Source organism: Mesorhizobium sp. M5C.F.Ca.ET.164.01.1.1, from assembly GCF_004792125.1.
Classification (GTDB): domain Bacteria; phylum Pseudomonadota; class Alphaproteobacteria; order Rhizobiales; family Rhizobiaceae; genus Mesorhizobium; species Mesorhizobium wenxiniae.
Map to the genome: position 1 here is coordinate 291,565 of NZ_SRTG01000003.1, position 57,210 is coordinate 348,774.

Genomic DNA, 57,210 nt, shown 5'->3' on the forward strand with positions numbered 1-57,210 from the left:
CCGCCCGAAAGTTCGCGTGGCTTGCGCTCGAGCAGGTGCGTCATGTCGAGCACTCGCGCCGCTTCCTTGACCTTCTTGTCGATCTCGTCCCTGGGCAGTTTGCGCATCTGCAGCGGGAACGCCAGGTTCTTGTAAACCGATTTCTGCGGATAGAGCGCGTAGTTCTGGAACACCATTGCGATGTCCCGGTCCTTGGGGTCGAGGTCATTGACCACCCGGTCCCCGATGACGATGTCGCCCGATGTGATCGGGATCAGCCCCGCGACGAGATTGAGCGTGGTTGTCTTCCCGCAGCCTGAAGGGCCGACGAGCGCAACGAACTCGCCGTCATTGACCGTCAGCGAGACGTCGTTGACAGCTTTGAAGCTGCCATAGGACTTGACGAGATCTTTGAGGACCACGTGGGCCATCGGCAACTCCCTAGTGCTTGACCGCGCCTTCTGTAAGGGCGCGTACGAAGTATCGTTGCAGGACGAGGAACAGCACCACGACGGGCACGCTCATCATGAAGCTGGCCGCCATCAGGCCCGGAAAGTCCGTCGTATTTTCCGAGAAGAAGCGCTGGATGCCGACCGGCAGTGTCAACTGGTCGTTCTTGGTGAGGAAGGTGTAGGCGTAGATGTACTCGTTCCACGCGCCGATGAACGAGTAGATCGCGGTGGCGATGATCCCTGGCGTCGAGAGCGGCATCACAATCAAAATGAAGGCCTGGAACCGCGTTGCCCCATCGATGCGCGCCGCCTGCTCGAGTTGCACCGGAATGTTATCGTAAAAGCCCTTGAGCAACCAGATCGCCAGCGGCAGGCCGAAGGTGAGATAGGTGAGAATCAGCGAGCCATGCGTGTTCATCAATCCGAGCAGGCGCATCAGGATGAACAGCGGCACGAGAAAGATCACCGCCGGGAACATGTTGCGCAGCAGCACGGCAAAGAACAGGAAGTTCCGGCCGGGGAAACTGAAGCGCGAAAACGCGTAGGCCGCAGGGACGGCGACGATCACTGAGAGGATTGTCGTGACGGTCGACACGAAAAGGCTGTTCCAGAAGAAGCGGAGGAAGTCCTGGCCGACGCTGTTCTGGGGATCGAGCAGCTTCTCATAGCTGGCGAGGGTAGGTTCGTCCGGCCACCATTGCGGCGGGAATTGCAACGCCGCGAACCCGGACTTGATCGAGGTGATCAGCATCCAGATCATCGGCACCGCGGTGTAAAGCAGCATGAACGCGAGGAAGATGCGCCCGGTCCACCGCCATCCGTCGACGCGCATCCGGCGACGGCTCAGGCTTCGCGGAGCTGTCTCGGCCGTCGTGCTCATGCGCTCCCCTCTTGCCGCTCGTTGCCGCTTAGCGCACGGACGTAGAAGTAGCCGAGCGTCATCAAGGTGAGGAACAGGAGCACCGAATAGGCAGATGCCACGCCCCAGCGCTGCCGGCCGAAGGCGAGCTCATAAATGTGGGTGATCCAGATATGCGATGCGTTGGACGGCCCGCCGCCGGTCATGATCCAGGGGATGATGAAGGAATTGAAGTTGGCCACCGCGAGCAGCAGGATCGTCACCGTCGAGACGTTGCGCAAGTGCGGGAACGTGACGTGCCAGAAGCGCTGCCAGGCGCTGGCGCCGTCGACCTGCGCGGCGCGCAGCAACTGCTCGGGCACGGTCTGAAGGCCGGCCATCATCATGATCATGGCAAACGGAAACTCGCGCCAGATATTGACGACGATCAGGGAAGGCAGAACCGTGTTGACGCTGTCGATGAAATTCGGCGGTCGGTCGGCCAATCCGAGGCCGACCAGCACAGCGCCGATGATCCCGAAGTCCGAATGATAGATCCACTTCCAGATATAGGAGGCGGCGACCGCGCTGATGACCCAGGGAATGATCAGGATTGCGCGCAGCACACCGCGGCCGACAAACTCGCGGTGGAGCGCCAGCGCGGTGGCAAACCCCAGGACAAAGGCAATCAAAGTGGAGCCCAGCGTCCAGATCAGAGTGTTCCAGGTGACTCTCCAGAACACCTCACTGGTGAGGATGGTCGTGTAGTTGTCGAAGCCGATGAAGGTCTTGTCGCGGAGCTGCAGGCCAGGCGGCGTCTTGAAGAACGACAGCTCGATCGTGTAGTAGATCGGATAGGCGATGACGACGAGCATCACTGCAATCGCAGGGAGCACATACGCGTAGTCAGCGCGATGCTCCCATATCTGGCGTAGCACGCTGGACCTGCCGGATTCCAATCTTCGGCGAGCCTCGGCCTTGCCGGTCACGATCGTCACTTTGGCGCGCCCTTATTTCTTCTGAACGAACCGGCTGCACTATCGGTGCAGCCGGTCAGGTCTGGACTAGAGTCCGCCCATCAGGTCTCTTACCTTCCTGGCCGCGTCGTCCGCTGCCTCGTCGACGGTCATCGCTCCGGTCAGGGCATTCTGCAGCATGTCCGGGACGATGATGTTCATGATCTCGGGAGCCTGCGGCAGCGCTGGGAACGGGATGCCATATGGCAGCATCGAGGTCGTCACGTCGAGGAACTTGATGTTGTCCAGACGTTCCTTCATCCATTTGGTCTTGAAGCCGTTAAGGTTGCCCGGGTTCGAGCCGGCGTAGGCCATCTTCAGCGACCATTCAGGGCTCGTCCACATGCAGATGATAGCCTTTGCGGCCGGCTCGTCGACCTTGCCGCCCTCGACATATTCGGGCTTCAGGATGTGAATGTTCGAGCCGCCGAAAACGACAGCGCGCTTGCCGTCGGGGCCAGTGGGAATCAGGCCGTAGCGCATGTTGTCGATGACGGTCTGCGCCTTATCCTTGTCGGCGCCCGTCGCCTTCTTCTGCAGGTCGAGCATGACGTCGTAGTCGGACGGGTGCGAGATCATCATGCCGAGCTGGCCGGCGAGGAACAGGGGCTGGTTATCGGCCTGCTGGTTGGTGAGCGCCGAAACCGGAACCGACTTGTCGCGAACATACATGTCGTACGATGCTTGCAGGGCGGCCTTGCTCTGCGGGCTATCGAGCTTGACCTCCTCATAGGTCGGGTTCGCGGTGGCTTCATCGAAGACGCCGCCGCCATAGGCCCACAGCTGCGGCATAAAGCGGTACGGCGTATTGCCGGCATTCTTGCGAGCCACGAGGCCGTAGCCGGCAATCCCTAGCTTGTCGTGGATCTGCTTGGAATACTTGACGACGTCGTCCCAGGTTGCCGGAGCCTTGTCCGGATCGAGGCCAGCACGCTTGAAGATGTCGGCGTTCCAGATGAACGCCATCGTCTCGTTGTTGGTTGGAATGCCGTAGGTCACCCCCTCCCAGGTCACGGCCTTCATGGCGCCGGGCCAGAAGTCCTCGGTGGAATACCCCACATCCTCGGGTTTGAGCGGCTGGAGATAGCCTTTTGAGGCGAACTCGGTACCACCCAGGATTTGCAGGCGGACCGCCATCGGCGCTGCATTGCCCAGGAGCGCCGTGCGGAACTTGTCAAGAAGGTCGTTATAGGTGAGGGCTTGTTCCTCGAGCTGGATGTTCGGATAGGTCTTGCGGAAGGTCTCGAAGAAATCTTTGTAGTACTGGCGCAAGAGGTCGGGGTCGCCCTCGAAGACGCCCTGATACCAGAAGGTCAGTCGCCCCTTGTAGTCGAGGGGGGTGACCTTGGCGCAATCGGCCGCCGTGTCAAAATCCTGTGTGCCCGCAATGGAGCGCACATATTCCGGCGACCATTTGCTGAGGTCGACCGGCGCACCGAGCGCCGATGTGGACATCAGCGATGCCATCAAAGCAGTGGCGACAGTGCCGCGCAGGACCGCACTGCCGAGCGTAATCCTCGTCATAGGTATCCTCCCTGTTCTGCATGCCGCCCTGCGCAAAGGCAAAGCGGTCTAGCTCGTTCGACCGCGGGACGCCCTTCTGCTCTATGTATCCCTTCGATCATTTTGTACGTTTTCAGATCGTGGATTGCCTGTCAACGCGTTGGATCGTACATTGTTTGCGGAAACCGTGTGTGATATCGGGCAGGGTATGTATTGATTAGGGGAGCCGGCCTTGGCCGAAATGAGCGATTTCAAAGCGATGCCACCTGTGGGCACTGATCCAATCGGGGCATCCAGCGAGGGCGCCTCGCTTTATGAACTGATCAGGGAAGACATCATTGAGGGACGGCTCGCCGCCAATGAACGGCTTGTGGTTACCGATCTCGCCCGGCGTCACGGCACCTCGACCAACCCCGTGCGCGAGGCCCTGCAGCTCTTGCGCGGGGAGGGTTTTGTCATCTTTCTCCCCAACCGCGGGGCGCGCGTCCGACCCATAGATCAGGATTTTGTCCGGGATATCTATGAAATCGGTGTTCTGATTGAGCCGGCCCTGACGCGATGGTTTGTAAATATGGCGACCGGCGAGGACATCGCCGAACTAGAACGTCTCCAAGGCTTGATTGAAGAGAACAACTTTGCCGACACATTCAGGCACAGCGAGCTGGATACCGCTTTCCACACCGTGATGTACCAGCGGCACTATAACCGCCATGCCGCCGAACTTTGGTGGAAGCATCGCGAAGTGCTCCGAGCCGTGAGCCGGCGTTTCAATTTCACGCTCGCGCGGCGTGCCGCGATCATTCGCGAGCACCGCGAACTCATCGCGCACGTAAAAGCGGGAGAAGCCGACAAGGCGGCCGAACTCGTTTCCCGCCACGTCGAGGGTTCCGGCCGGCATATTCTCGAACAGATGCGTGCGCGCAACGCCGCTCGGGCCGGATAGGAACGAAGGTCCAGTCTCGAACATCGTTAGCCTGACCATTTCAGATAAAGGAAATGAGATGAAAATCACGAGCATTCGGCCGTGGCTGATCAAGTCCGATGCTTCTTATTGGGGAGAGTTCCTGTTCGTCGAAGTGACGACCAACGAGGGGGTGAGTGGCTGGGGAGAGATCACCACCACTACAAGGCTCGCCAACCGCGCTCTCTGCACGATCCTGCGGCAGATCGGTGTGGCCGTGACAGGCGAGGATCCAGCGCGTATCGAGCATCTCTGGCACAAGATTTTTCGCAGCTTTACCTACATGGGCAGCCGCGGCGCCGCCGTCGAATGCGTGAGCGCCATCGATATAGCCCTCTGGGACATTCGGGGCAAAGTCCTCGGTAAGCCGATTTACGAGCTGCTGGGCGGACCAGTGCGGGACGAAATCGCGCTCTACACCCATCCCAACCAGGCCAAATTCACCAGCAAGGAGGCTGTGGTCCGCGAAATTTTAGACATCGTCGAGTCCGGACACACTGCGCTCAAGTTCGACCCGTACCCCCACCAGGGCCGCAGCGCCGATGGCACGCCCCGCGAACAGCGGGACGGCTACCTCGATGGCAGCATGACCCGCAAGGACGAGCGCAAAGCCGCCGAACTCACGGCTCTGATCCGCGAAACGGCGGGGCCCGATGTCGACATTCTCATCGATGCGCATGGCCGCTTCGACGTTCCCACCGCCATTCGCCTCTGTCGGAGCCTCGAGGAAGCCGGCCAGATCGACTGGTTTGAGGAGCCCTGCCCGCCCGAGAGCCTTAGTGCCCTCAAGCAGGTGCGTGAGAAGGTCAGTGCGGCTATCTCGTGGGGCGAGCGCGGCCACACGAAGTGGGATTTCGTGCCGGTCCTCGAGAACAGGCTCGCTGACTACATCATGCCGGACGTCACCTGGACCGGCGGCATTACCGAACTCAAGAAGATTTCTGCCTTATGCGAAGCCTACTACATCCCGGTCTCGCCACATGACGCCGCGGGACCGATCAACGTCGTTGCGGGAGCGCAGGTGATGATGACCGTTCCTAACTTTTACAAACTCGAAACGTCGGAGTGGAACCTGGGCAAATACGATCACCTCATCGACAGACCACTCGACAATTCGAGCGGCAGCCTCAAGCTGACGTCGAGGCCTGGTCTCGGTATTGAGATGAACCGCGACTACCTGCAGGCCTATGAGATTGAGCTGGGCTAGCAACGCCCTATGCCGGCACAGCGTACTGGGCGACAAGCCCCGTCGACCAGAATGAGGATATGTCATGCCAGAAACGAGTGAGGCCGACGAGGCGCTCAATCGGGTGAACACGAACTCTAAGCCGTCCAAGCTTCGCATCACTGACATGCGGGTGGCCGAAATCGTCGGCGCGCCGTTCACCTCAACCCTGCTCAAGATTTACACTAACCAGGGCATCGTCGGACTTGGCGAGGTGCGCGACGGCGCCAGCGCCACCTACGCGCTGATGCTGAAGAGCCGGCTGCTTGGCGAGAACCCTTGCGACACCGACCGCCTGTTTCGCCGGATCAAACAGTTCGGCGGACACGGCCGGCAAGGCGGCGGCGTTTCGGCGATCGAAATCGCGTTGTGGGATCTCGCCGGCAAGGCCTATGGCGTGCCCATCTACCAGATGCTCGGCGGCAGGTTTCGGGACAAGGTGCGCCTCTATTGCGATACCGACGCTACCGTGCCGAGCGGCACCGAGACCGGCAAGCGCCTCAAGCAGCGCATGGCGCTCGGCTTCACGTTCCTCAAGATGGATCTGGGGCTGATGCAGATCGCGGATGTACCCGGTGCGGTCGTGTCTCCTGCCGGCTCACTTGAAGGGTACCGCGTCCAGCCCGGCCGCGGCCCGGTCAAGACTCTTGAAGAGCGGCGCGCCCGCAACGCCGCCTATGATTTGCACAACGTCCCCCACCCGTTTACCGGCCTCCATTTTTCCGACAAGGGCCTTGACCTGCTTGAGCAGTACATTGCCGAGGTTCGCGACGTTATCGGCATGGATATTCCGCTCGCCATCGACCACGTCGGCCACATCTCACTGCAGAACGGTATTCGCCTCGCCAGGCGGATTGAAAAATATGTGCCAGCCTGGCTCGAGGATGTGATCCCATGGCAGTACACCGAGCAGTACCGACAACTGCAGGACGCCACCACGGTGCCGATCTGCACCGGTGAGGACATCTACCTTAAGGAGGGCTTCGAGCCTCTGCTCAAGAGCGGCGGCCTCTCTGTTATCCACCCGGACCTGCTCACCAGCGGGGGCATCCTCGAGACCAAGAAGATCGGCGACATGGCGCAGGACCACGGCGTCGCTATGGCCATCCATATGGCCGAAAGTCCAATCGCCGCAATGGCCGCGGCACATGTAGCGACCGCGACCGAAAACTTCATGGCGCTCGAATACCACTCTGCCGATGTCGACTGGTGGGACGATATCGTCACCGGAATTCCCAAGCCGCTCGTGAAGGACGGCTTTATCACTGTTCCCGACAAGCCGGGCCTGGGGATTGACGACGTCGTCGACGAGGTGATCTCGCAGCATCTCCAGCCGGGTGTCAGCGGCATCTGGCAGCCCACGGGTCACTGGGACAACGAGTATTCCTGGGATCGCACCTGGAGCTGAGGTAAAGAGAACCGAAGATGAAGATCACAGATCTCCGCTGTGCCGTCATCGGCAAGCACCCCATCGTTCGCGTCGTCACCGACAAGGGCCTCTATGGCCTGGGCGAGGTCGAGTACACCAAGCCCTACCTCAAGCCTTTGGTCCTGCATTTTCGCGAGGCGCTGATCGGCGAGGACCCGACCGACGTCGAGCGGGTGATGCTGAAGATCCGTCAACGCGGCTCTTTCAAGCCCTATGGCGCGGCGATAAGCGCTATCGAGCATGCGCTATGGGACATTGCCGGCAAGGCCGCAGGCGTGCCAGCCTACAAACTGCTCGGCGGCAAGGTGCGCGACAAGGTGCGCGTCTACAACGGCTCGGTCCGCCAGAAACGCACGGGCGACCGGCCGGAGGATTACGCCGCTGACGTCAAATGGATGATGGAGCAGCCGCAGAACTTCTTCATGATCAAGCAAGGAATCTCGTTCCACTCCAACATGAAGGACACCATTGAGGGCTTCCACTACGGCGTGACGCAGAAGAAGGCTGGCTATCACGGTGCCATGGATCAAGGCGTGATCAGCGAGCGGGGTTTCAATCACATGCTCGACTGCGTGATCGCGATGAAGGAAGTGCTGGGCGACAAGGTGAGCCTGGCGCTCGACTGCGGCCCGGGCTGGATGCTGCCCGATGCGATCAAGTTCGCTCGCGCGGTCGAGAAGTACAATTTGATGTGGCTCGAGGACATGCTGACTGGGGACTACGTGCCGTGGGTCAATCCGCAGGCCTATCGGGAGCTGACTACCTCCACCTCGACGCCAATCCATACCGGCGAGCAGATCTACCTGCGCCATAATTTCAAGGAGCTGATCGAAACGCAGGCGGTCCGTATCATCGGTCCGGACCCGGCCGATATCGGTGGCATCGCCGAGCTGAAATGGGTAGCCGAGCACGCCCATATGCACTCGATCCTGATGGCGCCGCACGGCACGGCGAACGGCCTGCTCGGTCTGGGCGCGTTGATCAATGTCTGCGCCACCTTGCCCGCCAACTACATCGCCTTCGAATACCCGAGCGCCTCCGATCCCTGGTGGGAAGACCTTGTGATCGGCCTGCCGTCGCAGATCGTGAAGGACAGCATGGTGGACCTGCTGGAAGCGCCGGGGCTGGGCCTCGATATCGACGCAGAGGCAGCCAGGAGGTATCTCAGGGAAGACGATGCGGGCTTCTTTGACTGAACCATCCTTCTTGCGCCACCCTGCACCACGCGAAAGACCCACAGCACAGAACGCACACGAGCTAGGGGGTGTACAACTCAGGCTAACGGCCTATCTCGACGCTCGCGAGCCACCGAGTGACCTCTCGAAGCGTCTCGCCGGCCGGCATCACGGCCGGACCGCCGGCGTCTCGACCAGCAGGCCGCGGGCCCGCTCCATCAGATGGAGCTCCAGCTCGACGAGTTCGGGTGCGCTGAAGGCGAAGGGCTCGGCCCTCACCCCGATCATGCAGTTGCGCAGGCGCCGCTGCAGCGAACCGATCGTCTGCCACTCCAGTCGGTAGAGCGGATAGCCCGTCGGATGGGCCTGCGGGATGACACTGCCGCCGAGCCGTTTGCCCCAATTGTCGTCGTGGCAGGAGGCGCAGGAGAGGTCGAGCTGGCCGATGCGGCTCTGGAACAGGCGCCGGCCGTTGTCGCGAAACGGCGCGAGCCGGGCGTCGGTCGCCGGTATGATTGGCATGCCGCGCGACTGATGCGCCACATAGGCCGTCAGGGCGAGCAACGCGTCAGATTCTGGGGTCAGCGGCTCGGCCTGCTGCCGCTCCGCTCGGCAGGAGTTGATACGCCCGGCAAGGTCGATCGGCCGTCCCATCGCCTCGTCAAAGGCCGGGTAGCGGGTGGCAACGCCGCGCATCGTCTGGGAAGCATGGCCATGGCAGCCGGTGCAGGCGACATCCGCCCTGCCCTCCGCCTGCTGCCAGAGCTGCTCGCCCTGCAGCACCCACAGCATGCCGGGGTTGCTCGTGTCGTCGACCTGCAGCGCCTGCGTCTCCGGCGTCATAAAGTCGAAACCGGAGCGCTTCGCGCTGTCTTCGGTGCCGGCGGCAGAGACGATGCCGCAAATAGCGGCGACACCGAGGGCTGCCAGCCGCCAGAGCGCATGCATCAGTTCACCGTGATCATGGCGGACGCCGTTTGCGTCCTTCCTATGTCGTCGGTCCAGGTGAACCCGACCGTGCCACTCGTCGTGGCAACGAGCGTAAAAGCAATGAACGGATTGGCCGACACCGCTGGAAAGAGATCGGCCGAAAACACCTCCTCGCCGTTGTAGGTGCAGGCGAAGCGGCGGATGATGTCGCGGGGGATGTTGGAGCCGTTCGGGCCGATACGATAGCCGGTTTCCATCGGATGGGCGATCATCGCCTTGATCTGGACGACCTCGCCCTGCCTGGCCACTTTCGGCACATTGACGAGCGCGCGCGCCATTATGAGAGATCCTCGATGCAGGCGGCCAGCGTGACGATGGCGCTCGCCCGGCTCGACCAGAAGCTGCCGTCGCTCATCTCCGCAACGGCCACCACCACCTGAGAGGTCGCGAGCCGGATCCGCGTCGAGACGGTGGCGCGGCCCGTGCGCGGCCCGAGGTGGAAAACCGCGACATTCGCCTCCGGGTTCTTCTCGTTGAAGATCGCGATGCGCCGGACATGGTCGTCCGCGGTCATCGGGCTCTCGGCGGCGACTATGATCCCGACCGCGTTGCCGTTCTCGACCAGGGGTGGCAGATCGAGCCGGACGCGGCCGTCGAGGACGGCGGCTCCCCCGGTGAAGGTCCGGATCGCGTCCTCGAGGCTCGGACGGGCAACAGCCCAGCGCGGCAGACTGATCACCAGCAGACCGGTCATGCCGGCCCGAAGAAACTGCCGCCGTCCGGCCAAGCCTCCGTAAGCTCGAAGCGGGTCTTCGTGCATAATCACCCCTTCAGCGTGGTGAGATAGGCGACGATATCCTCGATATCGGCGCCGCTCAGGATCGGCTTGCTGCGCCAGACTGTGGCGACACGCCGGCCTTGCTCATCCGCGACCCGATAGTAGGAAGGCATGATCGTGTTCGGCACGAGCCGCTTCATGTCGACCACGCGCAGCCGGATCTGGCCTTCCGAAAGCCTTGCCCCGACGCCGGTCAGGTCGGGCGCCAGCGTGCCGTGCAGATGCGCGTCGTGAAACGGGCCGCTGTGGCAGAGCGTGCAGAGGCTGCGCTGCCGGTCCGAGATCAGCGTGGCGCCGCGCGCCGGATCACCCTTGCCGCCGACCAGAGGCTCCATGATCGCATCGCCGGTCACGACATAAGACCCCATCTCCTCGCCGGCAACGGGCGAGGCCGCAAGCTGCAATCCCATAAGAGCGAGGCAAGCCACCCTCATCATCCGAACACTTCACTGGTGATCGTTCGGAACCAGTCCTCCGCATAGGCCGCTTCCAGTTCGCGAACGGAGGGCGGTGCTTCGAGCGGACTGGTGCCGCCCGCACCCTCCACCTCGGCAAGCAGGCCGTCGCGCGGCTGGTAGACGCCGGCGATCGAAATGCCGTAGCCGGGCGCGATCAGGCTGTAGCAGGTGTTGATGAGCTTCGGCTGCCCCGGCTGCCGCTCCCTGACCAGCGCGCTGACCGCCGCGGCGCAGGCTTTTGCCTGGGCGTTGGCGCTGAAGGCGGATTTCGGCATCGCCCCGCCGATCGCCGCGTCGCCGATGACGTGGATCGCCGGCTGCAGGCGGGACTCGAAGGTGACCGGGTCGATCGGACACCAGCCCGTCTGGTCGGCAACACCGGCCAACTGCGCGATCCTGCCCGCACGCTGTGGCGGGATGACGTTGGCGATATCGGCCTTGTGATCGCCGAACTCGGTCACCAGCGTCCTTGTCGCCGTGTCCACTTCCGTCACCCTGCCGCCCGAGGACAGCGGCACCCATTCGATCAGGCCGGGATAGAGCTCTCCCCAGGCCGCTTCGAACAGCCGCTGCTTCGAAAAGGCGTCCTTGGCGTCGAGAATGATCAGCTTGGAGCGTGGCTTGTTGGTCTTGAGGTAATGCGCGATCAGGCTTGCCCGCTCGTAGGGCCCGGGCGGGCAACGGAACGGATTGGCTGGCGCGGAGAGAATGACCACCCCACCCTCCGGCATCGCCGCGAGCTGGTCGCGCAGCAGCAGCGTCTGCGGCCCCGCCTTCCAGGCATGCGGCATGATCTCCGCCGCCGCTTCGTCGTAGCCCGGCAATGCGTCGAAGCGCAGGTCGACGCCGGGCGCCAGCACCAGTCTGACGTAGCCGATGTCAGTACCGTCATCCAGCCGAACGCGCCGGCGCTCGGCATCAACGGCGACAGCGCGCTTGCGGATGAGGCCGATGTCGCCGAACCGGTCATAGCCGAAGGTCTGCGCCTCGATGCCACGCAGCCCTGCTAGCACGGCATTGCTAAACGGGCAGGCCAGATAGGCGCTCTCTGGCTCGATCAGCGTCACGGCAAGGTCGCGATCCAGCTGCTTCAGTGCGCGGGCGCAGCTTGCCCCGGCAAAGCCGCCGCCGACGACGATCACGCGGGGCTGCGCCTGTGCGCGCACCTGCGGCGCGGCAAGGACGGCCGCGGCGACGCTGGCCGCCGCGCCGCCGATCAGGGCTCTACGGCTGGGCATGGCGTGCCGCCTCCGGTTTGGCGAGCCATTCTGCGATGGCGCGCGTCTCCTCCTCGGTAAATCCCCTGGCGATGCGGTCCATGACCGTCGCCTTGCGCTCACCGGAACGGAAGGCTTGCATCTGGGCGACGATGTCGTCCGCCGCGTGCCCGTCGAGCGAGGGGATGCCTGAGCCGAGCGCCGCCGGCCCGTGACAGCCGGTGCACGCCGTCGCACCAGGGGCCGCGTCGGCCCACGCCGACGCGCTCGCCACGAGCCCCGCAAGCAGAACGGGCACGAACGATCGTCTGCCGCGCCTGTTCCTCAAGCGCTTCATGTCATGCGAGGTCATGGTTTTTCAACGGCAGCGTGCGGATGCGCTTTCCGGTAGCGGCGAAGATCGCATTGAGGACGGCCGGCGCGGCGACCGCTATGGTCGGCTCGCCGACGCCGCCCCAGAAGCCGCCGGACGGCAGTATGATCGTCTCCACCTCCGGCATCTCGGCCATGCGCAGAACCTCGTAGCTGTCGAAGTTCTCCTGCTCCATGCGGCCGCCATTGACCGTGCACTCGCCGTAAATGCAGGCGGAAAGCCCGTAGACGAAGGAGCCCTCGACCTGCCGTTCCACCTGTGCGGGATTGACGACATGACCCGGATCGGTGGCCGCCACGATGCGGTGGATCCTGAGCTGCCCGTCGGTGACCGAAACCTCCGCTGCCGCCGCGACATAACTGCCGAAGCCCATGATCTGCGCCAGGCCGCGGTGAACGCCAGCTGCGGGCGGGGTGTCCCAGCCGATCCGGTCGGCAACCGCCTCCAGCACGGCGAGGTGCTTCGGATGCTTGGCCATCAGCTTGCGGCGGAAGGCGAGCGGGTCGACGCCGGCCGCATGGGCGAGTTCGTCCATGAAGCACTCGACGTAGAGCGCGTTCTGGTTGAGGTTCACGCCGCGCCAGAATCCTGGCGGGATCGGCGGGTTGCGCATCGCATGGTCGACAAGCAGATTGTCCACCGAATATCCCAGCGTGCCTTCCGTGCCGGCGAGGACGAGGCCCTGGAAGACCACCGGGTCCATACCGTTCTGCATGCCTTCCGGCCGCACTGCGGCAAGGATCGACTGGCCGGATATGCGCATGTGCAGAGCGGTCAGGTTGCCGTCCGCGTCAAGCGCGCCCGTCAGCCGGCATCGGGTGGTCGGGTGATAGGCGCCGTGCAGCATATCCTCTTCGCGCGACCACATGAGCTTTACAGGCGTTCCCGACACCTGCTTGGCAATGCTGACCGCCTGGCGCACATAGTCCTGGAAGTTGCCGCGCCGGCCGAAGCCGCCGCCGAGATGGATCTTGTGCACCTCGCATTGCTGCACCGGCAGGCCAGCGGCCTCGGCCGCTGCAGCAAGGCTCGCCTCGCCATTCTGGGTCGGCACCCATACCTCGCAGCGCTCCGGCGTGTAGAGCGCCGTCGCGTTCATCGGCTCCATGGTCGCGTGGTTCTGGTAGGGGAAGGCATAGGTCGCCGTGACCGTCCGGCCGGCCGCGGACAGGGCAGCACCGGCGTCACCTTGCTCGGCGCCAATGAAGGCGTCATTTGCGCCAAGCCCCACTTCGAGCATCGCCGCGATCGATGCGCTGGTGACCTGCCTGTTGGGACCTTCGTCCCAGACGACCGGCAGGGCATCGAGAGCGGTCTTCGCCCGCCACCACGTGTCTGCGACAACGGCAACGGCGGTTTCGTCGACCTGAACGACGGTGCGCACGCCGGGCATGCCTGCGACCGCCGCCGCGTCGAAGCTCTCCACCTTGCCGCCGAAATACGGACAGGCCCGGATCGCCGCGTTGAGCATGTTCGGCAGCTTGAGATCAACACCGTAGACCTGGCTGCCGTTGAGCTTGTCGGCCGTGTCGAGCCGCGGCAGCGGCTTGCCGGCTATGGTCCAATCCTTGGGGTCCTTCAGCGTGATGTTGGCGGGCGGCGTCATCCGCGCGGCGGCGGCGGCCAACTGTCCATAAAAGGTGGCGCGATCTGATGCTGCATGCGTGACCACGCCCATCCTCGCAGTGCATTCGCTGGCCGGCACACCCCATTCGGCGGCCGCTGCGGCAATCAGCATCTCGCGCGCAACGGCGCCACCAATGCGCACATACTCGTGCGACTCGCGGATACCGCGGCTGCCCCCGGTCGAGAAATTGCCCCACACGCGGTCGCGTGCGAGGTTCTGGGCCGGTGACGGATATTCGGTCGTGACCTTGGACCAGTCGCAATTCAATTCCTCGGCGACGAGTTGCGCCAGGCCGGTCAGCGTCCCCTGCCCCATCTCGGAACGGGCGATGCGGATGACAACCGTATCGTCGGGCCTGATCACCACCCAGGCATTGATCTCCGGCGCGGTCTCGGCGCCCTCGGCAAGTGCCGGCTTGATGAACGGTACGTTGAATCCGAGGGACATGCCGCCGGCCGTGGAGGCCACGCCGATGACGAAGCTGCGGCGGGAGATGGAAATTATGGCGTTCATGACTGGTCTCCTCAACCGCGCTGCGTGGCTTCGCCGCTTTTGGCGGCCAGCTTGATCGCGGCGCGCACCCGGTTGTAGGTGCCGCAGCGGCAGATATTTGTGATCTCGGCGTTGATGTCCTCGTCCGCGGGGTTCGGGTTCTGCATGAGCAGGCCCGCCGCAGCCATGATCATGCCGGCCTGGCAGTAGCCGCATTGCGGCACATCGAGCGCAAGCCAAGCCTGCTGGACCGGATGTGAACTGTCTGGCGAAAGCCCTTCGATGGTGGTGATTTGCTGGTCCGGCTCGACCGCGCTCACCGGAAGTACGCAGGAGCGCGTGGCGACGCCGTCTATATGGACGGTGCAGGCGCCGCAGGCGGCAACGCCGCAACCGTACTTCGTCCCGGTAAGCCCGATCTGCTCGCGGATCACCCACAGCAGCGGCGTATCCGGATCGACCTCGATGTCACGGGGCGTGCCGTTGATGATCAATCTGGCCATTGTGCAATCCTTTCGATCAAAGGCTGGCGAGGACCGCCGTCCGGATGCCGCGCGGCATGGCCTGGCGGCAAAGACCGGAAGTCCGGGCTAGCGACGAGGCCAAGTTAGGCGGAAGCTGTCGCAGAACCTTGTCCCGACCACCGGCAGTTCATCGCAAGCTGTCGCGGGCGCTGCGCCCTGATACATTTCGTTACACTTCTCACGCTTTGTTGATGCCGCGCGAGATTGCCGCCGTGGCGCAGAAGGTGATCATCCGTGTAGACGCAAACCAGATATCGTCGATACTGGCCGACTATTCAGCGGCGGCTTTGGAGCATTGTATGGAAGCGGCGCAGCACATCGCGGTCGTCGACGACCACAGGGATATCCGCGACCTCGTCGGGAAATACCTCACCCAGCAAGGTTATCGCGTCAGCGTCGCCGACAGCACGGCCGCGCTCAAGCGGCTGCTCGACCGCAGCCTGCCCGATCTTATCGTCCTCGACGTCATGATGCCTGGCGAGGACGGCATTGCCGCCTGCCGGCACGTGCGCGGGACGGTCGACGTTCCGATCATCTTTCTTACCGCCATGGCCGAGGAGATCGACCGGATCGTCGGCCTCGAGATCGGGGCCGACGACTACCTGACGAAGCCGTTCAATCCGCGGGAACTGCTGGCGCGGATTAAGGCCGTGCTCAGGCGCGTCCACAGCCTGCCGCCGCAGCGCGGTCGTCTCAAATCGAATGCGCTGCGGTTCGACCGCTGGACGCTGAATGTCGGCCGCCGCGAGCTGGTCGGGCTCGACGGCGTGGCGGTCGCGCTCAGCACGGCGGAATTCCGCCTTCTCACCGCCTTTATCGAGCATGTCGGGATCGTCCTCAGCCGGGATCAGCTGCTCGACCTCACGGTTGGGCGCTCGGCCGACGGTTTCGACCGGGCCGTCGACAACCAGGTGAGCCGGCTGCGCAAGAAAATCGAGGCGGACCCGAAGAGTCCGATGCTGATCAAGACGCACTGGGGCGGCGGCTACTGCTTCACCGCCGAGGTGGCCCCGGCATGATGCTGTTGTGGAGACGCAGCCTGGCGGCCCGCTTCCTCATGCTGGTGCTGCTTGCGCTCGCCCTGTCGCAGGCTATCACTTTCCTGATCTCGTGGGACGAGCGCGGACAGGCCCTGCACGCGGCGGCCAAGGGCGAGTTCGTCAGCCGCACGTCCTCGCTTGCGCTTCTGCTGGACACCACGCCGCCCTCGCTTCGGCCCGATATCCTCAACGTCAGCGGCACGGCCTATACGCGTTTCTGGACCTCGGACGGCGGACCGAACAATCCCCTCGCCTGGCAACAGGAAGCCTTGACCCAGCTCGCCAGGCCGCTGCCCGGGATTGCCGGGAAGTATGCCGCCTACGTGAACGGACAGGCCTCGAGCGCAGTCGATGCCGCCGACCCTTCCGTGCCGCCGCGCATGGTGGATTTGTCCGGCAACGGCAGGCCTTTCTCTCGGCCGGCCAAGTTTCTTTATATGGACGCCGCCCCAAACGGCATGGGCCTTTCCGTCCGCCTCGATGACAGCACCTGGCTGAATGCGGCCTACGCGAAGGCAATGCCGAACGCCTTCTGGACGACGCAATCGGCGATATCGCTCGCGCTCACCGCACTCATCCTGTCCGCCATAGCGATTTTCGGGGCGCAGGCAATCGCGCGTCCGCTGCGACGGCTCGCCAATGCCGCTGAACTGTTCGGCCGCGGCGAGGCCGTGCCGCGGCTGCCGGAATCAGGGCCGGACGACATCCGCCAGACCGCCGAGGCGTTCAACCGCATGCAGGAGCGCCTGCAGCGCTTCGTCGAGGACCGCACGCGCATGCTGGCGGCAATCAGCCACGACCTGCGAACACCGCTGACCTCGCTCCGGCTGCGCGCGGAGTTCGTCCAGGATCACGATCTCCAGGAAAAGATGCTGAACACCATCGAGGAAATCCAGACGATGACGGAAGCGGCGCTCGCCTTCGCGCGCGAGGACGCCGCGGTGGAGGAGACGCGAACCGTCGATCTTTCGGCGCTGGTCGGCAGCCTTTGCGACGATCTGGCAGAGCTGGGCCAAAACATCACCGTCAGCGACGGGCCCAAGGTGCTGTATCGCTGCCGGCCGGACTCCCTGCGCCGGGCCATCCGCAACCTCGTCGAAAATGCCGTGCGCTACGGCGAGCAGGCCAAGGTGAGCCTGGTCAGGAGTGCCGACAGCCTGGACATCATGGTCGAGGACTCCGGACCCGGTATTCCGCCAGGCGATATGGAACAGGTTTTCGCCCCCTTCTTCCGCCTGGAGCAGTCGCGCAACCGGGAGACCGGCGGCGTCGGGCTCGGCCTGTCAATTGCCCGCGCCATCGCCCGCCACCACGGCGGCGACATCGTTCTGGAAAACCGGAGCAGCGGCCTTCGCGCGGTCATCAGGCTGCCGCTGATCGACATGGCCAAGCAGCTTGCCCCGGCGCCTGTGCCTGAGACGCACCCTCCGACCGGACTGCAGTCCTTGCCGGTCTGACCGAAACCCATCCCGCGATCGGAACTCCCGCGCTGTCGCGCCACGATCGATCAATGTCGTCGCAACGAAGGGAAAGTCGCCACCCGCATCCTCCCGATCGCCTTCCTTAACCCAGCCACCGCCCTCGCCGGTGAGAGGCCGGTCCTGCCGGAATCTTCCGGCCACCAGCAAGCCCCTTCCCTTAACGCCCCGCAGAGGTCCTCCGATGAGCCATTCACAAGCCACGACACGCAGCCACGCTGTCTCCGCTGGAGTTGCGACCGCATCCCCGGCGATGTCCATCACGCGAGCGCGTGCGTTCCTGGCTGCGCTCTTGGCCGCCGCCGGCCTGCTGATGCCGGACGCCGCTTCCGCGCAGCAGGCGGACGGCGAGCGGCTGTTCCGGCAGCGCTGCGGGGCCTGCCACGGCCTGGAGCCCGGCCAGAACAGAGCCGGTCCGCATCTGTCGGGCGTCATCGGCCGCACGGCCGGCAGCGTCGAGGGCGCCCGCAATTCGGCCGCGCTGCGAGAGTCGGGTATCGTCTGGGACGGCGGTACCCTCGATACCTTCCTCGAGGCGCCACGCCAGATGGTTCCGGGCACGTCGATGACAGTGGGAGTTCCCAACGCCGCCCAGCGCGCCGCGATCATCGGCTATCTGGAAGGTGCGGTCGCGCAATAGTGACCGCTGATGAACCAAAGGTGCGTGCGTAGCCCTGTTCAATCGACCTGCCCAGAGTATCCGCGAAGCTGTGAGTACCGGCGGATCTGCTCAGGGGTAAGCAATTCGGCCATCTCGAGATGATAGCGCAGGTGCGCTGCCCGTAGCGCACCTTGCAGGTCGGCGATGGTTTTTGTCATCTCAGCCAGGTGCGCCGACGTTATTTTCCGTTCGGAAAACAAGCGGTCCAGTTCGGTCTCTTTCTCGATGATGCGTCTTCCGAGCGGGATGGTTTCCGCCTTCATCTGATCCAGCAGCGTCTTGGTCCGCGACGCCTGTTCATCTGTGACGCCAAGGGCATCCCGCAGTTCGAGGACATGTGACGGACCCGGATAGGAGTTGAGTTCGGCCGCCAGCGCCAGACCCATCCCTCGCCCGGCCAAAAGATCAGCCATCTGCTCGCCCGAGAGCGCTTTCACGCGGCGTTTCTCCATCCCGGAATAAGAGGAAGTGGCTGGATCCTTTCCTTCAGCGGCCTTGTGATGGTTGATGCTGCCATGCTGCTGTGCCAGCCCGTGAGGGACGGCAAGAAAAGTCAGCATGAGGGACAGCACGGCAATGGGGATGCGGTTCATCGAGCGATCTCCGGCGTTTCGTCTTGCGACGTTTGACACGGCCGCGGGAACTGAAACATGATTGCGATCATGTCTGAACTCCTCTTCGAGCGATTCCTCGAACTCGCGGAACGCGAGCAATCTCTCCCTGCCGGCAGCGTCCTGTTTCGTATGGGCGACCCGGTCTTGTCGCTCTTCCTGGTCACCGCAGGAGAACTGCGCCTTGTCCGGGCACTTCCTGACGGGTTCCAGCTGACGTTGCAGCGTGCCAGCTCTGCTTCGATCCTGGCCGAGGCTTCGCTGTTTACGGATCGATATCATTGCGACGCCTTGGCAACCGAGGAATCGACGGTGCGCGCCGTGTCGATCACCAGGGCCAAGGCGGTGCTCGAAAGCGATCGCGCGCTGGCCTCCTCACTGCTGCGACACTTGGCGGGCGAGGTCCACCGGACCCGAACGCGGGCCGAGATATTATCCCTGAAATCCGTCGCGGCGAAAGTTAGTGCCTGGATGGCATGCAACGGCGGCGTCTTGCCGTCCAAGGGACGCTGGCATCACGTTGCGTCGGAGATCGCCGTTACGCCGGAGGCGTTTTATCGGGAGCTTGCCCGTCGGCGATGATGTGCCGCCACAATGCGGCTCATCGTGCGGACGATTCCCGCCGCGCAAAGACGCGGTTCAGTTCGTCGTGGCGACGGCGCATGTCCTCCGGCCAGCGCGACTTGATATAGGACAAGGCCGCGATGATATCGGCGTCGGTCAGGAGTCCCCCGAAAGCTGGCATCCGCGTTTTGTAATCCGTGAGGTTGGCGGCTTCGGCGACGCCGAGTTTCGTTATCCTGAACAGCAGTGTGTCCGGGTGGTGCCAGGTGTGACCGCTTTCGTCGTGGGGCGGGGCCGGAAGGAATCCATCCTTGTCCTGCGCTTTCCAGCCCGGTTGACCTTCGAGGTTCTTGCCATGGCAAGAGGCGCAATGCACTACGTAAACGGCCTCGCCGCGCGCGATGACACCCGCATCGTCGGGCTTGAGGATCCCGCCCGACTTGCCGCCGAAAACAAGAACCACGCAGACCGCCACCAAGGCGGCGAGAGCAAGCGCCAGCGCCAGCTTTCCAGTCACCCTACGATCCACTGTGTCACCGCATCAACGACCGAGTTCGGTCCAGTTGACGCCGCCGTCGGTGCTGGCCAGGATATCACCTTGGTGAGACGCCACGAATATCCGATCCTTATCGGCCGGATCGACCGCGAGATGCAGCAGGATTCGGTCACTCAAGCCGCTGGAAAGAGGCGCGAAGTTCAGAGCAGCCTCCGCGGATCGGACAAGTCCTCGTCCCACCACGAACGCGTAGACGGAACCGTCGGCCGTCACCTCAACGAGACTGACGGGCGCGCCATCAATGACCGTTTCCCAGACCAGGCCTCCATTCCTACTGACCGACAGACCTCCTTCAGTCGCGGCGTAAATCGTGTCGGCGTCCTTTGCCGATGCGGCGAGGTCGATCAGCTTTTCGGGCAGCAGTCCCACCACCGACCATGTCTTCCCTGCATCGCGGCTCACCTGTAGGCCGCCGTAGGCGCCGTAGAGAACCTGAGGATCGGCCGAGCTGACCGTCATCTGGTGAAAGTCGACCGGGCCGTTTGCTCCCGGCGCGACCTGCGTCCAAGTCGCGCCGTTGTCGGTGGAGGCGATGAATCCGAGATTGCCCCCACCCGCTGGGTGCCCGCTGGCGTAGAGCGACCTCGGGTCGGATGGGTCCGGCGTGAAGCCCATAAAATCCTGCACCGGCGAAATGAGCTCTGCCTTTCCATCCGGCCCGGAGCGGAACAGCCCATGGTGGGTCGCGATCAGGAGCTTGCCGGAATTCTCCCTATCTACGGCCAGCCCGTGGATGTGCGTATGCTCCTTCAGTTGCGAAACGGAGACGGCCTCGGCTCCTGCAGCCGATCCGGTCGAGGTGGCCGCAATCAGACTCGCTACGAGAATTCCCAGGAGTTGTTTCATCTCGTCGCCTCCAACTTCGCCCTAAGCATCATGACGGGCATGATATCAGGACCGGGATTGCGGTGCATCCGACAAGTCTGCGCAGCCCAGCCCGCCGCTGACCGACGCGGCGCTGGGCCGCGCAATTGCGCCGCCGGTGTTACGCCGCCTTGTTCGGACATCGGCCGCATAGACTGTCTGCGAAATTTTCCGACATCGGGTTGATTTTGCAACCCGCGGCGCTGGTCCGGATCACTTGATACCGGTGACCGTGATGCGTCCGTTGACGCGGTCGGCTGTGAACTCGATCGCCTGACCCGTTTTGACTTTATCGAGCATGCCCTGCTCCGCGACGACGAACACCATCGTCATCGCCGGCATGTCGAGATTGGTCAGCGGCTCATGTTTGATCGTCAGCTTCTTCTGCTTGGCGTCGACTTCGGCAACGACGGCCGCAAAGCAGCGGAAACAACGCGCTCGAGGTCGGGGCAATCGACAGGCACGGCATGGGCCGGCGCGCAATGGACTTCGCAGCTTTTCTCGCTGGAATTCTTGGTACCGTGATCGTGCTCTGACATGTCTGAGTCGTCGGCAGCGGCGGCGTGGTCGTGACCGCTCATCTCGTGGTCTTCGGCAGGGAGATTCATGCCCGCGTCGCTGTGAAACCCCGTGGCATTGGCTGTGGCAAACAAACCGGGCTGAAGGGCCGACATGACCAGGAACACGACCGCCAGCAGTGCTCGGAGCGGTATGTTTGCCAAGGTCGAGATTCGACCAGGTTTCCTCATCGTGCCCTTCGGACAATTGTTCGTCTGATTTGTCAAGACAACCTGCGCCCATGTTTCGCCTAGCGGAACGAGCTTCAGGGTTGCACATCGATCACGACCATCAGCCCGCCACCCCCCTTCTCCTCGACATTGTTGTTGGTCGTATGATGCCCGATATGGCAGTGGATCAGCCATTTGCCCGGCCGGCGTGCCTGCCAGACAACATCGTAGCGCTGCCCTGGTCCGACATTGACGGTGTCGGCAAGGAAACGTGCGGACTCCGGGATCGTCTCGCCATCGCGAGCGACGACCTCGAACGGACCGCCGTGGATGTGCATCGGATGGATGAAGCCGTTGTTGGTACCGATGAAGCGCACTTTCAGAGTTTCGCCGACCTTCATTCTGATCGTGTCCGTTGACGGATAGGCGCGGCCGTTGATGGTGAAATAGTTCGGCTGTCCGCCGTCCATCGGCATCGACGGAAAAGTCAGGCCCTCCCGCATCAGCCATTCCTGAAGCTGGATAACATAGTCGTGGTCTGCCGCAATCTCATCCTGGGGATTGGCGGGATCGATGATGAGCGCGCCGTAGAGTCCGAGCGCCTGCTGGCGATCTACATGGTCATGCGAGTGATAGAAGTAGGTTCCCGACTGGCCCGCCGTGAATTCATATCGGTAGCTGCCGCCGGGCGGGATTGGCTCCTGCGTGATCTCGGCCGGGCCATCCATTTCGTTCGGCAGGATCAACCCGTGCCAGTGCAGGGTCGTGCTCTCCGGCAGGCGGTTCGTGACATTGATCCGCACCCGGTCGCCTTGCCGGATATGCAGCCGTGGGCCCGGAACCTGACCGTTGATCGCATAGGCGTCGACTTTCACGTCCGGCAGGATCGCCCAGCGGATGACCGAGGTTTCCAGGTCGAACACCTTCACCCCATTCTCCATCCTGGCCTGCAGTTCCCGGTCGCCGCGAACCTCCAGGCCATGGCTGGCCGTGATCAGGCGAGGATGCACGGCGGCCATGTCCAGCATCGCTGCAGCCGGCGTGTCGCGGTCCATGATCATGCCGGGCGGCATGATGGCGCCGCCTACGTCTCGCGCGCTGAGGGTGAGGTTCACCCAATTTGCCGGAGCGACCATGCCCAGCGCCAGCGCGAGCACGGACACGCCGCCGACGGCCGCAAGCTGCGGCACAGTTGCATCCGGTTCCATGCCGTGACCGCCATGAGAACCACGCGCCCCCCCATTGCCATGGGAGGGGCCATGGCCGGATCCATGATAGCCGGCCCCGGGGTTACCGCCTGCGTTGCCATGTCTGGGGTTGGCATGTTCGTCGAGGCGCGCGTGAGCGTGACGGAGTCCCGCTGCCTCGGCTTCCGCGCCGCCATGCGCGTGCTCGCGACTGCCTTCCCTTGCCTTTTCGAATTCCGGTTCGCGTTCGGTCATCAGCCCGTGCTTCAGGCCACGGACCACCATCCACACGTTGGCAGGATATGCGGTGATGAATCCAACGATCACACCGAACGACATCACGCCCCAGAACAGCAGCTCGGTCGGTTCCATGGCCCGCATGTCGCTGCCCATCATCAGGAAACTCATGACCGGCGCCATTCCCGCCATCATGAAATTCATGCTGATGAACTCCGGCATGAAGCTCTTGCGGACATTCTCCCAATAGGTGCCGCCCATCATCGATTTCATGAACAGCGACTGGAAGATGAACAGGCCGAAGGCGAATCCGGCAACATACTCGACGATGAGATCGATCCACATCGGCAGCCCAAGCGCGGCGGTGATTGCCGCCGCGAGGATGATGCCGGTGGCGTCTCCGGCGACGCAGTGGATCGTCGAGCCGACGCCTTGCTTCCAGAGCGGCTTCGTGAACGCCTCGTGTTCGCCCGGCCGCGGCTCCGTGTCGGCCAGCACGTAAATCAGCAGCCCCAGCGGCCCCATATAGAGCGTGACCAGGATGAAGCCCCATTTCATCACCACGGGTTCGGGGTTGTTGCGGAACTGATCCCACGCCACGTAAGCCGTGCTGAGGGCCGCTAGAACGAACCAGACTGCAAGAAAGTAGTCGACGGGCTGTACGAACACTGCAGAACTCCTGTCGGTTTTCTCTCCACTGACCGAGAGCGACGGACTGTTTCGGCCGCCTCCTTGAACGCGCCGCGTCATAGGCCACCCCACTACTTCCGGAGATGGTGTTGCCGGCGAAACCACGCGATAAGCCTTCCCGTTGCTGGAAGGTCAAGAGTTGCCGTCCAGCTATGGCCGATCCGTCGTTTCCAAGAAAGTCACCGAGAATGAGTTCCACGGGCGTTCTCTGCTGCTTGACTCTCCGCTTTTTTCGCGGCACTTTCATCAATAGGTCAGACCAAATTACCGATCCGAGATCCAGCCGGACGATTCTGTTGAAGTAGAACTGGGTGACAATGCCGATCCAGGCCGTTGAACCGCGTCGACTTTACCGACAGATCGCCGATCAGCTCAGGCAGCTGATCGACGCCGGCGAGTTCGCAGTCGGCGATCGCCTGCCGACCGAGCGCGAACTGGCCGATCAGCTTGGCATCTCCCGCCCGACTGTCCGTGAAGCGCTGATCGCCCTCGAGGTCGAGGGGCGGATACGCATTCGCGTCGGCTCCGGCATCTACGTCACCGACCGGCCGCGTGCCGAGGTTTTGACCGCAGAGATGGATGAAGGCCCGTTCGAATTGTTGCGGGCGCGCGAGTTCCTCGAAGGGGCGATCGCCGCCGAAGCCGCCCTCCATGTTCGGCCGATCGACATCGAACATATGGACGACGTGCTGCGCCGCATGGAGGACATACTTCACCCGACCAAGATGACGATCGCGCTCGACCGCGAGTTCCATACGATGGTGGCGGGCATTCTCGGAAACGCCGTCCTGGTGCGCTGCATCGGCGAGCTTTTCGACCAGCGCATGAACCCATATTTCGAACGACTGTCGAGTTATTTCGAGAACAGGGATTCCTGGCGGACCGCCGCGGAGGAGCATCGCGCGGTGCGCGACGCGATCGCGGCGCGCGAGCCCGAACGGGCCAAGGCCGCCATGCAGGAACATCTGCGTCAGTCTCAACTGAGATTCTCACGCAATTTCGGTGAGAAATCCGCGGCCAGGGAGGTCGCGGGATAGGAGTCGGCCGACCGGGAGGATCCTGTCGGCACAGTCAAATCCAATCAGGGAGGAATATGATGTTGAGAAAGTACGCCGTTCTGCTCGGCACGATCGCCGCAATCGCTCTGCCCATGGCTTCGGCCTCTGCACAAACCGCGCTGAAATGGGCTCACGTCTACGAAACGTCCGAACCCTTCCACACCGAGTCCGTGTGGGCGGCAGAAGAGATCAAGAAGCGCACCGACGGCCGCTATACAATCGACGTCTTCCCGGCCTCGCAGCTCGGCAAGGAAGCCGACATCAACCAGGGGCTGACCCTCGGCACCGTCGACATCATCATCTCCGGATCGAGCTTCGCCGCCCGCGAATTCCCGCCGATCGGCGTGACTTACTTCCCGTTCACTTTCCGCGACGCCGATCATCTGCTCGCTTACACCAAGAGCGACAAATACAAGGAGTTGACCGGCGGCTACGAAGAAGCGTCCGGGCATCACATCACGGCGACCACCTACTACGGCACCCGTCACACGACCTCCAACCGGCCGATCGAAAAATGCGCCGACATGCAGGGCCTGAAGATCCGAGTGCCTGATGTGCCGGCCTATCTCGCCATGCCGCGCGCCTGCGGCGCCAACACCGCGCCGATCGCCTTCGCCGAGGTCTATCTCGCCTTGCAGCAGGGCACGGTGGAAGCGCAGGAAAACCCGCTGACGACCATCGACGCCAAGAAGTTCTACGAAGTGCAAAAGCATATTATCCTGACCGGACACATCGTCGACCATCTCAACACGATCGTTTCGCAATCGCGCTGGTCGCAATTATCGGACGAGGACAAGGCGATCTTCACCGAGGTGATGCAGGAAGCCGCCGCACGAGCGACGAAGATCATCGTCGATCGCGAGAAGGCCCTGGTTGAGACCTTCAAGGAGCGCGGTCTCACCGTCACCGAAGTCGATCGCGTCGATTTCGAAAAGAACGTGATGGAGAAGGTGACGTTCGAGGAGTTCGGCTACCGCAAGGAAGACTGGGAAGCGATCCGCGCCGTCAAGTAACCCGTATCAATCCGGGCCCGGCGCGACATGCGCGCCGGGTCTGTTGAGCCCGCTCTCCCAACGGTGTCAGGAGCTTGCCGATGACCCAAGAGGTCCACACCCAGGTTACCCCCGAAGAACTGGCGCATGCATTCGAGGAAGAAACCGCGCCCGTCGATCTGTCGCGGTACGCGGTGGAAGACTGGGTCACGCTCGCCGTGTTCTGGGGCATGTCGTTCTGCGTGTTCCTGCAGTTCTTCACGCGCTACGTCATGAACAACAGTTTTGCCTGGACCGAGGAGATCGCCATCAACTGCCTCGTCGTCGTGGTCTTCCTGGGCTCGGTCATGTGCACACGCACCACGCGCCACATCCACGTCGATGTGCTTTATCATTATCTCCCCGCTGGGCTGGGGCGCTACCTGGCGCTCGCGGTCAATCTGATTACCATTTGCTTCTTCGCCTATATGTCCTGGCTCCTCTGGCGCTATGTCGGGATCGTCCACCGCGAGCGGATGGTCACCATCAACCTGCCGCGCAACGTCGTCTTCTACGCCGTCTTCGCCGGTTTCGTGCTGATGATGCTGCGCGCCATACAGGTATTCATCGGCAACATCCGCCGTGGCTACTCGGCGCTGGAGCGCCCCGCCGCGTTCGACGGACTGGGGGAATAGGCCATGCTGCTTCTGATCGGAGCCTTTCTCGTCCTGATGCTGGTCGGCGTGCCCGTCGCTGTGTCGATGGCGGTGTCGTCGCTGCTCTATCTCGTCTTCTATGGCGTGGCGCCCGACATCATTGCCGCGCAGCGCATGATCGCCGGTGTCGAGAGCTTTCCGCTGCTTGCCGTGCCGTTCTTCATCTTCGCCGGCAATCTCATGAACATCGCCGGCGTCACCGGGCGGATCTATTCCTTCGCGCTGGCGCTAGTCGGCTGGATGAAGGGCGGTCTCGCCCAGGTGAACATCGTCGGATCGGTGGTCTTCGCCGGCATGTCGGGCGCAGCCCTTGCCGATGCCGCCGGTATCGGCACCATCGAGATCAAGGCCATGCGCGACCACGGCTATCCCGTGGAGGCGGCCGTCGGCGTCACCGCGGCGTCCTCGACGCTCGGTCCGATCTTCCCGCCGTCGCTGCCCTTCGTCATCTACGGCATGATGGCCAACGTCTCGATCGGCGCGCTGTTCATGGCCGGCATCCTGCCCGGCGTCGTCATGACGGTGCTGATGATGGTGACGGTCGCGATCTTCGCCCATCGCCGGGGCTGGGGTTCGGACACGCCGTTCAAATTGAATCGGCTCGCCGCCGCCTCGATCGAGGTGGCCGTCGTATGCTGCTTTCCGCTGGCCGTTTATGCCCTTGTCGAGATGGGACTGTCGCTCAATATTGCCGTTGGCATCGCGCTCGTCGTCCTGATCGCCTGCGACTGGTATTTCGATTTCTCCGCCGTCATGGCGCTCATGACACCCATCATCCTGATCGGCGGCATGACCATGGGCTGGTTCACGCCGACCGAAGCGGCCATGGCCGCCGTCATCTGGTCGTTGTTTCTCGGGCTTGTGCGCTATCGCACGATGACACTCGCAGCCTTGGCCAAGGCCAGTTTCGACACGATCGAGACGACCGCGTCAGTCCTCTTCATCGTCACAGCAGCGTCGATCTTCGCCTGGTTGCTCACGGTCAGTCAGGCGGCGCAGCTCTTCTCGGTCTTCATCACATCGCTGACCGAAAACAAATGGGTGTTCCTGATCCTGGTGAACATCCTGATGCTGGTAGTCGGCTGTTTCCTCGACACGATCGCCGCTATCACGATCCTTGTCCCGATCCTCCTGCCGATCGTGGTCCTCTACGGGATCGATCCTGTGCATTTCGGTCTGATCATGACGCTTAATCTGATGATCGGTCTCCTCCATCCGCCGCTCGGCATGGTGCTATTCGTCCTCTCGCGGGTCGCCAAGCTGTCGGTCGAGCGCACGACCATGGCAATTCTGCCCTGGCTCGTTCCGTTGATCGTCGCGCTGATCCTGATCACCTTCATCCCCGCCGTCACGCTGTGGTTGCCGACGCAAATGGGACTGATCCGATGATCGATAGCGCAGTCGCCGCGACGCTGTTCGGCCCCGAGGATCTGCGCGTCGTCGAGCATCCGCTCGGCCCGCTCGCGCCGGGGATGGTGCGCGTGCGCTTCGGCGCAGGCGGCATCTGCGGTTCCGACCTGCACTATTTCCGCCATGCGCGAACCGGCGATTTTGTCGTCAGATCGCCGCTCGTGCTTGGCCACGAGGTCGCCGGCGAAATCGTCGAAATCAGCGCGGACGCGCCCGGACTTGCCGTCGGTGATCGCGTGGCAGTCAACCCGTCGCGCTGGTGCGGACACTGCGCGCGATGCGCCGAGGGCCGCGCCAATCTCTGCGAAAACATCTATTTCATGGGCTCGGCTTCGAAAACGCCGCATATGCAGGGCGGTTTTGCCAGCGTGTTCGATGCCACGCCGGCGCAATGCGTCAAGGTTCCGCATGCTATCGCCTATCAGGCAGCGGCACTCGCCGAACCGCTCGCCGTCAGCCTGCACGCGGTGGCGCGGGCCGGCGACATTGCCGGCCGCAACGTCATACTGTTCGGCGCCGGCCCGATCGGGCTCCTGACAATGCTCGCCGCCGGGCTCAAGGGATGTGGCGAGCTCATTGTCGTCGACATAGCAGAGGCGCCACTCGCCTTCGCCAGCAAGCTTGGAGCGAACAGGACGATCGACCTGTCCAGCGGCGACGAGGAGCTCAAAGCGCTCGCGTCCCACGGGGCGATCGATGTCGCGTTCGAGATTTCAGGCACGGCAGCGGGCCTCGCGGCGGCGATCGCCAGCGTTCGGCGCGGCGGCACGGTCGTTCAGGTCGGCAATCTGCCGGGTGGTCAGATCCCGGTGGCGGCCAACGCGGTGATGGCCAAGGAAATCAATCTGAACGGCACGTTTCGTTTCGACGAGGAATTCGATCAGGCGGTCGATCTCATCGTCGGCGGGGATATAGACGTCCTGAAGCTGGTGACCGCCGAACGCCCCCTCTCCTCGGCCCGCGATGCCTTTCGCCTGGCCGCCGACCGCTCGCAGAGCGTCAAGGTGGTGCTGACCGCCGACTGAGGAGTTTTTTCCCGGAGCCTCCCACCAGCTGTTGTCAACCGTTGCAGTCTCAGCGCGCCGGCCCGGTTTCCTTCCTGTCCGCCTGCTTACGCGCCCGCGCAAACTGCAGCCCGGCAACGCCGGCGGTCGCAGCGAGCGCCAGGCCGATCGGAATGAGGCTCGAGGGCTGGTCGGCCTTTCTGAGCACCGCCACCACGTCATATCCAACCTCCAGCCCGATGCGCTTGGCGTAGGATCCGAAAGCGACATTGCTGATCATCAGCGCGTCGCCCGCTTGCGTGATGGTGAGACCGATGTCGCGCAGCCGCTTCAGCGGTTCGCCCGGCTCGCCGAGTGGCACGTTGACCGTTTTGCGTACATCTTCGCCCATGAGGTCGACCCCCTCGACGACGAAATTGATGCGGCCGTCGGCCGGCGTCTGCCCCACCGCCGACAGGAACTCGCTCGCCGGCAGTTCTTGGTAAGGCGGCGACACCTGATTGAGCCACCAGTCCGGTCGAAACAGTGTGAAGCAGATGAGAAGCAGGGCCGCACTTTCCCACAGGCGGCTTTTCGTCACGAACCAGTTCATGGTCGCGGCCGAAAACAGCAGGATGGCGATCAACGAAACCGTCGCCACCCAGATCGTCTGGGGCCAGGTGTCGACTCCGATCAGCAGGATCGCCGGATTGAAGATGAAGACGAACGGCAGGATCGCCGTGCGCAGCGAATAGAGCGCGCCCTGGAAGCCGGTGGCGATCGGGTCTTCCTTGGAAATCGCCGCCGCAGCGAAGGCCGCCAGCCCGACGGGCGGGGTGATGTCGGCCATGATGCCGAAGTAAAAGACGAACAGGTGGACCGCGATCAGCGGGATTGGCAATCCGGCCTGTGCGCCGAGATCGACCACGACCGGCGCCATCAGCGTCGCGACCAAGATGTAGTTTGCGGTCGTCGGAATACCCATGCCCAGCACAAGACTGATCGCGGCGATGAGGATCAGCATCAGGATGACGTTGCCGCCGGAGATGAACTCGACGAGTTCCGTCATCATCAGGCCGAGACCGGTCAGTGTGATCGTGCCGACGACGATGCCGGCGGTGGCCGTGGCGATACCGATACCGATCATATTGCGGGCGCCGAGCGCCAGCCCCTCGATCAGGTCGTCCCAGGCAGCACGCAGCGAAGCCATGAGGTTTTCATTGCGGAATATCGCCATCAACGGCTTGCGGGTGGCGACGATACCGAGGATGGACAGGGTCGCCCAGAACGCCGAAAGGCCTGGCGACATCTGCTCGACCATCAGGCACCACAGAAGCACCGCGATCGGGATGAGGAAATCGAGCCCGGTCCGCGTGACGTCCCAGGCGCGCGGCAGTTCCAGGATTGGCGCGTTCGGATCGTCAAGTGCGAGGTCCGGATAGCGCGAGGAATACCAGACCGAGGCGACGTAGAGAGCTGCGCCGGCGATTGCGAGCACCGGCGGCGCGGCCCCACCGAAGACAGCCTGGATAGCAACGATGCCGTAATAGACGATACAGACGGCGAGAACGCTACCGGACAGTCCCAGCCCCATCCGTAACATCCGTTCTCGTGCCGGCGTCGGACGCTGCGGGATCGTCTTCAAACCCACCTTTATCGCTTCGAGATGAACCATGTAGAGCAGCGCGAGGTAGGAGAAGACCGCCGGCAACAGCGCGTGCTTGACGATCTCCGAATAGGGAATGCCGACATATTCGACCATCAGGAAGGCGGCCGCGCCCATGACCGGCGGCATGATCTGGCCGTTGATCGAGGCGGAAGCCTCGATGGCGCCCGCCTTGACGCCGGAAAGCCCGGTGCGCTTCATCAGCGGGATGGTGAAGATGCCGCCTGAAACCACATTGGAGACGGACGAGCCGGACACGACGCCGTTGAGAGCCGATGAGACCACGGCAACTTTCGCCGGGCCGCCGCGCAGATGGCCGAGCAGCGCGATGGAAATCTGCATCATCCAGTTGCCGGCGCCTGCCCTTTCCAGAAGGGTACCGAAAAGGACGAAGAGAAAGACGAAGCTCGTCGACACGCCAAGTGCAATCCCGAAGACGCCTTCGGTGGTCAGCCATTGATGGTTGAGAAACTTGTTGAGCGATGCGCCGCGATGCTGAATCACGTCCGGCATGTACTGGCCGGCAAAGGTGTAGAAGATGAAGACACATGCCACCACCACCATCGGAAGGCCGAGCGCGCGGCGCGTCGCCTCGAGAAGCAACAGGATGCCAACAGTGCCGGTAACGAGATCGAGCGTGGTCGGCTGGCCCGGCCGTCCGGAAAGCTGGACGTAAAAGAGAAAGAGGTAGGCGCCGGCAAACCCGCCGACCGCGGCCAGCACCCAGTCGAGCAGCGGCACACGATCGCGGGGCGAGGATCTCAGCGCCGGATAGGCGAGGAACGTCAAGAACAGCGCGAAGCCGAGATGGATGGCGCGCGCTTCCGTATCATTGAGGATGCCGAAGCCGAACACGAACGGCAAAGGCGAAGCGTACCAGAGCTGGAAAAGCGACCAGGCAACTGCAACCCAGAGCAGGATTCGAGCGACTGTTCCGCTCGGATGCCGGCCACCCGTATCAGCCTCCGCGACCAGTTGCTCGAGCTCTTGGAGATCGACGCTGGCCGGTTGTGCCTTCACTTCGCTCAATGACGCCTCCTGTTGCGGATGGGTCCGGCGGGTCCGCTGGCCCGCCGGGCTGTCGTCAGATCACGAAGCCTACTTCAGCCAGCCCTTCTCCTTGAAGTATTTTTCAGCGCCCGGATGGAGCGGCGCGGAATTTCCTTCCGACACCATCTTGGCCGGATCGAGATTGGCAAAGGCCGGATGCAGCGACTTGAACTCGTCGAAATTTTCGAACACCGCCCTGGTCAGCTGATAGACGCTCTCGTCAGGAACCTTGGCCGAGGTGACCAGCGTGGCGAGCACCCCGAAAGTCTCGGTATCGTCGGGATTGTTCGCATAGAGCCCGCCCGGGATCACCGCCTTGGCGTAGTAGGGATTCTCTGCGACCAGCTTGTCCACGACTTCTCCGGTCAACGGCACCAGCTTGGCAGCGCAGGTAGTGGTCGGATCCTGGATGTTCGCGGAGGGATGGCCGACGCCGTAGAAGAACCCGTCGATCTTGCCGTCGCAGAGCGCCGGGCCGTGCTCGTCAGCCTTCAACTCCGATGCGAGCGAAAAGTCGGCCAACGTCCAGCCCATCGCGCCGAGCAGACGTTCCATGGAAGCGCGTGTCCCGGAACCGGGATTGCCGACGTTGAAACGTTTACCCTTGAAGTCCTCGAATTTCGTCACGCTGGCATTCGGATGCGCCAGGACCGTGAACGGCTCCGGATGGATCGAGAAAACCGCACGCAGGTCGGTATGGGCGCCACCGTCCTTGAATGATTCCAGCCCCTTGTAGGCGTTGTACTGGACGTCGGACTGCGCCATGCCGAAGTCGAGTTCGCCTTCCTTGATCGTGTTCACGTTGAATGCCGATCCGCCGGTCGATTCCACCGAGCAGCGGATGCCATGCGTCTTACGATCCTTGTTGAGCAGGCGGCAGATAGCGCCGCCGGCGGCATAATAGACGCCGGTGACGCCACCGGTCCCGATGGTAACGAAATTCTGCTGCGCCATTGCGCCGGCCGAAAACAGCAGCGCGGCCGACAAGGCGGCGATCTGCGCTCCGTGGCGTGCAGTCCGGGCATGTTTCATCTGGTTCTCCCTTGGTACTTTGCGTGCCGTCGCGCCGTCCGGTGTTTTAGTGTCAAGGCACGTCGATGCATGCTACGATTGTTGCGCTTTATCAATCAAGGGAAATGCTTGTTACAATGAATACGCGGGAGATGGGTTTCGACGCGCTTCTGGCGCGCATATTGACCGAACTCCCCGAACTGAGCTCAGAACTGCGCAAGGCGGCGCGATTCCTGGTCGATCATCCCGACGAGGTGGCGCTGGTCTCCATGCGCGTTCTGGCCGCGCGATCAGAGGTGACACCGACGACCTTCGTGCGATTGGCGCGGCGGCTGGGCTTCGGTGACTGGGCGGCGCTGCGCAAGCCGTTCGAGGACCGGCTGCGCTCCGGAAAGGCGCCTTTCGCGGCAAGGGCCGATGCGCTTGTCAAGCGCGGGTCGGAGGCGATTTTCGCTGAATCGCTGAGGACGACCGTTGCCAATCTGGCGGCGGCCGAAACGGCCAACGGCAGCGAAGAAATAGCAACGGCTTGCGCGATACTGGAGAAGGCAAAGCGCATACGTGTCGCCGGGTTCCGAAGCTGCCGCGCGCCCGCCCACGCGCTCGTCTACCTCTGCCGGATGTTTCGGCGCGACGTCACGCTGCTCGGCGGCGACGGCGGTGCGATGGAGGCGGAACTCGCAGCGCTTGGAAAGAGGGAAGCGGTCGTCGCGATCGGCTTTTCGCCCTATTCGCGTGAACTCGGGCCGGTGATGGAGGCTGCGCAACGACACAGCGTTCCGATTGTCGCGATCGTCGACAGCATGGCTGCTCCGATCGCGCGGCATGCCGACGTTACCTTGCGATTCTCTACCGACAGCCCGTCCTTCTTCCCGTCGGTAGCCGCAGCTATGGCTATCGTGGAAGCGCTGGCAGCAACGATGCTGGCGCGCAGCGGGCCGGCCGCCGCGGCTCGTGTCAGGGAGACGGAACTGGAGTTACAGGCGTTCGGGGCCTATCTGCCGGAATGAGGGGCGCTGGCGCTATGCCACCGCAGCGTCTATCGCGTCGCCGAGTCGTTCGACAATCGCGTCGATTGCTGCGGCGTCTATGATGAAGGGCGGCGCAAGCAGCACATGATCGCCGCGCACGCCGTCGATCGTGCCTCCCGCGGGATAGACGAGCAGTCCGCGCGCCATCGCCTCGCGCTTGATCTTCGCATTGAGCTTCAGCTTCGGGTCAAAGGGCGTCTTGGTCGAGCGATCCTCGACCAGTTCGACACCCATGAAAAGGCCGCGCCCGCGAATGTCGCCGATATGGGCATGGTTGCCGAACCGCTCGCCCAGTCGCTGCGAAAGATGTGCTCCCATCGCCCGAACATTGGCGAGCAGATCGTCGCGAGCGATCACCTCCTGGACGGCAAGCGCCGCCGCGCAGGCCATCGGGTGGCACATATAGGTGTGGCCGTGCTGGAAGAAGCCGGAACCTTCGGCGAAAGCGTCGAAGATGCGGCGCGACAGCAGCACCGCACCGATGGGTTGATAGCCTCCGCCGAGGCCTTTGGCGATTGTCATCAGGTCGGGCGCGACACCGTCCTGCTCGCAGGCATGCAGCGTCCCGGTGCGGCCCATGCCGCACATCACCTCGTCGAGAATGAGGAGCATACCGTAGCGGTCACAGATTTCGCGGATGCGCCCGAAATAGCCGGGAACGGCGGGCACCGCTCCTGCTGTCGCGCCGACGACAGGTTCCGCGACAAAGGCCATGACGGTGTCCGGACCGAGTTCGAGAATTTTATCCTCGAGCGCCTGGGCGGCGCGCAGGCCGTAGGCCTCCTCACTCTCACCGGCCTCCTGGTAGCGATAGGCATAGCATGGGTCGATGTGATGCGTGTCGATCAGCAACGGGCGGAATTGGGCGCGGCGCCACTCATTACCCCCGGCAGCCAGAGCGCCGAGGGTGTTGCCGTGATAGCTCTGTCGACGGGCAATGACGTTTCGCCGCTCGGGCTTGCCAGTCTCGACGAAAAACTGCCGTGCCATCTTGAGCGCCGCCTCCACCGCTTCGGAGCCGCCGGACACGAAATAGGCGTGGCTAATACCTTGTGGCGCCCCGGAGACGAGCTTGTCGGCCAATGTCTCGGCCGACTCGTTGGTGAAAAAGCTAGTGTGGGCATAGGCGAGCTTGTCGGCCTGTGCGTGGAGCGCGGCCGTCACGTCGGGATGGCTGTGGCCGAGGCAGGAAACCGCCGCGCCGCCTGAAGCGTCGATATAGGCGCGGCCATCGCGGTCGAACAGTTCGATACCCTTGCCGCCTATCGCGACGGGCAGGGTCGCGTGGATCTGGCGATGCAGGATGTGTGTCATGCTTTCCTCGATTGACGATTGCGCGATTTGGAGCGACCCTATCATGCAACATATGTTACATAGTGCGCAATAGTGAAACAATTGGACTGCACCTATGACCGTCGACAGGGACGTGACCGGCCCCGGACTTATCGCGCCTACGGCAATCGCCGTTGCGCCGAATGGTGGTCGGCGTGACAAGAAAGACCACCCTGCCCTGCCGATCGGCCCCCAGGAACTGGCCCGGACCGCCGCCGCCTGCCTCGAGGCGGGCGCCGCTATGATCCATGCGCATGTCCGCGATCGCGACGGCCGCCATTTGCTCGACGCGCACGCTTATCGCGAGACGACGAAAGCGATACGCGATGCGGTGGGCGAGCGGCTGATCATCCAGATCACCAGCGAAGCGGTCGGCCGTTACCAGCCGGCCGAGCAGATGGCGGTGGTGCGCGCTACCCGCCCTGAGGCGGTTTCGCTGGCGCTGCGCGAACTGGTGCCAGACGCTGCCCATGAGTCCGCTTTCGCGGAGTTCCTGTGGTGGCTGAAGTGCGAGCGGATCGCCCCTCAGATGATCCTCTACGCGCCCGAAGAGACGTCGGCCCTAGCCGCCATGCAGCAGCGCGGGCTGGTGCCTTTCGATGGCATCCCGGTGCTCTATGTGCTCGGCCGCTACACGCCAGGCCAGGTTTCGCGACCAGCCGACTTGCTTCCCTTCCTTGCGCATGACCGCCCGCGCTTCGCGCACTGGATGCTCTGCGCCTTCGGTCGGGAAGAAACCGCTTGCGTTACGGCCGGTGCGCTGCTGGGCGGTCATGCCCGCGTCGGCTTCGAGAACAATTTTACTCTGGCCGACGGTACAACCGCCAAGGACAATGCTGCGCTCGTAACGGCGACCAAAGGCGCGCTGACTGCTTGCGGCGTCAGGACCGCCCAAGCCGACGACTTACGCGCCGATTGGTCGATCCAGCGTTAACCCCTACCCGCACGCCTTAAACAGCCTCGTCGGTTCGTCACATTTGTCAAAAATCTCGTTGCTACGCTGCAACCGAAATCTTTGGCTGACGTTAAGGTTGCAATGGGCGCTGGGGAAGCCTTTATGCAGACATACCTCGTCGAACAAATGGAGGGCGATGACGTGATCGCGGTGCGTATCATCAACGCGCCGAGCCCTTTCAAAGCCGCCGCCATGTCGACAGATCGACATGTTACCCTCCGAACGTGGGAAAAGGATTGGATCCGAGTAACGGACGAGAACCGGGGACATATCTTTGCATACTGCTTTGTCTCCGACGGAGACTCCGACACCAGCGAGCGTGGCCCGACAAAAGCACCAGGTAAACCAAGAAAAGCCCAAAAAACTGATCAGAGAGCCGGGTAAGCTCAATCCACGGAACTGCTCCTAGCTGTATCGCTCTAATTTCCTGACGACTTCGCGACCACTGACAGCGGGGCGCCTACTGCCACATTGCCGATTATCGCGCAGGACCGCGACAGCACGAATTAAGCCAATAGCGGCGGCGCTGGCCGGTTTGTCAGGCGCGATCGCCTGTGCGCCGTGAGCCTCCTGTGGACGCGAAGCGTCCGCAGCACGAGATGACGCCAAAGTGAGCAACCGCGGCCGTTTGGCCAAGATCGGGGCATCATCAGAATGATCGATGAAAAGATTTCGGCCGGGGGCGATAAGTGACCTTAATCTTAGCGTGAGCCACTCATGTCTCCGGCATATTTGGGATCAGAAAAGGCACGTCTGGATCTAGGGGCGGATTGTCAGCCAGCGGCCTCCCGCAGGTGGTCAAACGTCCCGGATTACGCACTTGATCAGGGCGGTCCTGTACTGCGCCCTTATCAACGCATGGGCGTCGATTTTGCGAACGTTACCGTCTTCGATCACCTGAGAGACGTCGCCAAGCAATATCCCAACAAACTCGCGATCAGCGACGGCACCACTCGTCTGACGTATTCCCAGCTTTTCCAAGCCGTCGAGATGTTGTCCCACCGTATTGGGGCCGTCGTTCCCAACGGGCAGGCGATCGGGATCCTTCAGGCCAACTCGGCCTGGTACCCGGTGGCTATCTTGGCGAGCATGGCGGTTGGGCGGCCTTCCGTGCCACTCAACACGAGAGATCCCTACTCGCGAACCAATGAGATTGTCGTTGCGGCGCGGCTCTCGGCGGTCATAGGCGATGGCAATGTTCGCCCTGTCGGTTTGGCTCAGGATGTCCACTGGATTGATGCGACTACCAGCATCACGCCGCAAGTGCAGCCGATACCCCAGTCCTGTTCCGTCTCGGTCGACGCGCCCGCGATAGTACTCTACACCTCAGGCAGCACTGGCCATCCCAAAGGCGTCGTCAACAGCCAGCGCAGCCTGCTGTGGCGGGTTCAGCAATATGTCGACGCATGCCACATCAATTCGGATGATGTTTTCCTGCCCTTGACCGCGCCCGCCACGATCGCCGGTTGCCGGGAGGTTCTCGCTGCCGTTCTGACCGGCGCCACCTTGCATCTCGCCGAGCTCGAAGCCATCGGCCTGCGGGCGGTCCAACGCCTGGTAGACTCCGAAGGCGTGACGGTGACCTATCTGGTTCCGGCCTTGCTCCGCGCACTCATGGCGGACACACCTGCTGACGCCTTCCGCTCGCTCCGAGTGGCCCGGATCGGAGGAGAGACGGTGTCATGGACCGATATCGCCCTGCTGCGCAAGGTCGTTTCGAGCACTTGCCTCATCCAGATCGGTTACTCGTCAACCGAGACCACAGGGTCGCAATGGTTCTTGCCGCAGGACTGGCCGGAGGAAGGCGCCTCGGTTCCGGTTGGCTGGCTGCTTCCAGGAATGGCGTTCGCGATTGTCGACGAAAAAGGCCGCCGCGTTCAGCCGGGCAAGAGCGGAGAGCTCCTGATAAGAAGCCCGTATGTCCTGCTGGGCCATTGGGAGAACGGCGCCGTCGTGCCGGCGGAATCGGATCCGGATGACCCGGATCTTCGGATCTTCGCGACGGGTGACCTCGTCCAACTTGACAGTCATGGCTTGCTGCGGATCGTCGGACGTAAGGGGCGCCAGATAAAGATCAATGGTCGGTGTATCGAGCCTGCCGAACTCGAACGGGTGTTGCGTAACGAGCCTGACGTGGAGGATGCCGTTGCAATTGTGACGGCGGCAAATGAGCTTGTTGCATTCGCCATTCCCCAGCCATGGGCGGGGCCAGCCTTTTCGGACGAGCTTCGCCAGCTTGTTAGAACGAAGCTGCCGCCGCCGCTGTGTCCCTTGCGGCTCCACACGATCGCCGGGATTCCGCGTCTGCCGGGCGGCAAGGTCGACATGGCTACGCTTGCGGAGATCGATCTTTCAGCCAGGAAGATCGCCCCGGCCGCGCAGCCGTCCAATACGAGCGAACCGACCGTCCACCGGATAGTGCAGCATGCCTGGAACAATATCCTCAATACACGCGTCGCCGCAGGCCGCTGGGATGACGCAGGCGGAGATTCGCTGAAGCTGCTGCAATGCGTCATGGAAATCGAAAGCGCCATCGGGCAGGAACTCAGTCTCGAGGGCTTCACGGTCGGTATGAGCGCGGACGAAATGGTCAAGGCGGTCGTGTCGGCACAAGCAGGCGACCAGCACGCGCGCGCGCAGGCGCACGACGCGCCAATTCTTTTCCTGTTCCCGGGCTCGGTCGGCTATGGCCCGAGCCTCGCTGCCTTTGCAGCCGCGATGGGCAAGGTCGCCCGAGTAGCCCCCATCAGGTACCCTGCTCTGGCTATGATATTGCGCGGCCAAAACACCGTCGCCAACATGGCCGACGCCGCCGTCGAGCAGATCCGCCGCGCCCAGCCTGCGGGTCACGTGCGACTTCTCGGCCATTCACTCGGTGGCGCCGTCGCGTTCGAAGTCGCGGCGCGGCTGCTGGCCGAGGGGCGAACTGTGAAGTTCCTGGGAATCCTCGACACGAGTCTCCTCGGCGAGCGGAGCACCTATTGGGGGATGATTGTCCGCACATATCAGCGGATCCGGACCAATCGGGTGACCGCTGACCGGATGGTCTGCCGCTTCCTTGCAAAAGTCGCTGTCAAAACGGGCTTCGAGGCGCAGCTCGCCCGCATCCTCGATCGCTATGCCCAGGACGAGTTCAACGCGACGAGCTTCAGAACCAAACTGGAACTGCAGGGGCAGTTGCGGGGGCGAGCTTTCTACCAGTGGTTGGCGATACCCAGACCGACGCTGCCGATCACTGCAATCCTCTTCCGCTGCGCTCGGCCCAATATGCCTCTGGCCATAGGGTGGGATGGCGCTTTCGCGCGTCTGGATGTGATTCCGGTCGTTGGCAGTCACTTCGATATGGTCACAGAGCCCTATCTCGCGACCAACCGGCCACTCATCGAGAATGCGTTGAAGCAAACCTATTCTGCGGCTGAGCTTCGCAAACGGGAGTACGGACCATCGACTTGATCTCACAATTCAGCATGGGCACGCTGGTGCTCGATGCTCGCGCGGAGGTCGATCGCATCGTTCAGATCCTGCGCGAGCAGGTTTTTGGCACGCTGCGGCGTCGTGGCGTGGTTGTCGGCCTCTCCGGGGGTGTCGACAGTTCCGTTGTCGCATCGTTGTGCGCACGCGCGTTCGGGAAAGACAAGGTCTTGGGGATATTCATGCCGGAGCGCCATTCCTCCGGCGATTCGCTAAGGCTTGGCCGCAGCGTCGCAGCCCAGCTTGGCATCGATACGGCCCTGGAAGACCTAGCACCTGCACTTGAGGCCGTCGGCGCCTATCGCCGACAGATCGAAGCGATCCAGACGGTCGTTCCCCAGTATGGCGACGGCTGGAAATGCAAGCTCGTGCTCGCATCGGTTCTCGAGAGCAACGGTCTCAACATCACACGCCTCACGGTTCAGGATCCCGAGGGCAAGACCGATACGGTGCGTCTGTCGCCGGCAGCCTATCTGCAGATCGTTGCTGCAACCAACTACAAGCAGCGCCTGCGCAAGATGACAGAGTACTACCATGCGGACCGCCTCAACTATGCCGTTGCAGGTACGCCAAACCGCCTGGAGCATGACCAAGGCTTTTTCGTCAAGCAGGGCGACGGAATTGCCGATCTGATGCCAATCGTCCACCTCTACAAGACCCAGGTTTACCAGCTGGCTGAATACCTTGGGGTGGATGAAGAGGTCCGGCGGCGGCCGCCGACCACGGATACTTTCTCCATGGCCCAGAGTCAGGAGGAATTCTACTTCGCGCTGCCTTATCATCTGATGGATCTGTGCCTCTACGGCTTGAACCACGGAATTTCTGCCGACGAGGTCGCCGCAGCTGCCGGCCTCACCACGGCCCAGGTTCAGAAAGTCTTCAAGGACATCGACAGCAAACGGCGTGCCGCACGCTACCTTCACGCACGGCCTTTGACGACTACTGCCATGGGCGAGGGCTGACCGGATGTGCGGCATCGCCGGAATCATATCGCTAAGCGCCTACGCGGCGCCTCCTTCGCGCGAGGCATTGATGCACATGGTGGGCGCACTCGCGCATCGCGGCCCTGACGAGCGCGGCCTTTACCGTGACAAACGCGCGGGATTGGCGCATGCCCGCCTGTCAGTCGTCGATCTCTCCAACGGCCAGCAGCCACTCGCGGACGCGGGCGACACGACGTGGATCGTCTTCAACGGCGAGATCTTCAACTACCTCGAGCTGCGTGAAAAGTTGATCGCCCTCGGCCACCGCTTCCGCACCCATAGCGACACAGAGGTCATCGTCCATGCCTATCGTGCGTGGGGCGAGGCTGCCTTCGAGCGGATGAACGGGCAATGGGCGGTCGCAATCTGGGACTCGGTCGCGGGTCGTCTCGTGTTATCGCGCGATCGGTTTGGCATCTGCCCCTTGCATTTCTGCGAGCATGGGGGGCGCCTTTACTTTGCCAGCGAAGTGAAAGCCATTTTCGCGGCCGACATGAATATACCCCGTTCCTTCGATCCAGCCGGCATCGATCAGACTTTCACGCTCTGGACAGTCGTCCCGCCGCAAGGCGTATTTCAGGGGATCAGCGAACTCACCCCGGGGCACGTCCGCATTTACGAAAGTGGCACCGTTCGCGAGCGGGCCTTCTGGAAGCCTTGCTATCCCGAAATTTCCGATCCCCGCCGTGGAGAATTCACCGGCTCGCTCGACGACGCGGTGGACGAGGTGCGCGGCGCCCTGGAGTCTGCGACGGCGCTCAGGATCGTGCAGGCCGACGTGCCGGTCGGCTGCTATCTGTCGGGCGGGCTCGACAGCTCGCTAGTCGCCACGCTGGGAAGGCGCTACGCGGGCGAGCGGTTCCAGACCTTCTCCCTGCGTTTTGCCGACGCCGAGTATGACGAGACCCGTTTCCAGCGCCTGGTCGCCGGCGCGACCGGGAGCGAGCACCATGAGGTGGTGGTTTCGCGCAGCGACATCGCCGAGATCTTTCCCGAGGTGATCTACCACACAGAGCGTCCAATCCTGAGGACCGCGCCTGCGCCGCTGTTCCTGCTCTCTAGGCTGGTGCGAGAACACGGCATCAAGGTCGTGCTGACCGGCGAAGGAGCTGACGAAATGTTCGCTGGCTATGACCTGTTCCGCGAAGGCAAAGTTCGCCGCTTTTGGGGACGCCAGCCCGCATCGACAGGACGCTCACGGCTGCTGGAGCGCCTGTATCCCTATCTCAGCCGCTCACCGGTGCATCAGCAAGCAATGGCGCGCCAGTTCTTCGGGCGCGATATCCAGGCCTATGACACGCCCGGCTTTGCGCATGACACACGCTGGCGCACCACCAGCGCCATCAAGCGATTGTTCTCCGCCGACATGCGCGCCGAGTCCGAGCGCCGCAATGCCGTGCCCGAGCTGATCGCCCGCCTGCCCGCGGAGTTTTCGCGATGGGGCTCGCTCGCGCAGGACCAGTATATCGAGATCCAGACGCTGATGTCTGGATACCTGCTTTCTTCGCAAGGCGACAGGATGCTCATGGCCCACTCCGTCGAGGGGCGCTTCCCGTTCCTGGACGATGAACTCGTGACGCTCGCGAATTCGCTTCCGGCTGCCTACAAGCTGCGCGTCCTCGACGAAAAGCACGTGTTGAAGCGCGTGGCGGAACCGATCGTGCCGTCGGAAATCGTGGCCCGCAAGAAGCAGCCGTACCGAGCGCCCAACGCGCTCTGCTTCGTTGCCGACGATGCTCCGGCCTATGTCCGCGAAGCGCTTTCGGAGACGGCGCTGCGCGAGGCAAACGTTTTCGATCCGAAGTCGGTCACGCGTCTGCTGGACAAGTGTCGGGACAGAGCGAGCGATGGCGATCTGTCCAACTCCGACAACATGGCGCTGGTCGGCGTGCTGTCGACCCAGCTCCTTCACCAGCAGTTTGTCGCAAGCCGTCCCGGGGGGGTCCGCCTAGGCGAGCTCAGCGTCGACGTCGACCGCGAGCATCGCGAAGAGGTGCTGGCATGATGCATGGCGCCGTACCACTGCTGCATGACTACCTCACCCACGCCGCCAGCCGGGTCTGTGACAAGGTGGCGCTGGTGTGCGGCGGGCAACGTGTCACCTATGGCGAGCTCGAAGCGCGCTCGAACGCCATCGCGCAACATCTGGCCTCGGCTGGGGTTGCACGCGGCGATCGCGTGATGATCTTCGCCGACAACACTGTCGAGACGGTCGTCGCCTTCTGGGCGGTGCTCAAGGCGAATGCCGTGGTGTGCATCGTCAATCCGCTCACCAAGAGCGACAAGCTTGATTACCTGCTTAACGATTGCCGACCGACGGCACTGATCACGGACAGGCACCTGCACTCGATCTTTAGCGAGCCGGCACGCAACTGCCCGTCATTGCGCCGGGTGATCGTCTCCGGGCCGATTATCGACACCGAGCTGGCAGGATTGCCGCACGCCGTGCGCTGGGACAGCGTGGTCGCCGCCGATGGCAGCGTACCACCGGCGCGCCGCTGCATCGATATCGATCTCGCTGCCATCATCTACACATCTGGATCGACAGGCGAACCCAAGGGCGTGATGCTGACGCACAGGAACATGACTGCCGCGTGCACGTCGATCGCTTCATATCTGAAGCTGTGCGAAGACGAGGTGATCCTCAACGTTTTGCCTCTCGCCTTCGACTACGGCCTGTACCAGATGATCATGGCGTTTCGCACTGGCGCTCGGCTGGTGCTTGAACGCTCGTTCGCTTTCCCGGCGCAGATCCTCGGGTTGATCAAGGAGGAGAGGGTAACAGGTTTTCCCGGCGTGCCGACCATCTTCGCCGCACTCTCGGATCTCAAGTCGCTGAAAGACCATGATTTTTCGAGCATTCGCTACGTCACGAACACTGCGGCTGCCCTGCCGCTCAAGCACATTCTCATGCTGCAGGACCTGTTTCCGGATGCGCGCATCTATTCAATGTATGGCCTCACCGAATGCAAGCGCTGCACCTATCTGCCGCCGGAAGACCTTGAGCGAAAGCCATTGAGCGTCGGGGTCGCCATCCCGAACACGGAAATGTGGATTGTCGACGAGCATGACAAGCCGGTCGGTCCTGATGTCGTTGGCCAACTCGTCATCCGCGGGGCGACGGTGATGAAGGGCTATTGGGGCAAGCCGGAAGCCACGGCCAGAAAACTCAAACCCGGCCCGCTGCCGGGCGAGCAGGTCTTGTACACCGGCGACTACTGCCGGATGGACGCGGAAGGCTACCTCTACTTCATCGGGCGCGGCGATGAGATCATAAAATCGCGAGGAGAGAAGATAGCGCCGAAGGAGGTGGAAAACGCGCTGCTGGATATTCCGGGTGTGCGGGAAGCCGCGGTCATCGGCGTTCCGGACGAGTTGCTCGGACAAGCTGTGAAAGCCTTCGTCGTGATCGAGCAAGGAAGAATCGTCGGCGAAAGGCAGTTGCAGAAAGAATGCCAGAGACGATTGGAAAATTTCATGGTTCCGAAGTCCATCGTAATCGTACCCAGCCTGCCGATGACAGACACGGGCAAACTCAAAAAAACGGCCCTGTCGTGAGGCGGTTTCTGGATGAAATTGATCAGCATTCATCTTTTGTATCGGAGGAGGATTCAATGTTGTCTACCAAGGATAGAGCCGAGACCTGCAAGGACCAGATTCGCGCTTTCCTGGCGTCGAATTTCTACATAGCCGACGCAGATTCTCTGGAGAGCAACACGTCCCTTCTCGACCAAGGCATCGTCGACTCGACAGGGGTACTCGAGGTTATCGGCTTTATCGAGGAGACCTTCGGCATCACCGTGGAAGACAGCGAGCTCCTGCCGGAGAACCTCGATTCTATCCAAGGAATTGCGCAATATGTTCTCCGCAAGCAAAACTGATTGCCGACATCTGCCTAGCGATGTTTTACGCCGCCGACATCGCCACCGAGCCTGCCGCAGTCGCGGCACGGCTCACGCTTGTGACGTGGTATGTCCCACAACCACCCTGCCCTCGCCGGCTTCGTTCGTGACCGCGCGGATGTTCTCGTAAGCCTTGGAACGCTCGAGCAGACTGATCACCTGCCGGTCCTGGCCGAGGCCGACCTCGAAGAGCAGGATGCCTCCGCGCCGCAAGTAGCGCGGCGCGTCCTTGATCACCCGCATATGGATGCTCAGGCCGTAGGGGCCGGCCGCAAACGCTTCACGCGGCTCGAGCTCCGTCAGATGCGCGCGGTCGCCCTCAAGCCGCTTTTCCGAAATGTAGGGCGGATTGCAGACGATCACGTCCATCGTACCATCAAGCTCCAAGCCCGAGAAAGCACTGAACAAGTCGCCCTGAAGCACGCACACGCGATCCGCCATGCCGTGATGGGCGACGTTGCGGCGCGCGACTTGGACGCATCCATCGGTAAGATCGCTCGCCCAGACACGCGCGGTGGGAGCGTAGTGCGCGATGGCGCACGCCAGATTGCCGGCCCCGCAGCACATATCGACGACGCATGGCGCCGGCAGGTTCATCTGACTCAGAACATCGAGAGCGGTCGTGCCAAGCAACTCCGTCTCCGGCCGGGGAACGAGCGCACCGGGCGCGATGAGCAACTCCAGCCCCATGAAGACGGTGCGGCCTTTGCTGTAGGCTTCGGCGACACTGATCTCTTCGCTCATGACAGACCCGCCTTCCTGACATTGCCGGTGCCATTGTCCGACAATTCCGTCCCAATTAAGTGTATCTCAAATTCATTGAATTCGCGATTGGCAAATCGAAAAACACTCGCCGCCCTAAGGTTTGAAGACATGATGCAACAAAAGGTGATCATGAGCCTCTCATCTGTCGCATGATTGGGAATATTGTCTCATCATTGGAAATATCCGGGTTCCCAGCCCTGTTATCCCCAGCCTTGCAAAGCCAATTCCCGAATTCTCGGTCCTGCGTCACGATTTTGCTACATTTTAATCAAAAGGCACATACGTAAGCAAAGCGTAATGTTTCAGTAGCTAACGGAAAGCAGCCGCTTCCCGCAAGGCAAGAGGGTTTACCCATCATCGACATGACCAACACGTTCGCGCGGCAATTTCGCACGAAAGATCGCAGATCATGAAGTCAACGCAAGGGCGCTCGCCCGATCTACGCTCCGCTCTGTTCGGCTCAATGCATGGACTGGTTGGCGTCGGCGTTTTCTCGGCAGTGATAAACGTTCTCGCCCTGACCGGCTCCGTCTATATGCTCCAGATCTACGATCGCGTGCTGCCTTCCCAGAGCATTCCGACTCTCATCGGATTTACGATCGGGATGCTTGGCCTCTACGCTGTCTATGGCCTCCTCGATTTCGTCAGGCTTCGCCTGTTGGTCCGCATCGGCAGCCGCCTGCACAGAGATCTGCAGCAAAAGGCGTTCGCTGCCTCGCTTTCCCTGCCGCTTACTGCTGGGCAGGATGCGAACCGGGTGCAGCCGCTTCGCGATCTGGACCAGTTGCGCGGCTTTCTTTCCGGACTGGGACCGACGGTCGTCTTCGACGCTCCCTGGATTCCTTTTTATATGGTGGTCATCTATCTGCTGCACCCTTCGCTTGGTGTGTTGGCAACCCTCGGCGCGGCTGCCGTCGTACTTTTGACGGTAGTCGCGGAAGTCGTTGCCCGCAAACCCGCCGCGCGTGCGTCTGAGACGCTCGTGGCACAGCGGCTTCTTGCCGATTCCGGCCGCCGCAATGCGGAGGTTGTCCAGGCGATGGGCCTTTCCGCTCAGCTCGGTCGGCGCTGGAATGAGATCAGCCATCTTTACCTCAAGAACCAGGAACAGCTCTCCGATGTCGTCGGCGCAGCGAGTTCATTGTCGAAGACACTTCGAATGGCCCTGCAGTCCTCGGTACTGGGGCTTGGTGCCTACCTTGTGATCGGCGGCGAGGCTTCGCCCGGCGTGATCATCGCATCGTCCATATTGCTGGGCCGCTCATTGGCGCCGGTCGATGTGGCAATCGCAAACTGGAGAGGATTTCTGGCCACCCGGCGAAGCTATACCGATCTGGCGGCAGCGTTGGATGCTTTCGGTAGCCAGAAAGACCCTATGGAGCTGCCGCGCCCACAGACACAGCTTGCGGTCGAGGAACTGACGGTCGCGCCACCAAGTCTGCAGAGACCAACGCTCGTCAATGTAAGCTTTCGCCTGTCGAGGGGCGCGGGGTTGGCGATCGTCGGCCCGAGCGGCTCTGGCAAAACGACGCTCGTGCGTGCTTTGGTCGGGGCATGGAAGCCGCTTCGTGGAACGGTAAGGTTGGACGGCGCCTCGCTCGATCAGTGGAATTCGGAACTGCTCGGCACCCATATTGGCTACCTGCCGCAGGACGTTGAACTGTTCGACGGAACGATCGCAGACAACATCTCAAGGTTCGGCGGCAAGAGTGACGCAAAAGGCGTGCTGGCAGCCGCCAAGGCTGCGGGCGTGGACAAGATGATCATGCGTCTGCCGGAAGGTTTCCAAACGCGCATCGGTGAAGGCGGAGCGGCCCTGTCGGCTGGGCAGAGGCAACTCGTCGGGCTCGCCAGAGCGCTTTATGGTGATCCATTCCTTGTCGTTCTCGACGAACCAAATTCCAATCTGGATGCCGACGGCGATGTTGCCTTGGCCGGGGCAATCCTCTCGGTGCGCGAGCGTGGCGGCATCGCGATTGTTGTTGCGCATCGTCCGTCAGCTCTTGTCAACATCGATCAGGTGCTCGTCTTGTCGAATGGCATGCTCCATTCATTTGGCTTGCGCGAAGACGTTCTGGCAAATGTGGTCCGGCCCTTCCCGCGGCAAAATAGTGTCGTCCCGCTGCAGCAAGGTGCAAGCGGCCATGCGTGAGGTGTTGCTGCGTTTCTTGAGGTCTTGCTCCGTGACCCTGTCATCATTTGCTCGGGTCGCTGGCGCAAGCCGAGGGATCGGGACGAATCCAATCGAAGAGCCGGATGGCATCAGGGCCAATCTGATCCTGGGCCTGGCGACCACCTTGCTGTTGATCCTCGGCGGAGGACTCTGGCTGGGGTTGACCAAGATTGCCGGCGCGGTGATTGCGCCCGCCACCGTGGTGGTCGAAAGCAACATAAAGAAAGTCCAGCATCAGACCGGCGGCACCGTCGGCGGCATCTTCGCCCAGGACGGGGACCATGTGCGTGCCGGCGATGTGTTGGTCAGGCTGAACGACACGTTGACACGAGCAAACCTGCAGATAGTAAGCGAGGATCTCGACCGCGCCACCATTCGTCTGGCGCGGCTGGAGGCCGAGCGACAGGGCCTGCCGGAAATGCAACTTCCACCCACCATTCGGGCCCGGATGGGCGACCCGCAACTGGCGGCACTTGTCCGTGGCGAACGCGCCGTGTTCGAAAGCCGTGCCGCGGCGCTAGCTGGCCAGAAGGCACAGTTGCAAAGCCGCTCGAAGCAATTGGAACGTCAGATCGATGGCCTCAAAGCGCAGCAGGCGGCGATGGATGAGTCACTCGATCTGCTGACGCTGAACCTTGCTGACGTCGAGTCTCTCTACTCAAAGAAATTGGTCTCTAAAGAGAGGCTGAGCACTATCAGCTTGGAGAAGAGCCGGACTCGCGGCGAGTCAGGACGCCTTGTCGCAGCAATCGCGGAGGTCCAAGCGCGCATCAGTGAAACTGACCTGCAGGTGCTTCAACTCGACGAGCAAATGCGAAGCGAGGTAACGAGCGAACTTCGTGAAACGGAAGCCAAGCAGACCGAACTCAATGAGCGCAAGGTCGTGGCGGAAGACGAACTCGCCAGGACAGATATCCGCGCCCCACAGTCGGGAACGGTACAAGAATCCTCGATCCACACCATCGGAGGCGTGATTGCCCCCGGAGAAGTGCTCATGATGATTGTGCCCGATACCGACAACCTAGTCGTGGATGCGCTCGTTTCTCCAGAGCGTATCGATGATGTGCGTCCTGGACAGCGGGTTTCAATCCGCTTTCCGGCTTTCGACGCAGGGACGACACCTGTTTGTCAAGGCTCGGTCAACCGCATCTCCGCAGATCTGATTAAAGATCAGCAACGTCAGCTTTCGTACTTCTCGGCACGCATCAATGTCGAAAATACCACGACCTGTCTGACGGGAGCGAAAATACTCAAACCCGGCATGCCCGCCGAAGTTCACATACGCACTGACGAGCGCAATGTATGGTCCTACTTGCTGAAACCCTTTACCGACCAGGTTTCCAGAGCTTTCAGGCAGTAACGCAATCGGCAATCGCGACAGAACAAGGTAAAGCAGTCTATCGGACCGCGGCGTTCTCGAGACCGCTGCTGAACCTTACCTCTATCGTGTCACCCGGTGAGACCTCGGTGTCTTCTCCGGCCGGCTGTTTGCGCCATTCCTCACCCACCTTGCGGATGATCGTGACCTGAGCCTGGATGGTTTCGCCGGCAACTGGCAGTGGCTGGGCGGACGCCCCCGTGGGCTGCAACTTCTGGCTGGCGGCGCGAAGTCTTGCGGTGATGTCGGCAAGACGCACGTTGGTGTCCTTCAGCTCAGTCAATAGAGCCATCCTTCTCAGGTTGTCATTGCGCTCGCGCTGCCTGAGAAAATCATCCTGCTGGCGTCGTGTTCTCATGAGCTCAACCGACGTTTCGAGCGCCCGGCTGGAAGAGAGAATCACACCACGCCGGACATCGGCAAGTCTGTCGTTGGTCAGATTGCCTGCTTTATGCACTTTCGTTATTCGTGCCAGGTCTTCCTCGTCCGCTTTCACTGCCTCGGCTTCGGCCTTCTCGCGCTTGAGCAGGACCTCGATTTGCGCCGCAGCAGCCTTGGCACTTTGTTCAAGGTAGCTTTGCTCCTGCTGGAAGTTGTCCAGGGAAATCTTGAGCCCTTCTGCTTCAGCCTGGGCGATTGCCGACACGAAAGCGGCCGACAAGGGTGACCCTTGTGGTGGCTTCATGTCGAAATTCGCCTGGTTCTGAAGTTCGGCGCGCAGGCGGGCGCTATGAAAATAGTCTCTGGTGTACTCCCCCCAGGCCGATTCATAGTCGCGCCGCAGATCCACCGGATCTGGGCCAACCTGGTTTGCCCTTGCCCGCAGAAGGCTGAAACCGCCAGACACGGCGATCGCCTGCCGCACGGTCATGAGCGGTCGGTAAGCCTGCTGTCCGGGAGTGAGCACGTCGCCAGTCACGTAGATCGGGCGATACTCTGCGATCACGGCGGTGACGTCGCTCGGCTTGACGACGATCATTTGCTCCCGCCCATCGGGCAGACGCTGGTGAAATATCTTGGTAGTCAAGATCGTCTCCATGCGTGTCTGCAATTCGGCCGGAGTGAGGCCGCCGACCGAAACCATGCCGACTTCGGGAAGCGCTATCGTGCCGTCCATTTGAACCATGACCCGTTGCGTTCGTTCCGGGATGGAGGCAATTCCTATCTCGACGGTATCGCCGGCGGAAATTCGATACGCGACCCGCGTCTCCGCTGCGGCGGCCATACCCACGGCAGCCAGCATACCAAGCGCGGCAAGAAAGATACGATTAGTGAAGACCATTGGTGACAATCTCCTTCCGGTTCAACGTCGACTCTTCCGGCCAATCGACACGGGAGACGAAGTCGTAGACTGGCCCGCCGGGCACACCCCAGTTGCTCGACCAGATTACCTGCGAGCCGTCAGGGGACGGTGAGGCATGACTCTCGCTTCGATAGTCTAACTGAGTGCTTCTCGTTTGTGCGATGCGTCGGACGTCCCCGCTGCCGTCGATGCGCAGCGCGATCACTTCCTGTGCATATGGCGCCCAGTCCGGGTGTGCCGATATCTCATCCGGATCGCCGCCATAGGTCAGGAACACCCAACCAGGCCTATCCAGCGCACGCAGGGATGCATGCATGGCTTCGCCGTATTTTATAAGTGGGGTGACCCTGCCGTCGGACAGCCTTCGCTTGATCACCTGATACTTGTCCGGATCGGACTTGCTGATACCGACATAGACTTCGCTGCCGTCGTCATCGACTGTCATATCGCCATGCCCGGGCCGGTGATGTTCCATCCACCTCTGGAGCAAAGTGCCCTCGACACTAAAAATGAAGCCCTGTTCGATGCCGCTTGTTATCTCCTGAAGGCATAGAATGTTGGTTCCGAGCGGAGAAATCGAGCAGGTGCCGTTGGTTCCGCCAATATGCTCAAGATCGATGTCCGGGAATTTCCGCCGTTGCTTGAGATCGTAAGCAAAGACCACCGCATCGCCATCCTTACGCACTGCGCGCACGGCTATGCGGTCACCGTCACGGCTTGGATTTCCCTTGCCCGGCCCGAAATGGAAATCGTGATATTCAGTCGAAACAAACAGGACATCTTCGCGATTGGTCCGTGGCGCCCAGGTCGACACTTGCCGACCCTGAACGCAGATCATCAGATCGGCATTTTGAGGGTGCCATTCGCATTCAGTCGATCGAGCGCGGCGGAACAGCGGAGCATATGTGTGCCCGTCGAAAAAGCACATGCCGCCGCTACAGCCGTTGGTAATGACGAGAAGGCTCTGGTCTGAATTCCAGGCTTGGGCACTCGAATAACGGTGGCTGCAATATTTGTTCCCGCATGCGACCCCATTGCCAAGCACTCCCGGCTTGGTAATGCGCGTAAAGATTGTCCCAAACGCCGGATCCGTCACTGGGCGCAGATAGTCGGGCAGATCCATCATCACCGGCGCGACAAATTGTGTCTGCTCGCTGCTTTGCCGGCTTCCGGCCGCGGGCAGACCCAACGACATGGCAACGGCAATCAGCAGCAGAGCCGATGCACGCGGGTAGAAGGTCATGTCATATAACCCATTTCGCGGCGTACGCGGCCTGCGCTGAGGCGCGCCTGCCACCATCCGATGGTTCGCTCCAATCCTTCCCGCAGGCTGGTCTGCGCCCGCCATCCGGTCTTCGTCTCGAGTTGCGAAGAATCGGCCAGCAAGGCACGGACTTCGGAATTCTGCGGCCGCAGACGGCGTTCGTCGCGGTGAACCGGTTTTTTGGAGCCGCTCAACTCGAGCACCAGATCCAATACGTCCGAGACCGTCACAGCGCGCTGGCTTCCGGCATTGTAGGCATGGCCGAATTCGAGCTCGGCCGAACCTGCGGTCAGGAACGCCGCCGCAGTGTCTTCCACAAAAGTAAGGTCGCGGACCGGACTTGTGTCCCCGACCATGATCGCCGGGCAATTTTTGTCGAGAGCCTGCCTTATGATGGTCGGCACGATGGCCCGCTCACTCTGACGTGGGCCGTAGGTATTGAACGGTCGCATAATCACGACGGGGACGTCGAACGACCTGGCGTAGGACTCTGCCATCATGTCCGCGCCGATCTTGGATGCCGAATAGGGTGACTGGCCCTGCAGCGGATGGGATTCGCTGATAGGCATGGTCTGTGCAGTGCCATAGACCTCGCTGGTCGAGGTGTGCACCACACGCTCTGTCTCCCATTGCCGCGCCGCTTCGAGGACATTCACTGTGCCCAGGATGTTGGTCTCCACATAGGATTGGGCGGCAGCGTATGAGTATGGAATCGCGATGAGTGCGGCGAGATGAAATACAACGGCCTGGCCACGCATGATCCGGCTCAGGAACGCGCTGTCGCGAACGTCGCCGCGGACGAGGTTCAGCTGGCTTCGAATGGTGTCCGGCAAATCATCCAGCCAACCATGACTGTCGAAGGAATTGTAGAGGGCGAGCGCCGTGACATCCGCCCCACTACGGACGAGCGCTTCGGTGAGATGCGACCCGATGAACCCATCGGCACCCGTAACCAGAACTTTCCTACCCCTGTAGTTCATGACTAAGCGTTCCCCCTGTGACGTAAAGCGCTGACTTGCGAATTCACCAGAGCGTGGCCATGCCAAGCATGTTCTCACATGCCGATTGGTGGCGGCGAGACCAGGCCGACCGGCGGCCGCGAGACCAAGCCGAGAACCGCCAGAAAGCCGCGCATCATCCAGATGATGTCAGCGGCGATCGTCCGCTGCGGATAGTAGGAGAGGTCGATCCTGGCCTTGGCAGGAAACAGAACCTCGCGGTAGAACAGTACCGGATCCGCGGATCGCGGATAGAATTTGGCCTCATGCCGGAAGAGAACCTGGGCCGGACCCAACAAGCCCGGCTTGTATTGTAGAACGGCCTCAAAGCCACCGTGGAAACAATCGGCAAAGACAAGGCTCTCCGGCCGCGGCCCGACAATTGCCATCTCGCCTCTGAAGACATTCCACAATTGCGGGAGCTCGTCGAACTTGGTGAGGGCGAGGAACCGACCTATTCTCGTCATGCGGCTGTCGCCGGCCATGGTCAGCGCCAAGCCACCGGGATCGCATCGCACCGCGAATTTGCGAAACTTATACATGCGGAACGGCCGCCCACCGGCACCCACGCGGGTCTGCGTAAAGAAGATGGGCCGGCCGCCTTCCAGTAAGAGCGCCAGGGCGATCACCAGCATCAGCGGAGCGAAGACTATGGCGGCTGCTGTAGCGATCACGAGATCAATTGCACGTCTCGCAATCCCATGGGCGGCGCTTGAGACAACAGATCGATGGATGGATAAATCCAAGGCATTCATGCTGCTGTTCCTGCTTGGGCGCAACTGTGGACTGCAGCGGCAAGAGCGGCGGCCACTGATTCGACGACAGGCGCGGTGATCTGGGGATGCAGTGGCACCGTGAGCTCACGCTGGGCAAAGTCCTCTGTCCGCGGCAAATATGTGCCGGGGAAAAGCTCGCGATAGAGCGTCATCTGGTGCACCGGCGGATAGTGGATGGTGGTTTGTATGCCTTGCCTGCGCAATTCATCGATGACGTCTTGCCTGTCAGCGTAACGCGGCAAAAGGACTGGCATGATATGATAGGCGGACGTCCGCGGCTCGTGGAACGGAACTGTCACGGCCGGACAATGTTTTGCGATCAGACGTCGATACAGCATGACCAGAATGCGCCTGATCTCGTTCCACTCCTGCAAATTCTGCAGCTGGACCAGTCCGATTGCAGCGCGCATTTCATCCATGCGATAGTTGAATCCGAGCATGGTGACATCGTACTGCGGCGTGCGACTGTTCAGCCTCTGGTGTGTCCCCGTGGTCATGCCGTGCCCACGAGCCTGGCGGATTGTCTCAAGCAGCTTGGGATCTCGGGCAATCACGGCCCCACCTTCCGCCGTGGTCATGTTCTTGTTGCCATAGAAGCTGAAGGCGGCCGCGGCACCAAATGTACCTACCTCCGTCAGGCCCGGCGCATGCGCGGCATCCTCGATGATCTGCAGCCCTCGGGCACGAGCGAACTTCTGCCATTCTTCCCGATTGGCGAGATAGCCGGCGAAATGCACGAGAATGACCGCCTTGGTGCGCGCGGTGCATCGCGCTTCAGCTTCCACGATCGACATCAGCGGCACGTCGGCCGACTCGATATCAACAAAGACCGGAGTGGCACCGACGTAGAGAACCGCGTTTGCGGTCGCCACGAAGGTCATTGACGGGACCAGCACTTCGTCGCCTGGTCCGATACCGAGTGCATGTAGAATGAGATGAAGCGCTGCAGTACAAGAATTGACCGCGACGCAATCCTCTGCACCATGCATGTGGGCAAAAGCCTCTTCAAAGGCTCTCACCTGCTCTCCCATGGTCAGCCAGCCGCTATCGATGACCTTGGACAAAGCTGCCTTCTCCGGCACACCCAAAATTGGGGCACTGACCAAGAGCATCATAACCTCCTAGACTGTTGGACTGTGGGATCGGCTTGGCGATCTCGTCATGCGGCCGTGGCAGTGACCTCGATCGAGGCCGACTGGTCTTCCCAGGAAATTGCTTGTGCATTCTGGAAATCGTCGACGCGCCCAATATCGAGCCAGAGGCCATCATGCTTGTACACGTGGACAGTTGTACCGTTCTGCATCATCTGCAGCATCAGGTCGTCAAACCCGAAGGGAATGCCGGATGGAATAAACTGCAGAACGTCTGGATTCATGCAGTAGATCCCCATGCTGACCAGGTGCGAAAGCGTCGGCTTCTCGCGAAAGATCTGCACGGTGTTGTCGACTTCGTCGATGACGCCGAAGTCCATTTTGATCAGGCGGCAGGCTGTCGCGATCGTCACCGGATCGGTGTGCTTGCGGTGCGCTGCCACAAATCGACTGAGGCTTAGATCGGTAAGGACATCGCCGTTGAGGACTATGAATGGTTCTGTCAGCTCATCTCTGATCAAGGAGAGCGGTCCGATGGTGCCGAGCGGCTCCATTTCTTGCGTGTATCGAATTTTCAGGTTCCACTGCGAGCCATCTCCGCATACTGTGCGGATCAAGTGGCCGAGATACCCGGTTGTGATGTAGACCTCTTGGATGCCATTGCGTCGCAGCCATTTCAGAAGCATCTCAAGAACCGGTCGAGCACCGATCGGCATGAGCGGTTTCGGCAAGACCGATGTGAACGGGCGAAGGCGCGTCCCCATTCCACCACATTGAATCACTGCTTTCATCTGGTCCTCCCATGTTCACTCGACCTGAACGCCATCGTTACGGCCACAGCATCCGAAAAGCCGCGTTCTTGTTCTCTTAAAGGACCGGTGAGGTTTCCCGCCGGCCCTGATCCGGACATTGTAGCTAGATGGTATGTGGCGGTCGGGGGGGATGTCGTCGTGCATTCGAATGGTAGCGATTCGGACATTCTGGTATTCAATAACCACTGCCGATCGACGAAGGCTGGCGCCTGTCGCAGAGCAGGCTCAGAGCGCGCTTCAGCGATCAGTTCTTGGCCGATAGCTTGGGGCCACAAGACCGACAAAACCCGAATGAGTGCTTACAGTGAGCCTAATATCCATCAATCGCCGGAACGACCTAGGACAACCCGGCGATTGCGCGGTATCGGCATCGAAGCGAGCTGTTGGGACACGGCTCTTGGAGGCTGAGAACGAATGTTCGACAGGTCAGCCGGCTCCGTTCGCGGGTTTCAAAAATAAGAGGAGCGTTTCCCGTTATTTAGGATTATATTAGCAATCTGACGCTTGCGGTGTTGGGGCATCGCAGGTGTTGACTGGATGAATCGACGAGTGGTTGGCCACGACTTTAAGGCCCTCACCGTTCAATCATTCCAGGATTCGTTGGGGTAGTTCAATGTATCGAATCGTCATCGCCGACGATCACGGCTTGTATCGTCGTGGCTTGCGATTGGCACTGACCGCAGGCATTCCAGGTGTGGAAATATTTGAGGCGTCGTGTTTCGATGCCGTACTCAGTCTGCTGGCGGAACAGGCGTCAGTTGATCTTGCGATCCTGGACCTGAACATGCCGGGATTGTTCAATCAGGAAGTGCTCAGCGGCATTCTGTCGGCTTATCCGGATACACGCTTTGCGATCGTTTCCGGGAATGATTCACGCTCGGAGATACTCACGGCGCTGTCGATCGGCCTTCACGGCTATATCGTAAAGTCGCAAAGAGACGAGGAGGTCGTCATGGCCGTCAACGAAATCCTTTCGGGCCGCATCTACGTGCCTGCACTTCTGTCGCGCCCCGGAGCCGCACAAGCAACTCACGTACCTACTCCGTCCGAGCATATCCCACATCGACGAACCACCACTGGCAATCTTGGCAGGCTGACCTCGAGGCAAAAGGAGGTCCTCAAGCTGATGGCGGAAGGGTATTCGAATAAGGAAATTGCGCGCGATCTGGAAATCGCCGAAGCGACGACGAAAATTCATGCCGCTGCGGTTCTGCGTGAGCTTGGGGTACGGAATCGGACAGAAGCTGCCGTTATGCTGAAGACTTGGCTAACCAGGGATATCAATTAGAGCGCCTCCGCCTGTTGGGCGCGCAAGGGACGCTCTAAAACTTGAATCTACGCATTATGGCTTCTAGAAACGAGGCCGATTTTTGCGCCAATGCGTTATGGCCCGATTTCCTTGCGCGACAGCCGCAGCGAATATCGCAGCCCGTGATCCGACATTTCCAACTTGGGCGAGTAACCGACAAGCGGCGCCCCATCCACTCCGAGTATCATGGAACCGAAACCATGACGGACAACTTTTGAAGTCCGCCGTCGCCCCGATTCCACCCACTCGAACACGATGTCACTACCTGCGTCTTTAGACGCGAACGTCCAATTTACCTCGATCCGGCCTTTTGAATCGCCAAGCGCTCCATGTTTCAAGGAATTGGTCGCAAGCTCGTGAACAATCATCGCAAAGCTTTCGGCGGCGCCGCCCGAAATCACAACGGAAGGACCGCTGACCGATATGTCGCGTGTTCCCATATACGGCTGCAGCTCCTGGACAACGAGATCGTGGAGCATCCCCGACGCATTGCCGTTGCGTGAAAGCAGCAGATGCGTTGCTTCGAGCGCACGAATCCGATCGACGAGCGTCTCCTTGTACCTGGCGACATTGTTCTCGTGAACATCGACCATGTTCACCAGCGCCGTGATCACAGGGAATAGGTTGCTGAACCTGTGGCGTTGTTCGAGCATAATGCGCTCCCGCTTCTTTGCCGCGGCGCGTAGCAGCGTGGTTTGTCGTCGCTCGGTCAGGTCGGCGGCCACGCCGAGCCGCTGTAGACGATCATCGTATTTCTCTTCCCTTCCGCGCAGGGCAACCCAGCGGATATGTCCGTCCGGTCGTCGGACGCGAATCTCGACGTCGTAATTCGTGACTGATGCGAGCTTTCTCGATGCTAACAACTTTGGCCAGTCCGCCGGATGAATGACGGCTGACAGTTCGTCCAAACGGCGGCTAGCGGCCGGGGGCAGGCCGAGAATGTCCCAGAACGTGCCGGAGCCGGTGACGATCCCGTCTTTAAGGTCGATCCGCCACGTGGCCAGGCGTCCGGCAGACAAAGCGAGATCCAGCCACTCCTTCTGAGCCCGAAGCGCTTCGTGTACGGCTCGTCGTTCCGAGATATCGTCGACCACCACGAAGATGCTCTCTGAGAGAACCCCGTCGGGCACGGATGAAGACAGGGTTAGC

At 61.8% G+C, this 57,210-nt stretch carries 52 protein-coding genes and 1 pseudogene (2 of these 53 cut by a window edge); 24 read left to right on the forward strand and 29 right to left on the reverse strand.

Translation table 11 applies throughout. The annotated features are described in order from the left end of the window. The 4 genes from EN807_RS22385 to EN807_RS22400 all read right to left on the reverse strand — a co-directional run. Nucleotides 1–410, reverse strand: the beginning of a protein-coding gene (locus tag EN807_RS22385; protein WP_135936693.1) for an ABC transporter ATP-binding protein. Its footprint begins 688 nt before the window's first position; the window shows 410 of its 1,098 coding nt (coding positions 1–410); the start codon lies at nt 408–410; its stop codon lies beyond the left edge, outside the window. A gap of 10 nt (nt 411–420) precedes the next feature. Further along, entirely contained in the window at nt 421–1,311 is an 891-nt protein-coding gene (locus tag EN807_RS22390) for a carbohydrate ABC transporter permease (RefSeq protein WP_077373699.1), read from the reverse strand. After that, the gene (locus tag EN807_RS22395; protein WP_135936694.1) at nt 1,308–2,267 is read right to left on the reverse strand and encodes a sugar ABC transporter permease; all 960 of its coding nucleotides are present in this window, start codon (nt 2,265–2,267) and stop codon (nt 1,308–1,310) included. Before EN807_RS22395 ends, EN807_RS22390 begins: the two co-directional genes overlap by 4 nt. Before the next feature lie 66 nt (nt 2,268–2,333). Beyond that, entirely contained in the window at nt 2,334–3,809 is a 1,476-nt protein-coding gene (locus EN807_RS22400; protein WP_127315055.1) for a sugar ABC transporter substrate-binding protein, read from the reverse strand. Between the two features lie 211 nt (nt 3,810–4,020). Between EN807_RS22400 and EN807_RS22405 the strand changes: the two genes are divergently transcribed. The 4 genes from EN807_RS22405 to EN807_RS22420 all read left to right on the forward strand — a co-directional run bounded on the left by EN807_RS22405 (nt 4,021) and on the right by EN807_RS22420 (nt 8,599). Beyond that, a complete protein-coding gene (locus EN807_RS22405) occupies nt 4,021–4,731 on the forward strand; it encodes a GntR family transcriptional regulator (RefSeq protein WP_065007934.1) in 711 nt (236 codons plus the stop codon). A 58-nt stretch (nt 4,732–4,789) separates the two neighbouring features. Further along, nucleotides 4,790–5,956: a mandelate racemase/muconate lactonizing enzyme family protein gene (locus tag EN807_RS22410; protein ID WP_135936695.1), complete on the forward strand. Its 1,167-nt coding sequence runs from the start codon at nt 4,790–4,792 to the stop codon at nt 5,954–5,956. A 64-nt stretch (nt 5,957–6,020) separates the two neighbouring features. After that, nucleotides 6,021–7,382 carry a mandelate racemase/muconate lactonizing enzyme family protein gene (locus EN807_RS22415; RefSeq protein WP_135936696.1) on the forward strand — a complete coding sequence of 454 codons (1,362 nt, stop codon included), beginning with the start codon at nt 6,021–6,023 and terminating at the stop codon, nt 7,380–7,382. 17 nt (nt 7,383–7,399) lie between these two features. Further along, nucleotides 7,400–8,599, forward strand: a complete 1,200-nt coding sequence (locus tag EN807_RS22420; protein WP_135936697.1) for a mandelate racemase/muconate lactonizing enzyme family protein — start codon at nt 7,400–7,402, stop codon at nt 8,597–8,599. 147 nt (nt 8,600–8,746) lie between these two features. On the opposite strand, the gene soxA is transcribed toward EN807_RS22420, so the two are convergent. From soxA to EN807_RS22460, 8 genes are read right to left on the reverse strand one after another with little or no spacing between them, the layout of a single operon-like run. After that, nucleotides 8,747–9,526, reverse strand: a complete 780-nt coding sequence (gene soxA / locus EN807_RS22425) for a sulfur oxidation c-type cytochrome SoxA (protein WP_135936698.1) — start codon at nt 9,524–9,526, stop codon at nt 8,747–8,749. Further along, a complete protein-coding gene (gene soxZ, locus EN807_RS22430; RefSeq protein WP_135936699.1) occupies nt 9,526–9,846 on the reverse strand; it encodes a thiosulfate oxidation carrier complex protein SoxZ in 321 nt (106 codons plus the stop codon). The genes soxA and soxZ overlap by 1 nt, the downstream gene beginning before the upstream one ends. Beyond that, entirely contained in the window at nt 9,846–10,328 is a 483-nt protein-coding gene (locus EN807_RS22435) for a SoxY-related AACIE arm protein (protein ID WP_135936700.1), read from the reverse strand. Before EN807_RS22435 ends, soxZ begins: the two co-directional genes overlap by 1 nt. A gap of 2 nt (nt 10,329–10,330) precedes the next feature. After that, nucleotides 10,331–10,783, reverse strand: coding sequence for a sulfur oxidation c-type cytochrome SoxX (soxX, locus tag EN807_RS22440; RefSeq protein WP_135936701.1), 453 nt, complete (start codon nt 10,781–10,783; stop codon nt 10,331–10,333). Then, nucleotides 10,780–12,042 (reverse strand): NAD(P)/FAD-dependent oxidoreductase, encoded by a 1,263-nt coding sequence (locus EN807_RS22445; protein WP_135936702.1) that lies wholly within the window; start codon nt 12,040–12,042, stop codon nt 10,780–10,782. Before EN807_RS22445 ends, soxX begins: the two co-directional genes overlap by 4 nt. After that, entirely contained in the window at nt 12,029–12,373 is a 345-nt protein-coding gene (locus tag EN807_RS22450; protein WP_246684276.1) for a c-type cytochrome, read from the reverse strand. Before EN807_RS22450 ends, EN807_RS22445 begins: the two co-directional genes overlap by 14 nt. After that, a complete protein-coding gene (locus EN807_RS22455; protein ID WP_135936703.1) occupies nt 12,360–14,534 on the reverse strand; it encodes a molybdopterin cofactor-binding domain-containing protein in 2,175 nt (724 codons plus the stop codon). The genes EN807_RS22450 and EN807_RS22455 overlap by 14 nt, the downstream gene beginning before the upstream one ends. Before the next feature lie 11 nt (nt 14,535–14,545). Continuing rightward, nucleotides 14,546–15,016 (reverse strand): (2Fe-2S)-binding protein, encoded by a 471-nt coding sequence (locus EN807_RS22460; protein WP_029352620.1) that lies wholly within the window; start codon nt 15,014–15,016, stop codon nt 14,546–14,548. A gap of 320 nt (nt 15,017–15,336) precedes the next feature. Here EN807_RS22460 and EN807_RS22465 point away from each other — a divergent pair, with 320 nt between their 5' ends. The 3 genes from EN807_RS22465 to EN807_RS22475 all read left to right on the forward strand — a co-directional run bounded on the left by EN807_RS22465 (nt 15,337) and on the right by EN807_RS22475 (nt 18,195). After that, complete coding sequence (locus EN807_RS22465) at nt 15,337–16,056, forward strand: response regulator (protein ID WP_065009610.1); 720 nt, start codon at nt 15,337–15,339, stop codon at nt 16,054–16,056. Continuing rightward, a complete protein-coding gene (locus tag EN807_RS22470) occupies nt 16,053–17,534 on the forward strand; it encodes an ATP-binding protein (protein WP_135936704.1) in 1,482 nt (493 codons plus the stop codon). Before EN807_RS22465 ends, EN807_RS22470 begins: the two co-directional genes overlap by 4 nt. Nucleotides 17,535–17,808: 274 nt before the next feature. Next, nucleotides 17,809–18,195 carry a c-type cytochrome gene (locus EN807_RS22475; RefSeq protein WP_246684278.1) on the forward strand — a complete coding sequence of 129 codons (387 nt, stop codon included), beginning with the start codon at nt 17,809–17,811 and terminating at the stop codon, nt 18,193–18,195. Nucleotides 18,196–18,233: 38 nt separating this feature from the next. Here EN807_RS22475 and EN807_RS22480 read toward each other — a convergent pair whose 3' ends face one another. Further along, complete coding sequence (locus EN807_RS22480; RefSeq protein ID WP_135936706.1) at nt 18,234–18,809, reverse strand: periplasmic heavy metal sensor; 576 nt, start codon at nt 18,807–18,809, stop codon at nt 18,234–18,236. 69 nt (nt 18,810–18,878) lie between these two features. Here EN807_RS22480 and EN807_RS22485 point away from each other — a divergent pair, with 69 nt between their 5' ends. Further along, nucleotides 18,879–19,409: a Crp/Fnr family transcriptional regulator gene (locus EN807_RS22485; protein ID WP_189522543.1), complete on the forward strand. Its 531-nt coding sequence runs from the start codon at nt 18,879–18,881 to the stop codon at nt 19,407–19,409. 19 nt (nt 19,410–19,428) lie between these two features. On the opposite strand, the gene EN807_RS22490 is transcribed toward EN807_RS22485, so the two are convergent. From EN807_RS22490 to EN807_RS22505, 5 genes and pseudogenes are all read right to left on the reverse strand, one after another. Beyond that, entirely contained in the window at nt 19,429–19,908 is a 480-nt protein-coding gene (locus EN807_RS22490) for a c-type cytochrome (protein WP_246684280.1), read from the reverse strand. Between the two features lie 24 nt (nt 19,909–19,932). Next, the gene (locus EN807_RS22495; RefSeq protein WP_135936708.1) at nt 19,933–20,793 is read right to left on the reverse strand and encodes an exo-alpha-sialidase; all 861 of its coding nucleotides are present in this window, start codon (nt 20,791–20,793) and stop codon (nt 19,933–19,935) included. A gap of 231 nt (nt 20,794–21,024) precedes the next feature. Further along, nucleotides 21,025–21,222 (reverse strand): annotated as a pseudogene (locus tag EN807_RS22500) (copper-binding protein); the annotation flags it as partial. Beyond that, complete coding sequence (locus EN807_RS35660; RefSeq protein ID WP_189522552.1) at nt 21,186–21,533, reverse strand: hypothetical protein; 348 nt, start codon at nt 21,531–21,533, stop codon at nt 21,186–21,188. The pseudogene EN807_RS22500 and the gene EN807_RS35660, both read right to left, overlap by 37 nt. A gap of 101 nt (nt 21,534–21,634) precedes the next feature. Then, entirely contained in the window at nt 21,635–23,632 is a 1,998-nt protein-coding gene (locus EN807_RS22505; RefSeq protein WP_135936710.1) for a DUF4396 domain-containing protein, read from the reverse strand. Between the two features lie 338 nt (nt 23,633–23,970). Here EN807_RS22505 and EN807_RS22510 point away from each other — a divergent pair, with 338 nt between their 5' ends. The 5 genes from EN807_RS22510 (at nt 23,971) to EN807_RS22530 (ending at nt 28,833) form a co-directional block, all read left to right on the forward strand. Further along, entirely contained in the window at nt 23,971–24,690 is a 720-nt protein-coding gene (locus tag EN807_RS22510) for a FadR/GntR family transcriptional regulator (protein WP_135936747.1), read from the forward strand. A gap of 59 nt (nt 24,691–24,749) precedes the next feature. Then, on the forward strand, nt 24,750–25,724 hold the full coding sequence (locus tag EN807_RS22515; protein ID WP_135936711.1) for a sialic acid TRAP transporter substrate-binding protein SiaP: 975 nt from the start codon (nt 24,750–24,752) through the stop codon (nt 25,722–25,724). A gap of 80 nt (nt 25,725–25,804) precedes the next feature. Next, nucleotides 25,805–26,377 (forward strand): TRAP transporter small permease, encoded by a 573-nt coding sequence (locus EN807_RS22520; protein WP_135936712.1) that lies wholly within the window; start codon nt 25,805–25,807, stop codon nt 26,375–26,377. A 3-nt stretch (nt 26,378–26,380) separates the two neighbouring features. Next, nucleotides 26,381–27,787: a TRAP transporter large permease gene (locus EN807_RS22525; RefSeq protein WP_127315038.1), complete on the forward strand. Its 1,407-nt coding sequence runs from the start codon at nt 26,381–26,383 to the stop codon at nt 27,785–27,787. Beyond that, entirely contained in the window at nt 27,784–28,833 is a 1,050-nt protein-coding gene (locus tag EN807_RS22530) for an L-idonate 5-dehydrogenase (protein WP_135936713.1), read from the forward strand. Before EN807_RS22525 ends, EN807_RS22530 begins: the two co-directional genes overlap by 4 nt. A 49-nt stretch (nt 28,834–28,882) precedes the next feature. Here EN807_RS22530 and EN807_RS22535 read toward each other — a convergent pair whose 3' ends face one another. Together EN807_RS22535 and EN807_RS22540 are read right to left on the reverse strand one after the other, a co-directional pair. Continuing rightward, nucleotides 28,883–31,375, reverse strand: coding sequence for a TRAP transporter permease (locus EN807_RS22535; RefSeq protein WP_135936748.1), 2,493 nt, complete (start codon nt 31,373–31,375; stop codon nt 28,883–28,885). A gap of 180 nt (nt 31,376–31,555) precedes the next feature. Further along, nucleotides 31,556–32,539 (reverse strand): TAXI family TRAP transporter solute-binding subunit, encoded by a 984-nt coding sequence (locus tag EN807_RS22540; protein WP_135936714.1) that lies wholly within the window; start codon nt 32,537–32,539, stop codon nt 31,556–31,558. 116 nt (nt 32,540–32,655) lie between these two features. On the opposite strand from EN807_RS22540, the gene EN807_RS22545 reads away from it, so the two are divergent. Further along, a complete protein-coding gene (locus EN807_RS22545; RefSeq protein WP_189522545.1) occupies nt 32,656–33,528 on the forward strand; it encodes a MurR/RpiR family transcriptional regulator in 873 nt (290 codons plus the stop codon). A gap of 12 nt (nt 33,529–33,540) precedes the next feature. On the opposite strand, the gene EN807_RS22550 is transcribed toward EN807_RS22545, so the two are convergent. Beyond that, nucleotides 33,541–34,863: an aspartate aminotransferase family protein gene (locus EN807_RS22550; protein WP_135936716.1), complete on the reverse strand. Its 1,323-nt coding sequence runs from the start codon at nt 34,861–34,863 to the stop codon at nt 33,541–33,543. A 94-nt stretch (nt 34,864–34,957) separates the two neighbouring features. On the opposite strand from EN807_RS22550, the gene EN807_RS22555 reads away from it, so the two are divergent. From EN807_RS22555 to EN807_RS22585, 7 genes are all read left to right on the forward strand, one after another. Next, on the forward strand, nt 34,958–35,815 hold the full coding sequence (locus EN807_RS22555; RefSeq protein WP_135936717.1) for a 3-keto-5-aminohexanoate cleavage protein: 858 nt from the start codon (nt 34,958–34,960) through the stop codon (nt 35,813–35,815). 123 nt (nt 35,816–35,938) lie between these two features. Then, nucleotides 35,939–36,220, forward strand: coding sequence for a hypothetical protein (locus EN807_RS22560; protein ID WP_164783701.1), 282 nt, complete (start codon nt 35,939–35,941; stop codon nt 36,218–36,220). Nucleotides 36,221–36,553: 333 nt separating this feature from the next. Further along, nucleotides 36,554–39,289 carry an AMP-binding protein gene (locus EN807_RS22565; RefSeq protein WP_135936718.1) on the forward strand — a complete coding sequence of 912 codons (2,736 nt, stop codon included), beginning with the start codon at nt 36,554–36,556 and terminating at the stop codon, nt 39,287–39,289. Nucleotides 39,290–39,303: 14 nt separating this feature from the next. Continuing rightward, nucleotides 39,304–40,269, forward strand: a complete 966-nt coding sequence (nadE, locus tag EN807_RS22570) for an NAD(+) synthase (RefSeq protein ID WP_135936749.1) — start codon at nt 39,304–39,306, stop codon at nt 40,267–40,269. 4 nt (nt 40,270–40,273) lie between these two features. After that, the gene (gene asnB, locus EN807_RS22575) at nt 40,274–42,295 is read left to right on the forward strand and encodes an asparagine synthase (glutamine-hydrolyzing) (RefSeq protein WP_135936719.1); all 2,022 of its coding nucleotides are present in this window, start codon (nt 40,274–40,276) and stop codon (nt 42,293–42,295) included. Continuing rightward, the gene (locus EN807_RS22580) at nt 42,292–43,848 is read left to right on the forward strand and encodes a class I adenylate-forming enzyme family protein (RefSeq protein WP_189522546.1); all 1,557 of its coding nucleotides are present in this window, start codon (nt 42,292–42,294) and stop codon (nt 43,846–43,848) included. Before asnB ends, EN807_RS22580 begins: the two co-directional genes overlap by 4 nt. A gap of 56 nt (nt 43,849–43,904) precedes the next feature. Next, on the forward strand, nt 43,905–44,171 hold the full coding sequence (locus EN807_RS22585) for an acyl carrier protein (protein WP_127315029.1): 267 nt from the start codon (nt 43,905–43,907) through the stop codon (nt 44,169–44,171). Nucleotides 44,172–44,243: 72 nt separating this feature from the next. Here the strand turns inward: EN807_RS22585 and EN807_RS22590 are convergent, their stop codons facing one another. Beyond that, complete coding sequence (locus EN807_RS22590) at nt 44,244–44,936, reverse strand: class I SAM-dependent methyltransferase (protein WP_135936720.1); 693 nt, start codon at nt 44,934–44,936, stop codon at nt 44,244–44,246. A 430-nt stretch (nt 44,937–45,366) separates the two neighbouring features. On the opposite strand from EN807_RS22590, the gene EN807_RS22595 reads away from it, so the two are divergent. Beyond that, on the forward strand, nt 45,367–47,109 hold the full coding sequence (locus EN807_RS22595) for a type I secretion system permease/ATPase (protein WP_189522547.1): 1,743 nt from the start codon (nt 45,367–45,369) through the stop codon (nt 47,107–47,109). Continuing rightward, on the forward strand, nt 47,102–48,490 hold the full coding sequence (locus tag EN807_RS22600; RefSeq protein ID WP_135936722.1) for an HlyD family type I secretion periplasmic adaptor subunit: 1,389 nt from the start codon (nt 47,102–47,104) through the stop codon (nt 48,488–48,490). Before EN807_RS22595 ends, EN807_RS22600 begins: the two co-directional genes overlap by 8 nt. Nucleotides 48,491–48,527: 37 nt before the next feature. Here the strand turns inward: EN807_RS22600 and EN807_RS22605 are convergent, their stop codons facing one another. The 6 genes from EN807_RS22605 to EN807_RS22630 form a co-directional block, all read right to left on the reverse strand. Then, nucleotides 48,528–49,790: a polysaccharide biosynthesis/export family protein gene (locus EN807_RS22605; protein WP_135936723.1), complete on the reverse strand. Its 1,263-nt coding sequence runs from the start codon at nt 49,788–49,790 to the stop codon at nt 48,528–48,530. Continuing rightward, complete coding sequence (locus EN807_RS22610) at nt 49,777–51,054, reverse strand: hypothetical protein (protein WP_135936724.1); 1,278 nt, start codon at nt 51,052–51,054, stop codon at nt 49,777–49,779. Before EN807_RS22610 ends, EN807_RS22605 begins: the two co-directional genes overlap by 14 nt. After that, entirely contained in the window at nt 51,051–52,055 is a 1,005-nt protein-coding gene (locus EN807_RS22615; protein WP_135936725.1) for an SDR family NAD(P)-dependent oxidoreductase, read from the reverse strand. The genes EN807_RS22610 and EN807_RS22615 overlap by 4 nt, the downstream gene beginning before the upstream one ends. A 74-nt stretch (nt 52,056–52,129) precedes the next feature. Beyond that, nucleotides 52,130–52,828 carry a sugar transferase gene (locus EN807_RS22620; protein WP_127315023.1) on the reverse strand — a complete coding sequence of 233 codons (699 nt, stop codon included), beginning with the start codon at nt 52,826–52,828 and terminating at the stop codon, nt 52,130–52,132. Further along, a complete protein-coding gene (locus EN807_RS22625) occupies nt 52,825–53,961 on the reverse strand; it encodes a DegT/DnrJ/EryC1/StrS family aminotransferase (RefSeq protein WP_135936751.1) in 1,137 nt (378 codons plus the stop codon). Before EN807_RS22625 ends, EN807_RS22620 begins: the two co-directional genes overlap by 4 nt. 47 nt (nt 53,962–54,008) lie before the next feature. Further along, a complete protein-coding gene (locus EN807_RS22630) occupies nt 54,009–54,731 on the reverse strand; it encodes a sugar phosphate nucleotidyltransferase (protein ID WP_029352700.1) in 723 nt (240 codons plus the stop codon). Between the two features lie 634 nt (nt 54,732–55,365). Here EN807_RS22630 and EN807_RS22635 point away from each other — a divergent pair. Then, entirely contained in the window at nt 55,366–56,040 is a 675-nt protein-coding gene (locus EN807_RS22635; protein ID WP_127208686.1) for a response regulator transcription factor, read from the forward strand. Nucleotides 56,041–56,135: 95 nt separating this feature from the next. Here EN807_RS22635 and EN807_RS22640 read toward each other — a convergent pair whose 3' ends face one another. After that, nucleotides 56,136–57,210: the 3' portion of a PAS domain S-box protein gene (locus EN807_RS22640; RefSeq protein WP_348640260.1), read on the reverse strand. 599 nt of this gene lie beyond the right edge of the window; only the last 1,075 of its 1,674 coding nucleotides appear in the window; the start codon falls outside the window, past its right edge — the gene reads right to left on this strand; it ends in the stop codon at nt 56,136–56,138.

Excerpts from the sequence above, each read along its gene's own strand:
- EN807_RS22390 (WP_077373699.1), bottom strand. The coding sequence starts at position 1,311 with ATGAGCACGACGGCCGAGACAGCTCCGCGAAGCCTGAGCCGTCGCCGG.
- EN807_RS22400 (WP_127315055.1), bottom strand. The coding sequence starts at position 3,809 with ATGACGAGGATTACGCTCGGCAGTGCGGTCCTGCGCGGCACTGTCGCC.
- EN807_RS22410 (WP_135936695.1), top strand. The coding sequence starts at position 4,790 with ATGAAAATCACGAGCATTCGGCCGTGGCTGATCAAGTCCGATGCTTCT.
- EN807_RS22415 (WP_135936696.1), top strand. The coding sequence starts at position 6,021 with ATGCCAGAAACGAGTGAGGCCGACGAGGCGCTCAATCGGGTGAACACG.
- EN807_RS22420 (WP_135936697.1), top strand. The coding sequence starts at position 7,400 with ATGAAGATCACAGATCTCCGCTGTGCCGTCATCGGCAAGCACCCCATC.
- soxA (WP_135936698.1), bottom strand. The coding sequence starts at position 9,526 with ATGCATGCGCTCTGGCGGCTGGCAGCCCTCGGTGTCGCCGCTATTTGC.
- soxZ (WP_135936699.1), bottom strand. The coding sequence starts at position 9,846 with ATGGCGCGCGCGCTCGTCAATGTGCCGAAAGTGGCCAGGCAGGGCGAG.
- EN807_RS22435 (WP_135936700.1), bottom strand. The coding sequence starts at position 10,328 with ATGCACGAAGACCCGCTTCGAGCTTACGGAGGCTTGGCCGGACGGCGG.
- soxX (WP_135936701.1), bottom strand. The coding sequence starts at position 10,783 with ATGATGAGGGTGGCTTGCCTCGCTCTTATGGGATTGCAGCTTGCGGCC.
- EN807_RS22445 (WP_135936702.1), bottom strand. The coding sequence starts at position 12,042 with ATGCCCAGCCGTAGAGCCCTGATCGGCGGCGCGGCGGCCAGCGTCGCC.
- EN807_RS22450 (WP_246684276.1), bottom strand. The coding sequence starts at position 12,373 with ATGACCTCGCATGACATGAAGCGCTTGAGGAACAGGCGCGGCAGACGA.
- EN807_RS22455 (WP_135936703.1), bottom strand. The coding sequence starts at position 14,534 with ATGAACGCCATAATTTCCATCTCCCGCCGCAGCTTCGTCATCGGCGTG.
- EN807_RS22460 (WP_029352620.1), bottom strand. The coding sequence starts at position 15,016 with ATGGCCAGATTGATCATCAACGGCACGCCCCGTGACATCGAGGTCGAT.
- EN807_RS22465 (WP_065009610.1), top strand. The coding sequence starts at position 15,337 with ATGGAAGCGGCGCAGCACATCGCGGTCGTCGACGACCACAGGGATATC.
- EN807_RS22470 (WP_135936704.1), top strand. The coding sequence starts at position 16,053 with ATGATGCTGTTGTGGAGACGCAGCCTGGCGGCCCGCTTCCTCATGCTG.
- EN807_RS22475 (WP_246684278.1), top strand. The coding sequence starts at position 17,809 with ATGTCCATCACGCGAGCGCGTGCGTTCCTGGCTGCGCTCTTGGCCGCC.
- EN807_RS22480 (WP_135936706.1), bottom strand. The coding sequence starts at position 18,809 with ATGAACCGCATCCCCATTGCCGTGCTGTCCCTCATGCTGACTTTTCTT.
- EN807_RS22485 (WP_189522543.1), top strand. The coding sequence starts at position 18,879 with ATGTCTGAACTCCTCTTCGAGCGATTCCTCGAACTCGCGGAACGCGAG.
- EN807_RS22495 (WP_135936708.1), bottom strand. The coding sequence starts at position 20,793 with ATGAAACAACTCCTGGGAATTCTCGTAGCGAGTCTGATTGCGGCCACC.
- EN807_RS22510 (WP_135936747.1), top strand. The coding sequence starts at position 23,971 with ATGCCGATCCAGGCCGTTGAACCGCGTCGACTTTACCGACAGATCGCC.
- EN807_RS22515 (WP_135936711.1), top strand. The coding sequence starts at position 24,750 with ATGTTGAGAAAGTACGCCGTTCTGCTCGGCACGATCGCCGCAATCGCT.
- EN807_RS22520 (WP_135936712.1), top strand. The coding sequence starts at position 25,805 with ATGACCCAAGAGGTCCACACCCAGGTTACCCCCGAAGAACTGGCGCAT.
- EN807_RS22525 (WP_127315038.1), top strand. The coding sequence starts at position 26,381 with ATGCTGCTTCTGATCGGAGCCTTTCTCGTCCTGATGCTGGTCGGCGTG.
- EN807_RS22530 (WP_135936713.1), top strand. The coding sequence starts at position 27,784 with ATGATCGATAGCGCAGTCGCCGCGACGCTGTTCGGCCCCGAGGATCTG.
- EN807_RS22540 (WP_135936714.1), bottom strand. The coding sequence starts at position 32,539 with ATGAAACATGCCCGGACTGCACGCCACGGAGCGCAGATCGCCGCCTTG.
- EN807_RS22545 (WP_189522545.1), top strand. The coding sequence starts at position 32,656 with ATGAATACGCGGGAGATGGGTTTCGACGCGCTTCTGGCGCGCATATTG.
- EN807_RS22550 (WP_135936716.1), bottom strand. The coding sequence starts at position 34,863 with ATGACACACATCCTGCATCGCCAGATCCACGCGACCCTGCCCGTCGCG.
- EN807_RS22555 (WP_135936717.1), top strand. The coding sequence starts at position 34,958 with ATGACCGTCGACAGGGACGTGACCGGCCCCGGACTTATCGCGCCTACG.
- EN807_RS22560 (WP_164783701.1), top strand. The coding sequence starts at position 35,939 with ATGCAGACATACCTCGTCGAACAAATGGAGGGCGATGACGTGATCGCG.
- EN807_RS22565 (WP_135936718.1), top strand. The coding sequence starts at position 36,554 with ATGTCTCCGGCATATTTGGGATCAGAAAAGGCACGTCTGGATCTAGGG.
- nadE (WP_135936749.1), top strand. The coding sequence starts at position 39,304 with ATGGGCACGCTGGTGCTCGATGCTCGCGCGGAGGTCGATCGCATCGTT.
- asnB (WP_135936719.1), top strand. The coding sequence starts at position 40,274 with ATGTGCGGCATCGCCGGAATCATATCGCTAAGCGCCTACGCGGCGCCT.
- EN807_RS22580 (WP_189522546.1), top strand. The coding sequence starts at position 42,292 with ATGATGCATGGCGCCGTACCACTGCTGCATGACTACCTCACCCACGCC.
- EN807_RS22585 (WP_127315029.1), top strand. The coding sequence starts at position 43,905 with ATGTTGTCTACCAAGGATAGAGCCGAGACCTGCAAGGACCAGATTCGC.
- EN807_RS22590 (WP_135936720.1), bottom strand. The coding sequence starts at position 44,936 with ATGAGCGAAGAGATCAGTGTCGCCGAAGCCTACAGCAAAGGCCGCACC.
- EN807_RS22595 (WP_189522547.1), top strand. The coding sequence starts at position 45,367 with ATGAAGTCAACGCAAGGGCGCTCGCCCGATCTACGCTCCGCTCTGTTC.
- EN807_RS22600 (WP_135936722.1), top strand. The coding sequence starts at position 47,102 with ATGCGTGAGGTGTTGCTGCGTTTCTTGAGGTCTTGCTCCGTGACCCTG.
- EN807_RS22605 (WP_135936723.1), bottom strand. The coding sequence starts at position 49,790 with ATGGTCTTCACTAATCGTATCTTTCTTGCCGCGCTTGGTATGCTGGCT.
- EN807_RS22610 (WP_135936724.1), bottom strand. The coding sequence starts at position 51,054 with ATGACCTTCTACCCGCGTGCATCGGCTCTGCTGCTGATTGCCGTTGCC.
- EN807_RS22615 (WP_135936725.1), bottom strand. The coding sequence starts at position 52,055 with ATGAACTACAGGGGTAGGAAAGTTCTGGTTACGGGTGCCGATGGGTTC.
- EN807_RS22620 (WP_127315023.1), bottom strand. The coding sequence starts at position 52,828 with ATGAATGCCTTGGATTTATCCATCCATCGATCTGTTGTCTCAAGCGCC.
- EN807_RS22625 (WP_135936751.1), bottom strand. The coding sequence starts at position 53,961 with ATGCTCTTGGTCAGTGCCCCAATTTTGGGTGTGCCGGAGAAGGCAGCT.
- EN807_RS22630 (WP_029352700.1), bottom strand. The coding sequence starts at position 54,731 with ATGAAAGCAGTGATTCAATGTGGTGGAATGGGGACGCGCCTTCGCCCG.
- EN807_RS22635 (WP_127208686.1), top strand. The coding sequence starts at position 55,366 with ATGTATCGAATCGTCATCGCCGACGATCACGGCTTGTATCGTCGTGGC.